This window comes from Nocardia kruczakiae NBRC 101016 (genome assembly GCF_001612965.1).
Taxonomy (GTDB): domain Bacteria; phylum Actinomycetota; class Actinomycetes; order Mycobacteriales; family Mycobacteriaceae; genus Nocardia; species Nocardia kruczakiae.
This window is the reverse complement of the sequence record NZ_BDBL01000041.1, coordinates 1-56,687: the sequence shown is the minus strand read 5'-3', so window position 1 is coordinate 56,687 and position 56,687 is coordinate 1. Positions and strand designations below refer to the sequence as shown.

Below are 56,687 nucleotides of genomic sequence, written 5' to 3'. Positions count from 1 at the left end.
CCGGGGAGTTCGCCGGGGGTGCGCAGTCCGTCGAGCAGCAGAGCGAGTATGCGGTGGCGCAACTGCGCGGTTCGAGTGGCGTCGGGGAGGATGATCGCGGCGCAGGCCTCCAGAACCAGGCTGAGATCGGCGATCGTCACCCCGTCGCGGACGGCGCCGGAAACCTGTGCCCGGCGCAGTATTTCCTCGTTCAGCTCCGCGGAACGACGCACCTGAGGGGCGAACGATTCGTCCGGGGTGAAGGTGCCGGCCAGTCGCACGGTCAGCGAATGCACATCGGCGTCGACCACCCGGCGCAGGAATTCGGCGAGCACGTCGGCGTCGGCCACCGACTCCAGCGCGGCCTCGGCCTCGGCGTTGTAGCGGCACAGCCCCTGATAGCAGAGGGTGCGCAGCAACGCCTCCTTACTCGGATAGCGGCGGTACAGCGCGCTGATCCCCACTCCGGCACGTTCTGCGACGGCCGAGATCGGGGCGGTCGCATCGGCGAGGAAAACCGCGCGAGCGGCATCGAGGATGATCCCGTCGTTGCGCGCGGCCTGCGCCTTGCGACCGGGAAGCGCCTGGCGAGCTGGGGCGTCGGTTGGTTTCGGCATGGTTTTCAGCCTAGCACTTGAAACGGAATGATCCGTTCTGATACGGTTCCAACAGAACGAAACATTCCGTTCCAAAAGGAGACGATCATGACCATCCGCCCGTTCCACGTCGACATCCCGCAGGACCGCCTCGACGACCTCGCCGATCGGCTGCGGCGGGCGCTGTGGCCGGACGAGCTGCCCGGCGTCGGCGACGCCTACGGTGTTCCGGGCGATCGGGTGCGCACGCTGGCGAAATACTGGTTGAACGACTTCGATTGGCGCGCAACGGAAGCGCGACTGAATGCGCATCCGCAGTTCCGCACGGAGATCGACGGCGAGGATATTCACTTCCTGCACGTCCGCTCGTCGCGGCCGGATGCGTTGCCGGTCATCCTCACCCACGGCTGGCCCGGATCGGTGCTGGAGTACCTGGACGTGATCGAGGCGCTGACCGAACCGGAATCCCCCGACCATCCGGCCTTCCACGTGGTCCTGCCGTCGCTGCCGGGCTTCGGCTTCTCCGGCCCGACCCGCAGCACCGGCTGGGGCACCCAGCGCACCGCGCGCGCCTGGGTGGAGCTGATGGATCGGCTCGGTTACGAGCGCTTCGGCGCGATCGGCAACGACGGTGGGTCGATGATCTCCCCGGAGATCGGCCGGCTGGCCGGCGATCGCGTGGTGGGCGTCCACGTGACGCAGTTGTTCTCCTTCCCCTCCGGCGACCCGGCCGAATTCGACGGACTGTCCGAAGAGGATCTGGGGGCGCTCGCGCACCTGCAGTGGTTCCAGGACAACAAGATGGCGTTCAACATTCTGTGCAGCCAGCAGCCGCAGACGCTGGCCTACGCGTTGAGCGACTCTCCGCTCGGGCTGCTGGGCTGGAACGCACAGCTTTTCGGCGAAAGTCTCGATCCGGAATTCGTGATCGGCAATATCGCGCTGTACTGGCTCACCGGCACCGCGGCCTCCTCGATCCGGTTCTACTACGAGAATGCCCACGCCACCGAGCGTCCGTCCGGGCCGACCACCACCCCGACCGCGCTCGCCATGTTCGCCGGGGATTTCCGCTCGATCCGCCGGTTCGCCGAGCGCGACCACCAGAACATCGTCAGCTGGAATTCCTACGACGTGGGATCGGTGACCGGCGGACCCAACGATGCGGCCGGACACTACGCCGCGCACGAGGCGCCGGAGGTGCTGGTCGGCGACATCCGGACGTTCTTCGCCCGGGTCCGGTGAATCCCCGGCGGCTGAGCAGTCACCGACTGCTCAGCCGGGGCGCCCTATCGCTGCTTCTTCCCCTGGACTGTGGTCTCGACACCCGAGGGGGTGACGTCCTTGGCCTTCTTCTCCGCTCGCTTCTCCTTCAGCGACTTGCCGGACTTCTTGGACATGGTGCTGCGCGGAGATTTATCGGACATGAGGGTCCTTTGTTCGGCAGGATTCGAATGACCCTGTTGGCTCGACCGTACGCGCCCGGCCTCCCGCATCGGCGGAATGCGCGATCGGCACGTCCGCGTGGATGACCATGCTGCGGTCGCGGGCCGGCGCGTCGTAGGGTCTGTCTCGTGAAACTGCTGCCGCTGCCGGAACCGGGTACTACGCCGGTCCGGGTGCTGACGATCGCCGGAACCGACTCCGGGGGTGGGGCCGGAATTCAGGCCGATTCGCGCACCATGGCACTGCTCGGCGTCCATGCCTGCGTGGCGGTGGCCGCGGTGACCGTGCAGAACTCGGTCGGGGTCAGCGGTTTTCACGAGATTCCGCCGCAGACCGTCGCCGATCAGGTGCGGGTGGTGACCGGCGATATCGGGGTCACGGCGGCCAAGACCGGCATGCTGGCCTCGACCGCGATCATCGAGGCGGTGGCCGGGGTCTGCGACGAGGTCGGTATCGGACGCGACGGCACAGTGCCCTTGGTAGTCGACCCGGTGGCGGCTTCGATGCACGGCGACCCGCTGCTGCACGCGGAAGCCCTGGACGCTCTGCGCTCGGTTCTCATTCCGCGCGCCACGCTGGTGACCCCGAATCTGGACGAGGTGCGGCTGCTCACCGGCATCGCCGTGACCGACGACCGCAGCGCTCGCAAGGCCGCCGAGGCGCTGATCGCACTCGGCCCGCGCTGGGCCGTCGTCAAGGGCGGTCACCTGCGCTCCTCCGAATTCAGCACCGATCTGCTGTTCGACGGCGACCGCTTCCACGAACTCACCGCACCCCGCATCACGACCGGCAACGATCACGGCGGCGGCGACACCCTGGCCGCCGCCTCCGCCTGCGCCCTGGCACACGGCTACCCGGTGCCCGAGGCGGTGGCCTTCGCCAAGGAATGGACCACGCGCTGCCTGGAGGCGTCCTACGATCTCGGCGCCGGGCACGGACCGGTGTCGCCGCTGTGGCGCTTGCACGGAAGCTGACCTGGCGGGCGCTCCCAGGAAGCTCACAGGTCGGGCGCAGCGCTACCCAAGGCTGATACCCGAAATTGGGATCATGACCGAGACAGCGATGGCGTTCCAGGCGGCCACCACCCCCGACTCGACGCGCACAGCGGTGCTCGAGGTCGTGATCCCTGTGTACAACGAGGAGCGCGATCTCGCCGGATGCGTCCGCCGGCTGCACGCGTTCCTGCGTGACGGTTTTCCGTTCTCGACCCGAATCACGGTGGCGGACAACGCATCCACCGATTCCACCCTCGCCGTGGCGCACGAACTCGCCGCGGAGCTGCCCGAGGTCGAGGTCGTCCACCTCGACCGCAAGGGCCGCGGGCGCGCGCTGCGCGCGGTGTGGGAGGCCTCCGACGCGCAGGTCGTCGCGTATATGGACGTCGACCTGTCCACCGATCTCAACGCCCTGCTGCCGCTGGTGGCCCCGCTGGTCTCCGGACATTCCGATCTGGCGATCGGTACCCGGCTGGCGAAATCCTCACGCGTGGTGCGCGGCCCCAAACGCGAGATCATCTCCCGCTGCTACAACCTGATCCTGCGGGCCTCGCTGCAGGCCCGGTTCTCCGACGCCCAGTGCGGATTCAAAGCGATGCGCACCGATGTGGCCCGCCGGATCCTGCCGTTGGTCCAGGACGGGGAATGGTTCTTCGACACCGAACTGCTGGTGATCGCCGAACGCGCCGGACTGCGCATCCACGAGGTGCCGGTGGACTGGATCGACGATCCGGACAGCCGCGTCGACATCGTCGACACCGCCCGCAAGGATCTGCTCGGCGTGTGGCGGGTGGGCCGCGGCCTGGCCACCGGCGCCCTGCCGATCAACGAACTGCGCGCCGCCATCGGGCGGGAACCGCTGGTGGACGGGGTGCCGCTGGGCATGGTGGGCCAGCTGGTGCGCTTCGGCATCATCGGTGTGCTCTCCACGCTGGCGTACATGCTCCTGTACGTGATGTTGCAGTCGGTGGTCGGCGCCCAACCCGCGAACTTCGCCGCCCTGCTGATCACCGCGGTCGCCAACACCGCGGCGAACCGCGCCTTCACCTTCGGCGTGCGCGGTTCGGGCAACGCGGTCTCCCACCACTTCCAGGGCTTGCTGATCTTCGCCTTCGCGTGGCTGCTGACCAGTGGTTCGCTGTTCGCGCTGCACCGGTGGGCGCCGGACGCGTCCGTGCACGTGGAACTGCTGGTGCTGGTGGTCGCGAATCTGGTGGCGACGCTGACCCGATTCGTGGGGTTGCGCTGGGTCTTTCGCAACGCGGTCGCCGGCAGCGGCGTCGAGGACATCGCGACGGCGCCGGCCTCGGCGGAAACGCGGTGACCGAAACGACAATGCCCGCCCTGAAGAGGGCGGGCATTGTGTGTTGTAGCCCCGACGGGATTTGAACCCGCGCTACCGCCTTGAGAGGGCGGCGTCCTAGGCCGCTAGACGACGGGGCCGAGAACTGCGCTCCGGCAACCGGAGCCCGGTCAGCTTATCGGTCCCGGGCGACGGCACCAAATCGGGTGCTCACATTCGCGGTCTCAGAAAGGCCGCCCCTGGATGAGGCCGAAGATTCCGGCGATGAAGAACAGTGGGATGAACAGTGCGGTCGCCACCGGATCGCCGTTGAGATATCCCTGCCGGATACCTTCCAGAGCTGCCGCAGAACCCGAATCCATGATCGATTTCCCCTCGCTCGATATGTGATGAATGTGCCGGATCACGCTAGCGCAGCCCAGGGCCCTTCGAATCGGCGCTGTTCCCACCGGCGGGCGTGATGTCAGTGCGGCGTGTGCAGTCCCATATGCAGGGTCACCGCCCACTGGTGCACGATCTGCTTGCGGCGCACCGAGTCGTCGGTCAGGACGTCGGCCAGCCCCAGGCCGCGGGCCATGTCGAGGGTGGCCTGCACCAGGTGATGGGCGACCGGGTCGGAGTCGTCGACGCCGAGCGCCTCGACGGCCAGGCGATGGGAGACCCGGCCGAAGTGCGCCTCGAGGGGCACGATGCGTTCGCGCAACACCGGATCCGCCGCGGCATGTGTCCACACCTGCAGCGCCGCCTTGAACAGCGGAGTCGTATAGGACTCGACCAGCTGCGCCACCACCGCCTCGGTGCGGCCGACGCCCTGCGCCACCCCGGTCACGGCCGCCGCCTCCGCCTTGGACTGGGCCATCCGGGCGTCGAACATGTACTCGAGGGCGGCGGTGATCAGATCCTCCCGGGTGGGGAAATGATGCTGAGCCGCCCCGCGCGAGACCCCGGCCCGTTCGGCGACCACCGCGACAGTGGCCGCCGCCCAGCCCATATCGGCCAGACAGTCGATGGTGGCCTCGAGCAATCGCTGACGGGTGGCCCGGCTGCGGTCCTGCTTGGGTTCGTGCGATGCGGTCATGATCGGTTCATTCTGCCCAGCTGGGTGGGCGGCGCTGGAAGAAGGCCGTCATCCCCTCGATCACCTCGGGCGTGCCGAAGAAACTGCCGGAGCGTTTGGCCAGCTCATCGGCGGTGCGATCGAATTCGGCGACGAGGGACGCGTTCACCAGCCGCTTACTTTCGGCCAGGCCCTGCGGGGACCCCTTGCGCAGTTCGCCGCACAGCCGGGCGACCTCGGCGGCGGCGTCGTCGGCGGCGACGGTGATCAACCCGATGCGCTCGGCCTCGGCCGCGTCGAAGGTTTCGCCGGTCTGGTAGTAACGTGCGGCGGCCCGGGAGGTCAGCCGCGGCAGCAGCGTGAGAGAGATCATGAACGGCGCCAGGCCCAACCGCGCCTCGGTGAGCGCGAAACTGCTCGACGGCCCGGCGACCGCGATATCGCAGGCGCCGACGATGCCCATGCCGCCCGCGCGCACATTGCCGTCGATCTGCGCGAGCACCGGTTTGTGCAGTTCCACGATGCCGCGCAGCACATCGATCATCCACCGGGTGCGGATGTCGGCGGCCGCGGCCGGATCGGCGTCGAGCGCTTCCTTGAGGTCCGCGCCGGCGCAGAACGTGTTGCCGGTGTGGGTCAGGATCACCCCGCGGGCCCGTTCGTCGGCGCCCGCCTTGCGCAGTCCGTCGAGCAGTTCGCGAACCAGCTTCGAGGACAACGCATTCCGATTGTGTGGTGAATCCAGCGTGAGCACCGCGAAGCCGTCGCGCAGGTCGTACCGCACGAAAGGTGTTTCGGTGCCGGTGGTTTCGGTGCCGGTGGTTTCGATGCCCGTGGTTTCGGTGGTATCGCTCACGTGTGCATTCCTCCTCGTCCGGTTCGGGTGGGTGTCCCCCGACCGGGCCGCGCATAGGCGGCCCGGCCGGTCGCCGCTCAGTACGACTTCGGCAGCCCCAGCGAGTGCTGGGAGACGAAGTTCAGGATCATTTCCCGGCTCACCGGAGCCACTCGCGCGATCCGCGCCGCGCCCAGCATGCCCGCCAGACCGATGTCCGCGGTCAGGCCCGAACCACCGTGGGTCTGGATGGACTGATCCAGGGCCTTGATACTCGCCTCCGCCGCAGCGTATTTCGCCATATTGGCGGCCTCCGCGGCACCGAAGTCGTCGCCGGAATCGTAGAGGACGGCGGCCTTCTGCATCATCAGCTTGGCGAGTTCGAGTTCGATCTTCACCTGGGCCAGCGGATGCGAGATGCCCTGGTGCGCCGCGATCGGCGTCTTCCAGACCTGCCGTTCCCGGGCGTATTCGACCGCCCGGTCGATGGCGTAGCGGCCCATGCCGACCGCCATCGCCGCACCCATGATGCGCTCGGGATTGAGGCCGGCGAACAGCTGCGCGATCGCGGCGTCCTCCTGGCCCACCAGAGCGCTGCCGGGCAGGCGCACATCGTCGAGGAACAGCGTGAACTGGTTGTCCGGTTCGATGATGTCCATCTCCTGGCGGTTCTTCTCGAAGCCGGGAGTATCGGTCGGGACGATGAACAGCGCCGGCTTCAACTTGCCGGTCTTGGAATCCTCGGTGCGCGAGACGATCAGCACCGCCTCGGCCTGATCCACACCGGAGATGAAGATCTTGCGGCCGTTGAGGATCCAGTCGCCACCGTCGCGGCGCGCGGTGGTCGTGATGTTGTGCGAGTTGGAGCCGGCGTCGGGTTCGGTGATGCCGAACACCATCTTCGACGAGCCGTCGGCCAGCCGGGTCAGCCAGTATTGCTTCTGCTCCTCGGTGCCGTATTTGGTGATGATGGTGCCGCAGATCGCGGGCGAGACCACCATCAGCAGCAGGCCCGCGCCCTGGGCGGCCAGTTCCTCCATCACCAGCGCCAGTTCGTAGATTCCGGCGCCACCGCCGCCGTACTCTTCCGGCAGGTTCACGCCGAGGAAGCCGAGTTTGCCCGCCTCGTCCCACAATTCGTCCAGCGGCTCGTTGCGGCGCGCCTTCGCGGAGACGTAGTCGCGGTAGTTGTACTTCGCGGCGAGCTTGGCGACGGCCGCCCGCAGCTGCTTCTGTTCGTCGGTTTCGATGAAACTCATGGACATTCTCCTGTAGTGGGCCGCTATTCGGCGGTGGCTTCGGCCGGTGCCGCGGTGGCTTCGGCATGGACGACCGCCAGTACGGCGCCGACGTCGACCTGTTGTCCCGCAACCACATTCAGTTCGGTCAGCACTCCGGCCGCCGGGGCGGCGATGGTGTGCTCCATCTTCATGGCCTCGAGCCAGAGAATCGGCTGCCCCTTCTCGACGGCGGCGCCGACCTCGGCGCCCAGCCGGATCACCGAACCCGGCATCGGCGCCAGCAACGACCCCTCCGCGACCTGGTCGGCCGGGTCCGAGAAACGCGGAAGCCTGCGCACCGCGACCGGGCCGAGCGGCGAATCGACCGCCACCAGATCGCCGTAGCGCGCGACCTCGAACCGCCGCCGCACCGAGCCACGCTCCCCGGGCACACCGAGAACCACGACATCCGGTGTGGCCTCGATCAGTTCGAGCCCCTCGTGACCCTCGACCTCGAGTCCGGAGCGGGTGAGGCGGTATCGCACCTCGTGCGTTCCCGACACCCGGCTCTCGTAGGACTTGCTCTGCCCCTGTGAGGGCAGATTGCGCCAGCCGCTGGGCAGCGCCGCGCCGACGCGCGCTCGCGCTCGGTTGGCGGCCGCGTCCGCCAGTGCCGCGGCGACGATGGACAGTGCCTCGTCGCCGGGTGAAACCAGCGGCGCGGCAAGATTTTCCAGGCCGTGGGTGGCGAAGAACGCGGTATCGGTATCGCCGGCGAGAAAGGCCGGATGCCGCAGCACCCGCACCAGCAGATCGCGGTTGGTGACCAGGCCGTGGATGCGGGCCCGCTGCAACGCCGTCGCCAGCAGATGCGCCGCCTCCTCGCGGGTGTCGGCGTAGGAGATGACCTTGGCCAGCATCGGGTCGTAGAACACCCCGACCGCCGAGCCGTCCACCACACCGGAGTCGAGCCGTAGACCGGGCTCGGTCAGGACGGTGAATTCGGCCGTGCCCGAGGCGAATTCGATGCGATGCACCGCGCCGCTCTGCGGCTGCCAGTCGTGTGCCGGATCCTCCGCGTACAACCGCACCTCGATGGAGTGCCCGCGCATCGGCGGCGGCTCCTGCGGCAGCCGGTAGCCCTGCGCCACCTGCAGTTGCAGCCGGACCAGATCGAGGCCGGTGGTGCATTCGGTGACCGGATGTTCCACCTGCAGGCGGGTGTTCATCTCCAGGAAGAAGAAATCGCCCTGTTCGTCGGCGAGGAATTCGACCGTGCCCGCGCCCTCGTAGCCGATCGCCTCGGCGGCGAGCCGGGCCGCCTCGAACAACCGCGCCCGCATGGGGGCGATCCGCTCGACCAGCGGCGACGGCGCTTCCTCGACCACCTTCTGATGCCGGCGCTGAATCGAACATTCACGCTCGCCCACCGCCCAGACCCGGCCGTGGGTATCGGCCATCACCTGCACCTCGATGTGGCGGCCGGTTTCCAGGTAGCGCTCACAGAACACCGTCGGATCGCCGAAGGCCGATTCCGCCTCGCGCCGGGCCGCCTCGAGCTGATCCGGCAGCTCCGCCAGCGAGCGCACCACCCGCATACCGCGCCCGCCACCACCGGCGGAGGCCTTGATCAGCACGGGCAGCAGGTCCTCGGTGACCTCGGCCGGATCGAGTTCGGCCAGCACCGGGACGCCCGCGGCGTCCATCATCTTCTTGGATTCGACCTTCGAACCCATCTGTTCGATGGCCGCGACCGGCGGGCCCACCCACGCCAAGCCGGACTCGATCACCCGGCGAGCGAATTCCGCGTTCTCGGAGAGGAATCCGTACCCCGGATGAATCGCGTCGGCGCCCGCGGCGTGGGCGGCCTCGATGATCAGATCGCCGCGCAGATAGGTCTCGCCGGGAGTGTTGCCGGGCAGCCGGATCGCCGCATCGGCCTCGGCCACATGCGGTGCGTGCGCATCCGCGTCGGAATACACCGCGGTCGTGGCAATGCCCATGCGCCGGCAGGTCGCGAACACGCGGCGGGCGATCTCCCCGCGGTTGGCGACCAGAACGTTCGTGATCGGCCCTACTGTCATCTCAGACCTCACATCCGGAAGACGCCGAAGCCCTCGGCGCCCTTGATCGGGGCATTGTGGATGGCCGACAACGCCATTCCCAATACCGTGCGGGTGTCGCGGGGGTCGATCACACCGTCGTCGTAGAGCCGGCCCGACATGAACATGGGCAGCGATTCGGCCTCGATCTGGGCCTCGATCATCGCGCGCATGCCCTTGTCTGCTTCCTCGTCGAACGCCTGGCCGCGCGCCTCGGCGGCGGCCCGGCCCACGATCGAGATCACGCCCGCCAGCTGCGCACCGCCCATCACCGCGGATTTGGCACTGGGCCAGGCGAAGACGAAACGCGGATCGTAGGCGCGCCCGCACATGCCGTAGTGCCCGGCCCCGTAAGAGGCGCCCATCAGCAGCGAGATGTGCGGCACCTTCGAATTGGAGACCGCGTTGATCATCATCGCGCCGTGCTTGATGATGCCCTTCTGCTCGTACTCCTTACCGACCATGTAACCGGTGGTGTTGTGCAGGAACAGCAGTGGGGTGTTCGACTGGTTGGCCAGCTGGATGAACTGCGCGGCCTTCTGCGCCTCCTCGGAGAACAGCACGCCGCGGGCGTTGGCGAGAATGCCGACCGGATAGCCGTGCAGCTCCGCCCAGCCGGTCACCAGGCTGGAACCGTAGAGCGGTTTGAACTCGTCGAAATCGGAGCCGTCCACCACCCGGGCGATGACCTCGCGCGGGTCGAACGGAATCTTCAGATCGGTGGGCACGATGCCGAGCAGTTCCTCGGAATCGTAGAGCGGTTCGATCACCTCGGCGCGCGGACGCGGGGCGGGTCCGGTCTTGCGCCAGTTCAGCCGCCGCACGATGGACCGGCCGATCCGGATGGCGTCCTGTTCGTCTGCGGCGAGATAGTCGGCCAGACCCGATGTGCGGGCGTGCATCTCGGCGCCGCCGAGCGATTCGTCGTCGGACTCCTCACCCGTCGCCATCTTGACCAGCGGCGGACCGCCGAGGAACACCTTGGAGCGCTCCTTGATCATGACGGTGTAGTCGGACATGCCGGGAATGTAGGCGCCACCGGCGGTGGAGTTACCGAAAACCAGTGCGATGGTGGGAATTCCGGCCGCGGAGAGTCTGGTGAGGTCGCGGAACATGCGACCGCCCGGGACGAACACCTCCTTCTGCGTCGGCAGGTCGGCACCGCCGGATTCCACCAGGCCGATCACCGGGAGCCGGTTCTCCAGCGCGATGTCGTTCATGCGCAGGTTCTTGCGCAGCGTCCACGGATTCGACGTGCCACCGCGCACGGTCGGATCGGGGGCCACGATCATGCATTCGACGCCCTCGACGATGCCGATGCCCGCGATCACCGAGGCCCCCACGTGGAATTCGCTGCCCCAGGCGGCCAGCGGTGCCAGTTCCAGGAACGGCGAATCCTCGTCGATGAGCAGTTCGATGCGCTCGCGCGCGGTGAGCTTGCCGCGCTTGCGGTGGCGCGCCATCTTGTCCGGGCCGCCGCCCGCGATGTTCTTGGCGTATTCGGCCTCGACCTCGGCCAGTTTCTCGGTCATGGCGTCGGCGGCGGTGCGGTAGTCCGCCGAATTCGGGTCGATGGCTGTACGGAGAGTGCTCAAGATTGGTACCCCAATCGCTTGGCCGCGAGGCTGGTCAGGATTTCGTTGGTGCCGCCGCCGATGCCGAGGATGCGCACATCGCGGTAGTGGCGCTCCACCTCGGATTCGCGCATGTAACCCAGGCCGCCGAACAACTGAACCGCCTGGTGGGCAACCCATTCCGCGGTCTCCACCGCGGTGTTCTTGGCGAAGCACACCTCGGCGATCAGATCGGTTTCCCCGTCCGCCGCGCGTTCGGCCACGTGCCGGGTGTACACACGGGCGACGTCGATGCGGCGAGCCATCTCCGACAGCGTGTTCTGCACGGCCTGCCGGCTGATCAGCGGGCGGCCGAAGGTCTCGCGGTCACGGCACCACCGCAGGGTCAGATCCAGGCAGCGCTGCGCATGCCCGTAGGCCTGCACCGCCAGCCCCACCCGCTCGCTGACGAAAGCCTGTGCGATCTGGGCGAATCCGGAGTTCTCGGCGCCCACCAGATTCGACACCGGGACCCGCACATCGACATAGGACAGTTCGGCGGTATCGGAGGCCAGCCAGCCCATCTTCTCCAGTTTGCGGCTGACCGTGAATCCCGGCCGGTCCTTTTCCACCAACAGCAGCGACACACCGGCGGCGCCGGGGCCACCCGTGCGCACGGCGGTCACCACGTAGTCGGCGCGCACCCCGGAGGTGATGAAGGTCTTCGCGCCGTTGACCACGTAGTCGTCGCCGTCGCGCACGGCGCTCGTGGTGAGGTGGCCGACGTCGGAGCCGCCACCGGGTTCGGTGATGGCCAGTGAGCCGATCTTCTCCCCCGCCAGGGTGGGCTTCACCCAGCGGTCGATCAGTTCCGAGTTGCCCGACGCGGCCATGTGCGGCACCGCGATACCGCAGGTGAACAGGGAGGCGAACAGTCCGCCCGAGCAGCCGGCGTAGTGCATCTCCTCGGCCACGATGGCGGCGTCGATCCCGTCTCCGCCCGCACCGCCGACCGCTTCCGGGAACTGGATGCCGAGCAGCCCGAGCGCACCGGCCTTCTTGTGCAGTTCACGGGGAATCTCACCGGCACGCTCCCATTCGTCCAGATAGGGCAGCACCTCGCGCTCGGCGAAACCTCGGACGGTCGTGCGTAATTCACGCCGCTCGGGCGTATCCCAGACACTGCTCACGGTAGTAACTCCACGGGTATGTCGATGTGGCGGGACCGCAGCCATTCGCCGAGTCCCTTTGCTTGCGGATCGAATCGGGCCTGGTAGGCGACGCCGAGGCCGAGCAGGTCCTCGACGATGAAGTTGACCGCCCGCAGGTTCGGCAGCACGTGCCGGGTGACGGTGAGCTTCGCGGTCTCGGGCAGCAGCGCCCGCAACGTGTCGACGGTGAGGGTGTGCACCAGCCAGCGCCACTGGTCGTCGGTGCGTACCCAGACCCCGATATTGGCGTTTCCACCCTTGTCGCCGCTGCGGGCCAGAGCGATGGAACCTAATGGGGCACGGCGTGTTTCACTCGCCGGCACGGGTTGCGGCAGCTCGGGTTCGGCCACCTCGTCCAGCTCCCGAGTCCGCGCGGGCGGGGCGATCGGCACGCGCGTTCCGTCGGGAAGTACCGCGGTGTGCGCGACCTCGGCCGCGTCGACATAGCCCGCGGTGTAGACGCCGTACGGAGCACCGTTTCCGGGCGGCGTGGTCATGGTGAAGCCGGGATAGCTGGCCAGCGCCAATTCGACGGCGACACTGGAGAATGCGCGTCCCACCTTGTTGGGATCGGGGTCGCGGACCACGCAGCGGAGCAGGGCGCTGGCCTGCTCCTCGGTCTCGGCGTCGGGGCGGTCCAGCCGCGACAGCGACCAGTCCAGTTCGGCCGGGCGCACCGGCAGCCAGCTCTCCAATTGCCGCTGTGCCAGTGCGGCTTTGGCCTCGATGTCGAGACCGGTCAGCACGAAGGTCATCTCGTTGCGGAAGCCGCCCAGGGTGTTCAGCGAGACCTTCAATTGCGGCGGCGGCGCCTCACCGGTCACGCCGCTGATCAGCACCCGGTCTTCACCGTCGGCGGCGAGCCGGATGCTGTCGAGGCGGGCGGTGACATCGGGTCCGGCGTAGCGCGCGCTCTGGATCTCGTACATCAGCTGCGCTTCGACGGTGTCGACGGTGACCGCGCCACCGGTGTTCGCGTGTTTGGTGACGACGCTGCTGCCGTCGCGGCGGACCTCGGCGATCGGGAAGCCGGGACGGTCGAGATTCTCGATCTCGGTGAAGAACGCGAAGTTGCCGCCGGTGGCCTGGGTGCCGCATTCGATGACGTGCCCGGCGACCACCGCACCCGCCAATGCGTCGAAATCGTCTCGGGCCCAGCCGAAGTGGGCTGCCGCCGGTCCGACGACCACAGAGGCGTCGGTGACCCGGCCGGTGACGACGATATCGGCCCCGGCGTTCAACGCCTCGGCGATACCCCAGGCACCCAGGTAGGCGTTGGCCGTCAGCGGTGCGCCCAAGCCCAATTCCTGGGCGCGCGGGAGCAGGTCGTCTCCTTCGACATAGGCGATCCTCGGTGTGAGGCCGAGCTTTTCGGCCACCTCGGCGATCCGCTGCGCCAATCCGGCCGGATTGAGTCCGCCCGCGTTCGCGACGATGCGCACGCCGCGTTCGAGCGCCAGGCCGAGGCAGTCCTCGAGTTGCCGGACGAAGGTCTTGGCATAGCCGAGGGCCGGATCCTTCATCCGGTCGCGGCCGAGGATCAGCATGGTCAGTTCGGCGAGATAGTCACCGGTGAGCACGTCGAGTTGCCCGCCCTCGAGCATCTCGCGCATCGCGCTCAACCGGTCGCCGTAGAAGCCGGAACAGTTGCCGATCCGGAGGACCTCCGGGTCGGCGCCGAGACTCGTCATCTGCGCGGCGCCTCCTCATGCGACGTGCCTGCCGCAGCGGCTGTGCTGCGTCGGGTTCCAGGTTCACATCGGGTGCAGAAAAAATCAAGCCTGCGTGCTTGTTAATTGTCGAAGGCGCAGGTAGAAGCGGCGCGCCGGGCCTCGACCCGCCCGAACAGGCCGATCGAGCACCCGCGAACCGGTCCACCGGCCCACCCGGCCGCCATCGCGAACCGGGGGAACCGGCCGGTGTCCGGTGGTCTCGGGCCGCCGGGCAAGATGGCAGGGTGTCCAATTCCGTGATCGTCGTACTCCTGCTGGCCGTGGCCGGATTTCTGGTCGGCGGCGCCTTCACCATGTGGAAGAACTCCCGGGCGCTGTCGGTGATGCTGGGCGTCTGCGCGGTCCTCGCGGTCGTCGGCGTGGTCACCTGGTGGTAGACCGCCCAGCGCCTAGTCTCCGGCGAGGCGGAAGATGCGCATCCCCTCCGGAACGCCGTTGAGCGGGGCGGCGAACATACTGCGCCGATAGGGCTTGGCCGCGACCTCGAGTTCCTTCAGCGTGCTCGGTTCCAGCGCTTCGAGAGTGGTCTCCGAGATCATCGTGTTGCCGTTGCCGCCGGCCTCCATCACCCGGGCGGCGATGGTGACGTCCACGCCCAGCCAGTCGCCGCCGATCTCGCGCGGCGTCCCTGTGTGCAGACCCGCCCGCATACGCGGCCGATATCCCGCCACCTCGACCCGGTCCAGATTCTTCTTCGCGGTCAGCACCGCACGCACCGCACTGTCCGGGGAGGCGAAAACCGCCATCACCCCGTCGCCCATGCGCTTGACGACCTGACCACCCCGATCGACGATCGGCGGTTCGATGGCTCGCGCCACCCGCCGCAACAACTCCAGCGTCGCCTCGTCACCGGCCGACAGCGACCATCGCGAGAACGCCACGAGGTCGGTGAACACCACCGTGATCTCCGCACTGCCCTTCCCCCGGCCGACGCGCTCCAGCATGGCCTGCCAGACCTGCAGCGCGCCCAGACCGAGCTCCTTGGCCGCGCTGGGATTGTCGCCCACGATCTTGTCGGCCGCGCGCGCCACCGCCCGCGCACCGCCGGGCCCGGACAGCGACAGCGGGTCGCCGAATGCCGGATCGCCGGGCAGGCTCTCGCGCGCCTTGCGAATCACGCCGATCACGTCGGCGCGCTGATTGGCCGCGGCCATCAGCGAGGACAGCTGGTCGGATCGGCGCCGGCCGAACGAGCGCAGACGAGATTCGGCCTCGTCGGCCGGCGTGAGCGGAATCACGATCTCGACATCCGGATCCAGCCCGGAATCGACACCGGATTCGCGCCTACCGGCGGTGCCGTTGCGACGCGACCCCGAACCGCCGGTGCGGTTTCGCGCATCTCCGGGACGGGCCGCGCGGGACGCGTTTTCGCCGTCGCCGGAAGGTCTTTCGCTCACATCCCGAGCGTAGCCAATAATCGCCACCTGCCACCTCTCTATCGGACGGAGCGGGCACCGCGCTGGGTCCGCCGATGGATAACGTGTTGGTTGCCCGGCCGATGTTACCCACCGGCTCTTCCACACGGAAGGTCCAGCGGGGCTGTTAACGAAGGCTTTGCACACAGCACACCGGCCCGATGCACAGCACGAAACGGCTGCACATCGGGCCGGTGATCGTCACATTCGCCGGGCAGTGGCGGCTGTGACCGGGATAGCAGTCCCCCGACAGGACCGCCCTCCCGCTCCCGGGCTTCGCGAGGGTGAGCGCCCGGGAACGGGCAGGTATCAGGTTGTGGATCAGGCGTCGCGGCGGTCGACCACGATCAGCGCGGCGCCGAAGACGACCGCCACGAAGACGATGAAGTAGACCATTCCGCCCCACGGCCCCCAGTGCCAGTGCGCCGCGGAGGTGCCCTCCCCGAGGAACCGGTTGATGTTGGCGAAGGGCAGGAACGGCTGCACGCTGCGGCCGAAGCTACCGAAACTACCGAGCAGCGTCTCGATCAGCAAGGGCCACAACACGATCAGCGAGATCGCCGCGGCCGACTGCCGCACCAGGGCGCCGACGCCGACCGACAGGATCACCGCCAGGAAGGCGTAGATCGCCAGTCCGTAGAGCGCGCGCCAATCGGCGTCGGAGTTCAGGCTCATCTGCCGGCCGGCGTCGCCGGCCAGCGGTTTCGCGATGAGATAGGCCAGCAGACCCAGCACGAAGGTCAGCACCGCCGCGTAGGCGCCGGTCAGGAGGGCCTTGGTGGTGAGGACCAGGGATCGGTTCGGGGTCGCCTGGAAGGTGGTCCGGATGATGCCGAAGCGATATTCACTGGTCACGGTGAGGGCGGCCATGATCATCAGAACCATGACGCCGAACCCGGAGACACCGACCATGGCGCCGGCCGTGGTCAGCGTCGATTCGTTCTCGTGGCCCATGCTGGCCCGCGAGACGCCCGCGATCAGGGCGGCCAGGCCCAGGCCCAGCGCCACGACGATCGCCGAACACCACCACGGTGACCGGGTGGAGGTGAGTTTGATCCGCTCCGCGGCGACGATACCCATCAGAGCGCACCTCCCATCGCCTGCTCGACACCCTCACCGTGGTACTGCACCGCACCTCCGGTCATCCGCATGAACGCCTCCTCGAGCGAAGCCTGTTGCGGCGCAAGCTCATACAGGGTGATGCTGTTCGCGCCCGCCAATTTGCCGATGGCGTCGCTGGTTTCCCCGACCACCACCAGCGCGGGAGCGGTGTCGGCCGGTCCTTCCCGGTCGGCCGCGCTGCCGTCCTCGCGCACGGTCATCCCGTTCGAGGTGAGCAGGCTGCGCAGCTCGTCCAGTTGCGGACTACGCACCCGCACGGTCGATTCCGACGATTTCGCGATGAAGTCCTTGGTGTCGGTGTCGGCGATCAGCCTGCCGCGCCCGATCACGACCAGATGGTCGGCGGTCTGCGCCATTTCCGACAGCAGATGGCTCGACACCAGCACGGTGCGCCCCTCGGCGGCCAGCCGCTGCATGAACCGCCGGATCCACAGAATGCCCTCGGGGTCCAGTCCATTGACCGGTTCGTCGAACAGCAGCACTGGCGGATCGCCGAGCAGCGCCCCGGCCAGGCCGAGCCGCTGCGACATGCCGAGCGAGAATCCGCCGGCCTTCTTGTCGGCGACCTCGGTGAGGCCCACCAACCGCAGCACCTCTTCCACCCGGCCGGCCGGAATGTCGTTGGCGGCGGCCATCCAGCGCAGATGCGAGCGCGCCGACCGGTTGGGATGGACCCACTTGGCGTCCAGCAGGGCACCGACCGCGCGCAACGGGTGATCCAGCTCGCGGTAGCGCTTGCCCTGGATGACCGCCGTTCCGGCCGTGGGCTGATCCAGGCCGAGGATCATCCGCATGGTGGTCGACTTACCGGCGCCGTTCGGGCCCAAAAACCCCGTCACCTTGCCGGGTGTGACCGTGAACGACAGGTTCTCGACGGCAACGGTCGCACCGAAGCGCTTGGTAAGACCTCTGCATTCGATCATGGGCACCAGTCTCCCCGAGAAAAGGGCACGCGACCATCGCTCACAGGTCGCGAGTCCGGTCATCCTCGAGGATGAGGGGACCCCTAGGGTCCCGGTGGGCTCACCCAGCCGCGACCTGGGGACATCCCCGTGTTCACACCGCGGGGGAGGAAGCCTGGGCCCAGAACCGCTTGGGGATGCGCCCGGCGTGGCGGGCCAGGTGACCGGCCTGCACCGCGGCGGCCATCGCCGTCGCCATCCGGGCCGGATGCCGGGCCCGGGTGACGGCGGTGGCCAGCAGGACGGCCGAACAGCCCAGTTCCATCGCCAGCGCGGCGTCGCTCGCCGTGCCGATTCCCGCGTCCAGCACGACCGGAACCCCGGCGGCCTCGACGATCATCTCTATATTGTGCGGATTGCCGATGCCCAGCCCGGTACCGATCGGCGAACCGAGCGGCATGACCGCGGCACAACCGGCATCCTCCAAGCGGCGCGCGAGGACCGGATCGTCGGTGGTGTAGGGCAGCACCACGAAGCCGTCGTCGACCAATTGCTCTGCGGCCGCGACCAATTCGATGGCATCCGGCAGCAGGGTGCGTTCGTCGGCGATGACCTCGAGTTTCACCCACTCGGTATCCAGTGCCTCGCGCGCCAGCTGTGCGGTGAGGACCGCCTCGGCCGCGGTGCGGCAACCGGCGGTATTGGGCAGCGGGGCGATATCGAGGCGTTTGAGCAGATCGAGCACGCCCGTTCCGCCCGCGGCGTCGATACGGCGCATGGCGACCGTGGTCAATTCGGTACCGGAGGCGACCAGCGCCTCCTCGAGCACCGCCAGGTTCTCCGCGCCGCCGGTGCCCATGATCAGCCGGGAGCCGAATTCGCGATCGGCGATCCGCAGCGGCTCGACCGGCCGCGAGTCTGTGCCCGGAATGTCAGCCACCCTGCACCGCCGTCAGGACCTCGATCTCCCAGCCCCGGCCGACCGGCTCGTCCCACCGCGACTTCGGGAACAGTGAACCGTCCACCGCCAGGGCCACGCCGCGGCACGGCAGTTCCAGGCGCTCGAGCAGTTCCCGGACGGTGAGCGGCTCCGCGAAGACGTGCTCGGTGCCGTTCACCGTGACGCCGACGGGAATCGATGGGGACGCGGAACTCGGTTGCGCGGTCACTGGTTACCTCCTGATGATGATGCGGGAGTAGCGGTTTCGGCGGTGGCGAACCGGTGTGGGTCGGCGGCCTTCGCCTCGGCGAGGACGTCGTCTGCCAGCAGCGCCGCCACCGCATCGACGGTGATCGGTACGCCGAGGATGCCGTTGCGCCCGTGCCCGGTGGCGGCGATCACCCGATCCGAGAGCCATCCGATCAGCGGCAGATTGTCGGGGGTGCCGGGACGTCCGCCCGCGGCGGCCTCAGCCAGTTCGTATTCGCCGAGGGCGGGCCACACCGCTTCCGCGTCCGCGATCAGATCACGGACCCCGGCCACGGTCACGGTGGTGTCGAATCCGGCCTCGTACTGGGTGGCGCCGACCACCAGGCCGTCGGCGCGCGGGACCAGATAGACCGGCCGGCCGTGCACCCGCGCGCGGATCACCGAGGACGGCGGCGGCGGGGTGCCCGGGCGCCGGCGCAACCGCAGGATCTCGCCCTTGACCGGGCGTACCGGCAGCTCCCACAGCCGCGCGCTGGCCGACCCCGCGGCCAGCACGATCCGGTCGTGGCCGAGTTCGTCCACAGCCGTGACGGGCGTGGGATCGATGTGCACACCGGCCTGTTCACATCCCCGGCGCAGGGCCGCGAGCAGCAGGCGATTGTCCACCGCGGGCTCGTCCACGGCCAGCAGACCGGCCCGGACGGTGCGCGAGAGCCCGGCCTCGGTCGCGCGGACCCCGGCCCGGTCGAGCACGCGCATCGCGTATCCGTGGGTGGCGCAGAAGTCGGCGATCGTGCGCAGGTCGGCGGCATCGGCCGCGTCCAGTGCGAGGGTGAGGGTCTGCCGGGCCACGAAGACGTCCACCCCGGTGGCCTCCCGCAGCCGGGCGCCGAATTCCGGCCAGCGCCGCAGCGATGCCGCGCCGAATTCGAGCAGGTCGTCCTCACCGGGCCAGCCCTCCGAGAGAGGAGCGAGCATGCCGCCCGCGACCCAGGACGCGCCGGAGCCCACACCGGGATCGAGAATCGTCACCGACCAGCCCTGTTCGGCGGCCCGCCGGGCCACCGCCAGACCGATCACACCCCCACCCACGACGGCCAGACTTCGCATCACTCCACCTCGCTCGGGTCCCGGACTCGCACGGACCGTGCCGTGCCAGGCCGGCACCGGGAAATCGGCGTTCCCGCGCGGCCGCCATCGCTGCGGGAATGCCCTCTTGTTTCGCCTCTCCACGGTAGCGCGGCTACGGTCGAAGCCGTGCAACCGTCCCAACCGCAACGCCCGATGGCACCGCGCGAACGCCTGGCCTCGGCCCGGCTCTACCTGTGCACCGACGCCCGGCGCGATACCGGTGATCTGGCCGCATTCGCCGAAGCGGCGCTCTCCGGTGGTGTCGACATCATCCAGCTGCGCGACAAGGGTTCGGCCGGCGAGGCGAAGTTCGGGCCGCTCGAGGCCGGCGCCGAACTCGGCGCGCTGGCCGAACTGAAGGCCGCGGCCCGCCGCCACGGCGCGCTCGTCGCGGTCAACGATCGCGCCGATATCGCGCTGGCCGCCGGCGCCGATGTGCTGCATCTGGGCCAGGGCGATCTGCCGCCCTGGTACGCCCGCCGGATCGTCGGGCCGGATGTGGTGATCGGCCGGTCCACCCACAATCGCAACCAGGCCGGGCTCGCGGTCGTCGACGAGCACATCGACTACTTCTGCACCGGGCCGGTGTGGAATACGCCGACCAAACCGGGCCGCACCGCGGCGGGGCTCGAGTTGGTGCGCTCGACCGCGGAGTCGCATCCGACCCGGCCGTGGTTCGCGATCGGCGGGATCGACCGCGATCGCCTGCCGGAGGTGCTCGCGGCCGGCGCCGACCGGGTGGTCGTGGTGCGTGCCATCACCGCGGCGCGCGACCCGCAGGCCGCCGCCCGCGAACTCAAACAGCGGTTGCTGGAGAACGCGGCGAACTGATCCACAGCCGTTCACATGGGGAGGACACGGCTATTCACATATTGCGTTCAGTCCAGTACCTGGTCCAGGGTCAGCACCAGTGTTTCCTCGGACCGCGCGTACCCACCGGATCCGTTCTCGCGCTGCGCGATCCGGGCGGTCGGCGCGGCGGCATCGTGCGTATCGAGCCACAGGAAGCCCCGATCGGCGAGGTCGATCGTGCGCGGCAGCACCGCCGCGATGGCGGCCGCCTCGGCGAGTCCGTCCAGTTCGAGCCGGGCCGCGGCCGCCCGCAGCCCGGGCCACGCGACGGCGAATCCGGGATGCAGCGGCCGCGCGTCGACCTCCTCCTCGGGGACCCACGCCAACTCCGCGCTTTCGCGATTCGCGGTGGTCGCCAAGGTTTCCGACACATCGGCCACCACGGTGGTGTAGGTCCAGCCGGAGTCCGCGGTACTCGTCACCCGGCTGCCGCGCACCCGGACCGCCTCCGGATCGATTCCGGCTTCTTCCTGCGCCTCACGGACCGCAGCGTGCACGCTGGTCTCATGACTGTCGCGTGCACCACCGGGCAGCGCCCACGTTCCGCCCTGATGGCTCCACGGCGCCCGGTGTTGCAGCAGCACCAACGCGCCGCCGCCCTGCCGGGGCGCCCGCAGCAGCAGTCCGGCGGCCCCGAACAGGCCCCACTGCCGCGTCCCATCGGGGCTTTCCAAGAAGCCGTCTCCGTCACCGCGCATGCTCCGCCTCGTCCCGATCCGCGCCGGCGTCCTGACCGCCGGCCTCCGGTACCGCCGTCGTGACCGACACATATCGGGCGGTACCGGTACGACCACAATAAGCTCAGTCCGCACAATGCAACCCGCTGAACGAACGGAGGTGGGCATGGCTCGAATCGGGCATTCGCAGCTCGACGAGCTGTCCCCGCGGGCCGCGGCTGCCGCCGTGCGCAGCCGGCTCGACGCGACCGATGTCCGCGCGTTCGCGCGCTCGTCCCCCGCGCGGCTGATCGCGCTGGGCCTGTTACTGCTCGGGCTGTGCCTGATCGCCGGCGCCGTCACCTCCGGAGAGGTGGGCCACCGCCAGCACGCCCTGGACTATCTGCTGGACGAGGCCGAACCGGACGCCAATTCCGCACAGCATCTCTACACCTCGCTGTCGGTGGCCGACGCCGCCGCCGGCACCGCCTTCATCTCCGGGGGGCTGGAGCCGAAACCGGTGCGCGATCGCTACGACCAGGCGGTCGGGGAGGCAGCGGCGGAACTCGTGGCCCAGTCCGACAACGCCGGCACGCCCGGCTCGGTCACCCCCGATGCCGACACCCGGCTGCGCACCGGTGTGGCCACCGAACTACCGGTCTACACCGGGCTCATCGAGACCGCGCGCGCCAACAATCGCGAAGGCCATCCCGTCGGCGCCGCCTATCAGAGCGAGGCGTCGAATCTCATGCAGACCACCATGCTTCCGACCGCGCAGGAATTGCAGGAGCACCGCTCCGCGGCGATCGCGGCGACCCAGCGCCAGCACGTGCGGCCGCCGTGGGCGGCGATCGTGCTGCCGATCCTGACACTCGCCGCACTGGTGGCGGCACAGTTCTATCTGGCCCGGCGCTGGCATCGGGTGCTCAACCCCGGTCTGCTGGTGGCCTCCGGCGTTCTGCTGATCCTGCTGGCCTGGACGGTGATCGCCGGATCGTTCTCGGCGGTGGCGACCACCTCGGGACGCGACGACGGCGCGGTACCGGGCGCCCAGCTGACCGAGAGCCGCATCCTGGCCCAGCAGGCGCGGGCGGCGGAGACGCTGAAATTGGTGCGCCGCGATGCCAGCGGCGACTACGACCACACCTACGACACCGCCACCGCGCGGCTCGACGATCTGCTCACCAACTATCCGGGCGGCGCACCGGGTGCCGACGATGTGCGCAATGCCCATGCGGCACTGGGTCGTTGGCGTTCGGCCCACCAGCGGATGAACGACGCGCTGGGCCGCGGCGATTTCCCGGCCGCCACCGTGGTGGCGATCGGCGCGGATCCGGCGCAGGCCAGCGCGGCGGTCGACACCCTCGACAGCGCGCTCGCCGCCGGGATGGGTGAAACGCGGAATACGTTGCGCGGGGAGATATCCGATGCCGCGCGGTCGCTGGATTTCCTGGCGCCGGGCGCACTCACCCTGGCCGCGCTGGCGGCGGTGTTCGTGGTGGCCGGGCTGTGGCCGCGTCTGAGGGAGTATCGATGAGGGCGAGGCGGGTCGCGGCAGCGGCATTGGCGGCATCGGCCCTGCTGGCCGGCGGCTGCGGCGGTGCGCCGAGCACCCCGCGCACCGGCGGCGGCGGCACTTACACCGAACCGCCACTGCCCGCCAACGCCGTTGTGACACAACCACAGTCGGCACCCGAGCCCGGCCTCGAACCGCAATGCGGGAATCCCACCGCCAGCCTGCGTCCCGGCGCCGATCACGGGCCCGCCCTCGACGCCGTCCGCGCGCGCGGGCGATTGCTGGTCGGACTGGACCCCGGCAGCAATCTGTTCAGCTTCCGCGATCCGATCAGCGGCACCCTCGCCGGCTTCGACGTCGACGTCGCCGCCGAGATCGCGCGCGATCTGTTCGGCGATCCGCGCCGCATCGAATACCGGATCCTCGGTTCGGCGGATCGTGAACGGGCGCTGCAGGATCACAGCGTCGACGTCGTGGTGAAGACCATGACGATCACCTGCGACCGACGCCAGCGCGTCGATTTCTCCACCACCTACCTGATGTCGCATCAGCGCGTCCTGGCGGTGAAGGGATCCGGCATCAATTCGATGGCGGATCTGGCCGGTAAGCGGGTCTGCGCGGTGGGCGGCACCACCTCGCTCGACCGGATTCGGCACATCCAGCCGACGGCCGCGATCATGACGGTGCCGACCTGGGCGGACTGCCTGGTGGTATTGCAGCAGCGGCAGGTCGACGCGATCAGCACCGACGACGCGCTGCTCGCCGGGCTGGCGGCGCAGGACCCTTACGCCGAGGTGGTGGGCCCCGCCCTCAGTGACGAGCCGTACGGCGTCGGCGTTCCGAAGGGCAACGACGATATGGTCCGATTCGTGAACGCCACCCTGCAGCGGTTGCGCACCGACGGCACCTGGGATCGGCTCTATCAGCATTGGCTGGCGCCCGCGCTGGGTCCCGCGGCCGGACCGCCGGAACCGACCTATCGGGACTGATCCATGTCCGAGCACCACGACTTCCCCGAATCCGAGTACCCGCCGACATCTCTCACGCCCGCACCGGAATCCGGTGAGGGTCCGACGACACCACAGGCCCGCCCCGCCCCGGAATCGCCGGAGACCCGGAGAACGCCCGGGCCTCGGCAGATTCATGGGACGCGGCACATCCACGGGACTCAGCGCGCCGACCTGCCCACGGCCGCAACACCTTTCACCACATCGGATACCGCTGCGGCCACGGCCGGCACCGGCGGTCCGGCCACCTCATCGTATCCGAGCGAACCGAGTCGCCCCACCGGACGCAGCGGACGCACGGTCCGCTCCCGCCCCACGGTCCGTCGCCTGGGCGCCGGCCTGGTGCCGATTCCGACTGTGCCGCAACTGGATCCGATGGTGGCGGTGCTCGCCGATCCGGTGGTGGCCGAGGGACGGCGGTACTGCTGGCGCTGCGGCCGGCCGGTCGGGCGCACGACGGCTGCGCACGCCGCCACGGCCGTCGGCAGCTGCGACAACTGCGGCGCGCCCTACGATTTCCGCCCGTACCTGCGGGCCGGCGATCGCGTCGCCGGGCAGTACGAGATTCAGGGCTGCATCGCACACGGCGGGCTCGGCTGGATCTATCTCGCGATCGACCGCAATGTCAGCGACCGGTGGGTGGTACTGAAGGGCCTGCTGCACGGCGGGGATGCCGAGGCACAGGCCGTCGCCGTGTCCGAAAGCCGATACCTGGCCGAACTGGCCCATCCGAGCATCGTCAAGATCCACAACTTCGTCGAACATCCCGGCCCCGGCGGCTCGCCGATCGGCTACATCGTCATGGAGTACGTGGGCGGTCGTTCGCTGCGCGATCTGCTCGACACCCATCCGCGGCCGGAGCGGATGCCGGTGCCGGAAGCGATCGCCTACATCCTGGAGATCCTGCCCGCGCTGGAATACCTGCACGCGCTGGAACTGGCCTACAACGACCTCAAGCCCGACAACATCATGGTCACCGAGGACCAGGTGAAACTGATCGACCTGGGTGCGACGGCACCGTTCGACTCCTATGGAAATCTCTACGGCACCAAGGGTTTCCAAGCACCCGAGATCGCCACCACCGGTCCCACCGCGGCTACCGACCTCTACACCGCCGGCCGCACCCTGGCGGTGCTGACCGTGAACATCCCGATGGTCGCCGGCCGCTACACCGACGGCATTCCGCATCCGGATGCCGAACCGGTCCTGGCTCGCTACGAATCCCTGCATCGGCTGCTGCTGACCGCGACCGATCCCGATCCGGATCGCCGGTTCCCCTCGGCCCGGGTGATGACCACCCAGCTCGCGGGTGTGCTGCGCGAGATCCTGGCCGCCGAGACCGGTACCGAACATCCGCAACTGTCGACGCTGTTCAGTCCGCCGCGCACCAGCTTCGGCACCGACGAGCTGATCGGCCAGACCGATGTCTACGCCGACGGGGTGGTCCGCGGCAAGCACCTCACCGCCCGCGATATCGCCGCCGCCCTGCCGGTCCCGCTGATCGATCCGGCCGATCCGTCGGCCGCGCTGCTGGCCGGTACCGCGCACTCGGAACCGGAACACGCGCTCGACGCGGTGCGGGCCGCGCGGCGGCGAGCCGTGACCGCGCCGGGTGGTGCGCCGGACAGTTTCGCCGCCGAGGCCACCCTGGCCGAGGTTCGCGTCCACCTCGATCTCGACCAGCCGGCCGCGGCCCGCGAACTGCTGGACAACCTGGGCGAACACGATTGGCGCACCGACTGGTTCCAGGGTCTGATCGCGCTGCGCGAGCAGGACTACGAACGCGCCTACGACAGTTTCGACGCGGTGCTGTGCGCGCTGCCCGGTGAGATCGCCCCCAAACTCGCCATCGCCGCGACCGCGGAACTGGTTCTGCAACAGTGGGATTCGCCCGATCCCGCGCAGTGGCGGCAGTGCGCCGAGAAGTTCTACGCCACGGTGTGGCGGACCGACCGCGGCGTGGTCAGCGCCGCCTTCGGGCTCGCACGGCAATTGGCCGCCGACGGCCGGGTCGCCGCCGCGGTCGCGGCCCTGGACGAGGTTCCCTCCGCCTCCCGCCACTACACCGAGGCGCGGCTGACGGCGGTGCTGCTACTCCTCACCGCACAACCCGCCGAGCCCGGTGATTCGGAGTCCGGGGACGACGAGACACCGCAACACGCACAGGTCGACACCGATCGGCTGGAGGAGTCCACCCTGCACGTCGCCGCGGCACGGCTGCAGGCCCTGCCCGCCTCGGAACGCCGGGTCGCGCAGCTGCGGGTCCTGGTTCTGGGCACCGCGCTCGCGTGGTTGCAGGCCGGTCACCGTCCCCGGACGTCCGGCAGCACCCTGCTCGGGCAGCCGTTCACCGAACGCGGGTTGCGCCGGGGGATCGAATCCGGGCTGCGCGCACTGGCACGCACCGCTCCGGGCCGCACGCACCGGTACGCGCTGGTGGATCTGGCGAACGCGATCCGCGCCAAGAGCTGGTTCTGAGCCCGGTTCAGCCCACCAGCGCTGCGGCCGCCCGGGCGATGGCCAATTCCTCGTCGGTCGGCACCACCAGCACGGCGACCTCCGCGCCCGGCAGCGAAATATGGCGCGCCGCACGATCTTTCGCGGCGTTGCGCACGGGGTCCACCGCGATGCCGAAGCGTTCCAGGCCGGCCAGCGCGTCGGCGCGCACCTGCGCGTTGTTCTCCCCCACGCCGGCGGTGAAGGTGATCGCGTCGACCCGGCCCAACTCCACCAGATAGGCGCCGATGTAATGGCGCAACCGATGCACGTAGACGTCGTAGGCCAACCGCGCCGCGGCATCCCCGGAATCGATCAGGTCGAACAGCTGCCGGAAGTCGTTGACCCCGGACAGGCCCTTGATGCCGGAGCGGCGGTTGAGCAGTTCGTCGATGCCGTCGATATCCAGCCCCGCGGTCCGCGCCAGATGCAGCGGAATGCCCGGGTCGATATCGCCGGATCGGGTGCCCATGACCAACCCCTCCAGCGGCGTCAGTCCCATGCTGGTGTCGATCGCCCGGCCGCCGCGAATCGCCGACGCGGAGGCGCCGTTACCCAGATGCAGGACGATCTGGTTGTGCGTGGCCGGGTCGCCGCCGAGCAGTTCCGAGACCCGCCCGGATACGTATTCGTGCGAGGTGCCGTGGAACCCGTAGCGCCGGACGCCGTGCGCGGCGGCGATCGTCGCGTCGATGGCGTAGGTTTTCGCGGCGTCGGGCAGTCCGTGGAAGAAAGCGGTGTCGAACACCGCGACCTGCGGGATATCGGGCAGCAGATCACGGGCGGAGCGGATGCCGGTGACGTTGGCCGGATTGTGCAGTGGCGCCAGGGTGGAGAGCTTGTCGATGGATTCCACCACGGCATCGGTGATCAGGGTCGGTTCGTAGAAGATCTCGCCGCCGTGCACGACCCGATGGCCGACCGCCGAGAGCCCCTCGCCGCTCAGAGAGTGACCGCTGCGGGCGAACAGGTCGAACACCACCCGCAGACCCGCGGCGTGATCGGCGATCGGCCCGGTGTGCTCGAATTTCTTTCCGTCACTGTGATGTTCGACGGTCACCTCGTCCTCGGACACCGGTTCCCCGATGCGCGACACCAGCCCGGAGGCGGACACGTTCGCCGAAACCGGGTCCAGCAGTTGATATTTGATCGACGACGACCCCGAATTGATCACCAATACCTGCATCAGCCCTCCAGTGTCTTGCGGGACACCCGCACCCGGTCGGCACAGCGAGCCGCTGCGCGATTGTCGCTCACCGTGCCTCCTCCTGCTTCTGCGCCTGGATCGCCGTGATCGCCACGGTGTTCACGATGTCGGCCACCAGCGCTCCGCGCGACAGATCGTTGACCGGTTTGCGCAATCCCTGCAGCACCGGCCCGATCGCGACCGCGCCCGCACTGCGCTGCACCGCCTTGTAGGTGTTGTTACCGGTGTTGAGGTCCGGGAAGATGAACACGGTCGCACGCCCGGCGACATCGGAATTCGGCAGTTTGGTGCTCGCGACCGTCGGTTCGATCGCGGCGTCGTACTGGATCGGGCCCTCCACCGGTAGCTGCGGCGCGCGCTGATGCACCAGTTCGGTCGCGGCCCTGACCTTGTCGACGTCGGCGCCGGAGCCGGATTCGCCCGTCGAGTACGACAGCATCGCCACCCGGGGTTCGATCCCGAACTGCTGCGCGGTGCGGGCGGAGGAGATCGCGATATCGGATAGCTGTTCGGAGGTCGGGTCCGGCACCACCGCGCAGTCGCCGTAGGCCAGCACGCGGTCGGCCAGGCACATCAGGAACACACTCGACACCGTCGAGACGCCGGGTTCGGTCTTGATGATCTCGAACGAGGGCCGGATCGTATGCGCGGTGGTGTGCGCGGCGCCGGAGACCATGCCGTCGGCGATGCCCCGATACACCATCATGGTGCCGAAATACGAGATGTCGGCCATGAATTCGCGGGCCCGCTCGACCGTCATCCCCTTGTGCGCGCGCAGCCGCGCGAATTCCTCGGCGAACTCCGCGCGCAACTCGCTGGTGCGCGGATCGAGCACCTGGGCGGCATCGATGTCGACACCGAGTTCGGCCGCGCGAGCGCGCACGGTGGCCTCGTCACCGAGGATGGTCAGCTCCGCGATCTTGCGTTGCAGCACGCGCCCGGCCGCCCGCAGGATGCGATCGTCGTCGCCCTCGGGCAACACGATCCGGCGCGGATCGGCACGAGCCCGTTCCACCAGCTGATATTCGAACATCTGTGGCGTGACCACCGACGGCACCGGAACTTCGATGAGGTTCAACAGCTTCCGGCTGTCCACCCGCTGCTCCATCAGCGCCAAGGCGGTGTCGACCTTGCGCATACTGCTGAGCGAGACCCGCCCGCGGGTGTGCGCGGCGGCGCTGGCGGTGTCGAACGTGCCCAGTTGCGTGGTGAGGATGGGCAGTTTCGGCTTGAGGCCCGCCATCAGGCGCGCGATCGCCGGATCCGGCAACAGGCCACCGTTCATGATGATGCCCGACAGCGACGGAAATCCCTCCGCCTCGTGCGCGTTCACCAGCGACAGCAGGACGTCGGAACGGTCGCCCGGCACGATCACCGCGACGCCGTCGCTGAGCCGCTCGAGTATGTGCTCGGCGGTCATCCCGCCGACCATCACCTTCAGCGCCTCGCGCTGCAGCAGCTCCGGATCGCCCGAATAGACGCTGCCGTCGATGGCCTCGCACAGTTCGTTCATGGTCGGCGCGGTGAGCAACGGCACCTCCGGCATCGTCCACGACGGACAGGGCAGCACACCCATCGCGTCCCGCACGTCTTCGAGCCGCTCGGGATCACAGCGGTTGACGATGATCGCCATCAGCTGGGCGTGCTCGTGTTCGAGTTCCGCTTCGCAGACCCGGGCGACCTGCACGACGTCCTCGGGGCTGCGCCCGGCCCCGCGCAGCACCAGCAGCACCGGCGCGCCGAGGTTGACCGCGATCCGGGCGTTGTAGCGCAGTTCGCTCGGCCCTGCGACATCGGTGTAGTCGCTGCCCACCACCACCACGGCGTCGCAGACCTTGGCGACCTCGTGGAACCGCATCACGATCTCGCTGATCGCGGCATCGGGATCGGCGTGCACCTGCTCATAGGTGACCCCGACCGCCTGCTCGTAGTCGATATCGGCGGTGCAGTGTTCGAGCAGCAGCTCGAGAATGTAGTCACGGCCGCGGTTGGACCGGGTGATCGGCCGGAAGACGCCCACCCGCGGCGTCGTCGCCGAGAGCATCTGCAGCATGCCCAGCGCCACGGTGGATTTGCCGGTGTCACCTTCCAGTGACGCGATGTACACGGTGGAGGGTGCGGGTTCGGCCATGGTCCCGAGCTTAGTGAGCGGGTGAGCGCCCGCGGTCGCACCCGCGTCCGCTGCCGACGAAATCACACCCGAGTAGCCACCGCGGTCACCTGTACGCGCAGCAGCCGTCGCCCGGCAACCCCGGCCTCGTAACAGCGGCCCGAGTCGGCATGAGCGTTTCGGACATGTCCCTGCGCTGCTCAGCCATTCAACGGCTCACAATCCGCGCATAATCTCATCATCATGCGACTCGGCACCTTCCTCCCCACGTCCACCCCCGATCCCCAGCGGCCGATTCTCGGCGATGTCGGCGCCGCGGCGCGGTTCGCCGAGGAGGTCGGCCTCGATTCGGTGTGGTCGACCGACCACCTCGTCGCCAGCGCGCCGATTCTGGAGAGTTCGGTCGCGCTGGCGACCGCGGCCGCGGTGACCGAACGGATTCACATCGGCTACGGCGTGCTGCTGCTCGCACTGCGTCCGGCCGCGTGGGCGGCCAAACAGGTGAGCGCACTGCAGTACGTCTCCGGGAATCGGCTGCTGCTGGGCGTCGGCACGGGCAATCCCGCCCACGGCGATATCGGCTGGCGCGCGGCCGGGTTGCCGTTCGCCGACCGGGGCCGGCGCACCGACGAGAATCTGCGTGTGCTGCCCGATCTGATCGCCGGCCGCCCTGCCGTGCTGCCGGACGGCACCGAGGTCACGCTCTCCCCCGGCGCGACGGTTCCGCCGATTCTGGTGGCCGGCGACGGACCACGCGCCCGGCGCCGGGCGGCCGAATTCGCCGACGGCTGGCTGGCGATCGGCCTCGCTCCGGAGGAAGTCGCCACTGCCACAAAGGAATTGACCGAATTCGCCGCGTCGTTCGGGCGCAGCGCACCCACCGTCTCCGTCGTCACGCCATTGCCCGCCGACCTCGGCGAAGCCCGGGAGCTGTTCGACGCCTACGCCGAGGCGGGCGTCGACCAGCTGCTCACCGCACCGCGTGACGGTGACTGGCACAAGGGATACGAGTTCGTGGCCGCGGTCCGGACCGCTGGGCGGTAACCGCCGCTTGCCCCCGCGTCTGCGGCGAGAGCCCTAGGATCACTGTCCATGACGGCACAGTTTCCGGATCGGCAGTGGGGTTCGCGGACCGGTCTGCTCGGACGTACCGCGAGCGCGTTCGCCGCGACGAAATTCGGTTCGCTCGTGGTCCGCACCCTCACACCGCTGGATCGGAAAGTGTTGCAGCGCACCGGCGCTCGCTACACCGTGCTCGGCCCGATCGGCGCGCCGATCGTCCTGCTCACCACCATCGGCCGCACCTCCGGGCAGCCGCGCACCTCACCGCTGTTGTACGTCCACGACGGCGACACGCTGTATGTGATCGGCAGCAACTTCGGTCAGGCCCGCCATCCCGCCTGGACCGCCAATCTGCTGGCGCGTCCCGAGGCGACGATAACCCTTGCGGGACAGAGCATTCCGGTGCGCGCACAGCTGGTCGAGGATCCGGTGCGTAAGCAACGGATCTTCGACCGGTTCGTGGAGACGACAGAGGCATATGCCGCCTACCGCAGCCGGACGACGCGTGATCTGCGCCTGTTCGCCCTGACCAGGGCGTGAGGGTTTCACACGATCCGGTTGCGCGCCGAATACACCCGCCCGGCGAAGGTCCGGATCGGGCTGGTGCCGAAGTCGAGTGACCACACCGGCTGCCGATTCTTTCCGGCGCCCACGACCGTGATCCCGCCCTGACCACCACGCGCGACGGTGACCACCCGCGTTCCGTCCGTGGCCCAGGGGACCTGATTGTCCGGCAGTACACCGCCTTCGGCCGTGTACGCATCGAACCAGGCGTAGGCGAGCTTGTATTTGTTCTCGAGGTAGTCGGAGCCGGATGTCGCGGTGGTATCCCAGCGAATCAGAATTTTGCTGCCGATGCCGGCGACGGACACACCGTGGCCGTAACTCGCTTCCTTCGGCAGTTCCCTGGACCAGAGCATGGCTCCGGTCGCGGGGTCGAAGGCGGCGAGCATGCCGCGGTTCGTCATCACCGGCAGCGCCGGGGCGGTGTCCGGTTCGGCGTAGCGCTTGTCATTACCGTTCGGCGCCGGATCGTCACCCTGGGTGGCATACGGCTGGCTCGCGACGACCCGCCAGCCGGGACCGGCGCTCGCGCGCTTCGTTCCGTCGAGAGCGAAGAAGTCCTGCCCGACCGCGAATCCGCCGGAGTACGCCAGCCAGTCCGGGGCCCACACGGTATGAGGCTGAACGTGATCCGGAGCCGTCTGATACACGACCTTGCCGGTTTCGATGTTGCGCAATTCGAAACCGGCCTTCGAGAACGGATCGCCGGATACGGGATTCTTCTGCAGCGACAGCACACCGGAACCGTGGACCAGGCCCGCTCGGATGTCGTCGGCCTGCCAGAGCACCGCGCCGGTGACATCCGCGGCGATGACCGAACCCGTCGCGGCACCTTTGCGCTCGGGTTCGAATGTGGCGAACGTTTCTCCTGCGGAGACGATTTCGGTGGCGGCCGGCAGACGGCCGGAGATCACACCCGTCTGCGTATCGATGAGCAGCGTCGCGTACGAATCCGAATTCACGTCCCGGGTCCCGGCGACGCTGTCCCCGGACTCGGTACGGCAGCCCGCGTAGCGGCCCGACGCCGTGAACACGCACTCGGCGTAGGAGAGGTAACCCACACCGATGCTGTGCAACAGCGCACCCGACTCCACGTCGAGGATGTCGAGTTTCCTGGTGCCGTTGTAGAACACCACCTTGTCCGTGCCGCCGATCGGGAGCGCCCACCCGTCGGCCGACCACCGCTTCCCGGTGGGTGCGGCACTCAGATCCGGGCTCTGCGGAGTTACCGAGATCCGGGCCAGCGTCCGGGCGGCATCGGTCGGACCGACCTCATCGGAGCCGGCCGACCGCACCACGAACACCGTGACGATCGCGATCACGATCAGGACCGCGCCGCCTGCGCCCCACCAGATTCCACTCGACGGCGCACCGGTTCGCCGTAGCACCGTCGGTGGTTCGGCCTGCGCTTCCGGCCGGCCCGGCGACGGAACGGGCTGCCCGGCGAGCACGGTCGCGATCGCCGCTTGCGGATCGCCCTGCGGCGGGCCGGCGGTGACGGCCCGCAAGGCCGCAGCCAGCGCCGCCGCGAACTCCGACGACGAGGCGAACCGTTCCTCCGGTCGCTTCGCCATCGCCCGCGCGAGGACCGCGTCCACGTCCGGATGCAGGTGCGGACGCACCGTCCGCACGCTCGGCGGCGTGGCCGTGGCATGCCGCGTCACGACCACGACGGGATTGGCGTCCGCGAACGGCGCGTCGCCGGTGAGCACGTGAAAGATGGTGCAGGCCAACGAATACTGGTCGCTGCGCCCGTCCAGCGGCAGCGCGCTCAGTTGCTCCGGCGACGCATAGTTCAGGGTGCCGATCATGACCCCGGTTCCGGTCAGATCGGAGGCACCCGCGGCCTGCCGGGCGATGCCGAAATCGGTGAGTAGCACGTCACCGTCACGGCTCAGCAGGATGTTCGCCGGTTTCACGTCGCGGTGCACCAAACCCTGCGCATTCGCGCGATCCAGCGCTCCCGCAACGGTTTCCGCGATCCGGATCACCTCGTCGATGCCGAACGGCCCGGTCGCGGCCAGTCGCCGGGCCAGATCGACGCCGTCGACCAGTTCCATCGCGATCCACAGCCGGCCCTCGTACTCGCCGCGGTCGTACACCTTCACGATCGCCGGATGCGACAGACTCGCCGCCAGATCGGCCTCCCGCTCGAACCGCGCCCGGTATTCCGGATCGGCCGCATACTGGGCCGGCAGCACCTTCACCGCGTCCGATCGCGGTAACCGCGGGTGCCGGGCGACATAGACCTCGCCCATTCCACCGGCGCCGAGTACCCGTTCGATCCGGTAGCCCGCGAACAACTCCCCCGAATACAGCATTACTCCTCCTCGCCGTGTGCACCCTACCGAGTCCGACCGGCCTGTGAAGGACGGACGGACCGGGCGGAACGGACACACAGCGGGCGTCTCGCGCGCCGAACGAAACCGGAACGAGCGGACGTCATGCCCGACGGGCCGAGCATGACGTCCGAGGGAGTAGCCGGTGCGTCCACCCGGCGCCCGTGCTCACAAGGCGCGCAGGCGCGGTGCCAGGTCGCGGGCGAACAGGTCCAGGAAGCGACGCTGGTCGTGGCCGGGAGCGTGGAAGACGAGGTGGTTCAGCCCCGCGTCGACGTAGGGCTTGATCTGCTCGACGGCCTGGTCCGGATCGCTGGCCACGATCCAGCGCTTGGCGATCTGCTCGATCGGCAACGCGTCCGCGGCCGCCTCCATCTCGATCGGATCGGTGATCGAATGCTTCTGCTCGGCGGTCAGCGACAACGGCGCCCAGAACCGCGTATTCTCCAGCGCCAGTTCGGGATCGGTGTCGTAGGAGATCTTGATCTCGATCATCCGGTCGATGTCGCCGAGCGTGCGCCCGACCTTCTCCGCGCCCTCGGTGACGGCCGGCATCAACTTCTCGGTGTAGAGGTCCATCCCCTTGCCCGAGGTGCAGATGAAACCGTCACCGGCCCGGCCCGCGTACCGGGCCACCACCGGTCCGCCCGCGGCGATGTAGACCGGGATCCCGGCCGGCGGCACGTCGTAGATCGACGCACCGACCGTGGTGTAGTACTGACCGTCGAAATCGACCCGGTCACCGCTCCACAGCGCGCGCATGAGGTCGACCGATTCGCGCAGCCGCGCGAAGCGCTCCTTGAACTCCGGCCACTCCCCCTTGTAACCGGTCGCGATCTCGTTGAGCGCCTCCCCGGTGCCCACACCCAGCATGATCCGATCGGGGTAGAGCACCCCGAGGGTCGCGAAGGCCTGGGCGATCACCGCGGGGTTGTAGCGGAAGGTCGGCGTCAGCACCGAGGTGCCGAGCTGGATGCGGGAGGTCCGCTCACCGACCGCGGTCATCCAGGCCAGCGAGAACGGAGCATGACCACCCTCGTGCCGCCAGGGCTGGAAGTGATCGCTGACGGTCGCGCTGTCGAGGCCGTGTTCTTCGACCAGAACGCCGAGCTCGACGAGCTCGCGTGGTCCGAATTGTTCTGCCGACGCCTTGTATCCCAGCTTGAGATCACTCACTGCGCCACTCCTGTTCGCCGTCACGTGCGTGCTTGGGCCGGCTCCCGGGTGGGAGACGACCGCGTCGACCGAGTGCAGCGCTGGACGGGTGTCCCGAAATTCCTGTCCCGAAATTCGACAGCGCGGCAAGCTGCGGTCGCATTCGACCATAACCAGTGCGAATCCTCCGGCCGCCGCGCGTACGCACCTACCGGAACGTCACATCACTATCGGCAATAGCCCACAATTGGCTCGTGACTGCCGACAGTGAACCGATTCTGTCCTACCTGACCGATATGGACGGCGTGCTGGTGCACGAGGACCACCTCATCCCCGGCGCCGATGCGTTCCTGACGGAGCTGACCGAGCGTGAGATTCCGTACCTGGTCCTGACCAACAACTCCATCCGCACCCCGCGCGATCTCCAGGCCCGCCTGCGCCGGATCGGGCTGGACATCCCGGCGTCCTCGATCTGGACCTCGGCGACCGCCACGGCCACGTTCCTGAACGAGCAACGTCCCGGCGGCACCGCGTACGTGGTGGGCGAATCGGGACTGACGACCGCCCTGCACGAGATCGGCTACGTGCTGACCGACAGCGATCCGGATTACGTCGTCCTCGGCGAGACGCGGACCTATTCGTTCGAGGCGATCACCACCGCGATCCGGCTGGTCGAGCGCGGCGCCCGGTTCATCGCCACCAATCCCGACCCGACCGGGCCCTCGCGCGAGGGCGTGCTGCCCGCGACGGGTTCGGTCGCCGCGCTGATCACCCGGGCCACCGGGCGCGACCCGTACTACGTCGGCAAGCCGAATCCGCTGATGATGCGCTCGGCACTGCGGCAGATCGGCGCGCATTCGCAATCGGCGGTGATGATCGGCGACCGGATGGACACCGATGTGATCGCCGGCCTCGAGGCGGGGATGCGCACGGTCCTGGTGACCTCGGGGATCTCCACCCGGGCGTCGATGGAACAGTTCCCGTACCGGCCGACGCTGGTGATCGATTCGGTGGCCGATCTCGTGGGCCGCACCGAGAATCCGTTCGCGGTCTGAACGGGGTCGGCCGGCTTCGTTCAGGCGGCTTCGTTCAGGTCTGGTCGGCGCTCGCCTCGGCTGCGCCCGCCGATTCGATCGCGGCCAGCGCCGCCGAGAGGTCGCCCAGCGCGGCCACGATCTGCTCGAACCGTTCCGAACCCAGTTGCGCGGCAAGCTTTTTCGCCATCACCGCATGGTGCGGGGTGATCCGGCGGACCGCCGCGTAGCCGGCATCGGTGATCGCCACCAGCTTCGCCCGGCGATGTGCCGGGTTGGGCCGGTATTCCGCGAACCCCTTGTCCACCAGCAGGTCTGCGATGCGCTGCACGCTCTGGCGGGTGATGCCCATCTCGCGCGCGATTCCCGAGACCGGCAGCGGTTCGTGCAGCACCGCGCCCAGCACCTGCCACCAGGCTGCGGTGATCTCCGCCGGTTTCGCCAATTCCTCTGCGATCGTGAGGAACTGGCCGTTCAGCTTGAAGGTCGTGATCGCGGCCGCGGAGAACAGTTCGGCATCACCGCGAGTCATGCCGGCTCGGCCGTCGCGGCCTGCAGGGCGAAGAACCCGCTCGGATCCCGGTCCGCGTAGAGCCGATACCACGCGTCCAGGACGGCCGGCTCGAACAGATCCAGCCGCGCGAAGATATGGCGCGCGAAGTCGATCGGCGCGATACCACTCGCGGTGATCAGATCACCGTCGGTCACGGCCGGTTCGTCCACATAGTGTCCCGCTCCCGAATATCCGGTCGAGGCAAGGTTTTCCGCGGCGTTGCCGGTGTGCGGACGAGCATCGAGCAGGCCCTGTTTCGCCAGTCCGTAGGTCGCGCCGCAGATCGCCGCCACCGGCACGCCGGCCTTCAGAAAGTCCGCCGCCGCCTGGGCGAACGGCGCGAGTTGCCCGTCCTCCCAGATATCGGCGCCGGGCAGGACCAGCATCGCGCTGTCGCCCGGCGAGAGCTGATCCAGAGTCAGATCGGGAAGCACGCGCAGCCCGCCCATCGAGGTGACCGGCTCGGGGGTGGCACCGACCGTGCGGATCCGCCAGGTTCCCGGTTCGCGCTGCATCAGTGGGCGATTGATACCGGCCGTGACGTAGCTGGGCTCCCAATCCGAGAACGTGTCGTAGACCGCCAGATGCACCGTTTTACTCATGACAGTATGCTGTCATAATTGACAGCATACTGTCAATGGTTTCGGTGTCAGCTCAGCGCCTGCTCCAGATCGCCGAGCAGATCCTCCACATCCTCGAGTCCGATCGAGATGCGCAGCACCCCGTCGGTGAGTCCGACGGCCGCACGGCCTTCGGGACCCATCGCCCGATGCGTGGTGGTCGCCGGATGTGTGATCAGGGTCTTCGCGTCGCCGAGGTTGTTGGAGATATCGACGATGCGCAGCCGGTTCAGCACCTCGAAGGCGCGCTTCTTGCCCTCGTCGGCGCCCGCGGCGAGTTCGAAGGTCACCACGGTGCCGCCGCCGGACATCTGCGAGGTCGCCAGCTCGTGCTGCGGATGCGAGGTGAGGAACGGGTATTTCGTCCAGGCCACGCCCGGATGCCGTTCCAGGAACTCGGCGACGGCCAGCGCGGACTGCGTCGACTGCCGCACCCGCAGCGGCATCGTTTCCAGACCCTTGAGCAGGGTCCAGGCGTTGAACGGGCTCAGCGCCGGGCCGGTGTGGCGCATCAGATTCTTGACCGGACCGTTGATGTAGTCGCCGGTGCCGAGGATCGCACCGCCGAGCACCCGGCCCTGTCCGTCGATGTGCTTGGTGCCCGAATAGACCACCACATCGGCGCCGAGGTCGAGGCTGCGCTGCAACAGCGGCGTCGCGAACACGTTGTCCAGCACGACCTTCGCTCCGGCGGCATGGGCCAGTTCGCTCACCCGCCGCACGTCGACGAGGGTCTGCATCGGATTCGACGGGGTTTCGAAGAACACCGCGGCCGTCGGCTCCGAGAGCGCCCGCTCCCACTGGTCGAGATCCTCACCGTCGACGAAGACGGTTTCCACGCCCCAGCGCGGCAGGATCTCGTTGCACACCACGAAACAGGAACCGAACAGGCTGCGCGCGGCCACGAGCCGATCGCCCTGCCCGAGCAGGGCGGCCAGCGCGGTGAACACCGCGGACATCCCGCTGGCGGTGGCGAAGCACGCCTCGGCGCCGTCGAGCAGCCGCATCCGCTCCTCGAACATCGCGACCGTCGGATTGCCGTAGCGCGAATAGACGAAATGCTCGATATCGCCGGTGAAGGCCGCTTCGGCCGCCTCGGCACTCTCGTAGACGAATCCGGACGACAGATACAGCGCCTCGGAGGTCTCCTCGAAACCGGAGCGCCGCAGCCCGCCGCGCACGCCCAGGGTCGCCGGACCCACGCCCTCGGGCAGCGGCCGATCGAATGCACCGCCGGTGATCATGACTGCCTCCACGAAAAGAATTGCCGCACAACAGATCCGCTCACGACTGCCGCCACGGCAGGCCGAGTGCGCGCCAACCGGCGCCACCACGATGCCCCTCGGCATCCAGCGGACCCTCGAAACCCTCGAGCACGTTGTAGGAGGGTGCGAAGCCGGCTGCCGTCGCCGCCGTGGCCGCACCGATCGAACGCTGCCCGGACCGGCACAGGAAGATCACCGGGGCATCGCTGTCACCCGCGCGATCGGCCAGCACCTGTTTCAACTGCTCCACGAACGCCGGATTGGGCGAGCCGGTGCCGTCGACCCATTCGATGAGGGCGGTCGGCCGCTCGATCGAGGTGGTGTCGGGCACTCCGACGAATCGCCATTCGGCCTCGGTGCGCACATCCACCAGCACCGCATCCGGATTGTCGCGCAACAACTCCCACGCCTGCCCAGGCGTGATGTCACCGGCGTAACTCACTTGTCGAACCTCCTACGGAATCCGCACTTGCCGCGTCCGGTCGGACCGCGGCCAGGTCGTCACCCGGAGCACCCCACCGCGGAGGAGGGTTGCCGACCAGCGAGCCGGGGCTTGTCGCTGGTACTCATGACCTGAACCGAGAATGCCTGGTCACAGGCCCGATTGTCAAACATCGACGGCGACGGCTCAGGGGTTGCCGCACACCAGCCAGGTGCCGTTCTCCCGGCCGAAATTCCAGTTCGCCGCGGTGTTGTGCCCGTCGATCCGGCTGGTCACCGAGGCCGTCGCGTGGTCGCCGTCGATGTGCACCGCGTCGACTCCGGCGATCTCCACCTTCTTGCCCACGGAGCCGGCGCCCAGCGGCGACTTCTTCTCGTCGAAGCCCGCGCATTCGGTGGTCTTGCGCCGGTCGGCATCGGAATCGCTTCTCGCCGTGGCGAAGTTGCGCGCCGCGATGGCCACCCGGTCCGGATCTGTGAGATTGTTCTCAGCCGGGCGAGTGACGCCGAGGATCACGACGGCGAGCACCGCGAGAACGGCGATGGCCGCGGCGATCAGGAACGGCTTCGCCGATCGCGTGGTGTCGCGCTGATCGATCGAGGTAGCCGGATCATCGCCCCGGGGGTCGCTCCGGGCGGCCGGATCGCTGTCACTCATGCTGCGATCATCCCCGGTAGGCCGAAGTGTCGAAGATCACGCCCGCATTTTCGCGCGGATACCGGGAATAGCGGCGGTGTGTGCCACCGATAGAATCACCAGAACTCCGGCCACATCCGGTGCACGGATCGGGAGAGCTCCGCGCGGCAACGAGGCAGCATCGGCGGAGCAGTCGGGCAGGGGCCCGGCCCGCACGTCAACTTAGCCTAAGCTAAGAAGGACGGCTGACAAGACGAGAGTTTTCGACCAAAGGTGCGCGTAGAAATGACCGAACACGCTGGAACGAAGAGCGGCGCGGGCGACCGCCCACTGCGCATCGCGATCGTCGGTGCCGGACCGGCCGGAATCTACGCCGCCGACGCGCTGATGAAGTCCGAGGTCGAGGCGAGTATCGACCTCTACGAGCGCATGCCGGCCCCGTTCGGTCTCATTCGCTACGGCGTCGCCCCCGACCACCCGCGCATCAAGGGCATCATCACCGCCCTGCACAAGGTGCTCGACAAGCCGCAGGTCCGCCTGCTCGGCAATATCGACTACGGCAGCGACATCGACCTCGAGGACCTGCGTCGCTTCTACGACGCGGTGATCTTCTCCACGGGCGCCAACGCCGACCGCGCCCTGGGCGTGCCGGGTATCGACCTGGACGGCAGCTATGGCGCCGCGGACTTCGTCTCCTGGTACGACGGCCACCCGGACGTACCGCGCACCTGGCCGCTGGACGCGGAGAAGGTCGCCGTCCTGGGCGTCGGCAACGTCGCGCTCGACGTGGCTCGCGTACTCGCCAAGACCGGTGACGAACTGCTGCCGACCGAGATCCCGCCGAACGTCTACGAGGGCCTGCGCAACAACAAGGCGCTCGAGGTGCACGTCTTCGGCCGCCGCGGTCCCGCGCAGGCCAAGTTCACCCCGCTGGAGCTGCGCGAACTCGATCACTCGCCGACCATCGAGGTCATCGTCGATCCGGAGGACATCGACTACGACGAGGGGTCCGAGGCCGCTCGCCGCCACTCCAAGCAGGTCGACATGGTCTGCAACACCCTCGAGCAGTGGGCCATCCGCGATGTCGGCGACCGCCCGCACAAGCTGTTCCTGCACTTCTTCGAATCCCCGGCCGAACTGATCGGCGAGGACGGCAAGGTGGTCGGCCTGCGCACCGAGCGCACCACCCTGGACGGCACCGGCAACGTCAAGGGCACCGGAACCTACAAGGATTGGGACGTCCAGGCGGTGTACCGCGCCGTCGGCTACCTGTCGCAGAACATCCCGCAGCTGCCGTTCGACGACCAGGCCGGCACCGTGCCCAACGAGGCCGGGCGCGTGCTCGTCGACGAGGGCGCCGACGGCGCCGCCCGCTACCTGCCGCAGACCTACGTCACCGGCTGGATCAAGCGCGGCCCGGTCGGCCTGATCGGCCACACCAAGGGCGATGCCAACGAGACCATCGCCTGCCTGCTCGACGACGCCGCCTCCTTCACCCCGGCCGCCGAACCCGATCCCGAGGCCGTGACGAAGTTCCTCGAGGACAAGGGCATTCCGTTCACCACCTGGGCCGGCTGGTACCGCCTCGACGCCCACGAGCGCTCGCTCGGCGAGCCCGAGGGCCGCGAGCGGGTCAAGGTCGTCGAACGCGAGGACATGCTGCGCGCCAGCGAGCCGCACAAGGTCTGAACACCACGCCGGATCCGCATTCGTCACCGACCTGAGGCATGCTGATCACGTGTTCGATTCACACGTTCACATCATCGACCCGCGGTTTCCGCTGGTCGAGAATCAGGGCTACCTGCCGGAGCCGTACACCATCGGCGACTATCGAAAGCGCATGGCGCACTTCGATGTCGACGGTGGTGCGGTGGTGAGTGCGTCCTTTCAGGGCACCGACTCCACGTTCATGATCGCCGCGCTGGCCGAACTCGGGCCGAACTGGGTCGGGGTGATCAATCTGCCCTCGGACGTCACCGACGAGCAGATCATCGAGCTGGACCGGGCCGGAGTGCGCGCGATCCGGTTCAACCTCAAGCGCGCCGCGGTCGACATCGTCACGTTGACCATGCAGGCCGTGCGCGCCTACGAACTCGCCGGATGGCACGTCGAGCTCTACATCGACGGATCCATGCTGGGCTCGCTGGAACCGGTCATCTCCAAACTGCCGGCGCTGAGCATCGACCATATGGGCATGTCCGACGAATGCCTGCCCTATCTGCTGAATCTGGTGGATCGCGGGGCCCGGGTGAAGGCCTCCGGATTCGGGCGGGTGTCGATGGATGTGGAATCGGCGATGCGGCGGGTGCACGCGGTGAATCCGGGTGCGTTGATGTTCGGGTCCGATCTGCCGGGCAACCGGGCCGGGCGGCCGTTCCGCGATGCCGATATCGAGATCATCGGCCGGGCCGTCGGCGCCGATATGTACCGGGTGCTCGAGGACAACGCCCGTGCCTGCTACCGGCTGCCGGTGAAGGTGCGCTCGGCCGAGGATCCGGTGCCGACGCTGCCGATTCCGCGCGCCGAACCGCCGACGCTGCGGCTGCGCCGCTCGGAACTGCCCCAGCCGCCGAATCGCACGCAACCGCCGAACCGCAACCAGCCGCCGGACCGGACCCGGCCGCTGCGGATCATCGAATAGCCGCCTACACCGCACCCGGATGCCGTGCGTCACATCCACCGCTTATTGTCGTAGTGTCAACACCGGCGCGCGCCGCCGGTCGCAGGATCGACGACGAACCGAGGTAGGGCGTGAGCACTTCATCCACCACCACCGGGCAGGGCCCACTCGCGGGCATCAAGGTTCTCGAGCTGGCCGGAATCGGCCCCGGCCCGCACGCGGCACTGCTGCTGGCCGATCTGGGCGCCGATGTGGTGCGCGTGCAGCGTCCCGGCCAGCTGCCGGGATTCATGGAACGGCCGCAGTGGCGGGGACGCACCATCGTCGAGGCGAATCTCAAGGATCCGGCCGATATCGAGAAGGTGCTGGGCCTGATCGACAAGGCCGACGTGCTGCTGGAAGGTTTCCGGCCCGGCGTCACCGAGCGGATGGGCCTGGGCCCCGACGTCACCCTCGAGCGCAACCCGCGCCTGATCTACGGCCGGATGACCGGGTGGGGACAGTACGGCCCGCTCGCCGACCGCGCCGGCCACGACATCAACTACATCTCGCTGACCGGTGTGCTCAATGCCATCGGCCGCAAGGGTGAGCGCCCGGTCCCGCCGCTGAACATGGTCGGCGACTTCGGCGGCGGTTCGATGTTCCTGGTGATGGGTGTGCTCTCCGCGCTGGTGGAGCGGTCCATCTCGGGCAAGGGCCAGGTGATCGACGCGGCGATGATCGACGGCGCGCTCTCGCTCTCGCACATGATCTGGGGTATGCGCGGCATGGGTCTGTGGTCCGACGAACGCGGCACCAATCTGCTCGACACCGGCATGGCCTTCTACGACACCTACGAGACCTCCGACGGCAAGTACATGGCCGTCGGCTGCATCGAACCGCAGTTCTACGCCGAATTCCTGAAGGGCCTCGAGATCGACCCCGAGGGCCTGCCGATGCAGATCGACCCCAACGGCCAGGACCAGCTGCGCAAGCTGTTCACGGAGAAGTTCAAGACCAGGACTCGCGACGAATGGGCCGCGATCTTCGACGGCACCGACGCCTGCTGCACCCCGGTGCTGACCTTCACCGAGGCCATCGAGAACGGCCACATCACCGCCCGCGAATCGCTGGTCGAGATCGACGGCGTGGTCCAGCACGCCCCGGCCCCGCGCTTCTCCCGCACCCAGGCCGGCACCCCCACCCCGCCGCCGTCGGCCGCCACCGCCATCGACGAGGTGTGGGCGAACTGAACCGGCGCCCCGGTGGCGAGCACCGCCACCGGGGCGTTGCCCGCGCGCCGGCGTTTGCGCTGGATAGGGCTGTGGCCGTTCGCGGTTCGTTCATTCTGCGCATGTTCGCCGAGGCATTACAGTAATTTCATGCCTCGCAACTGGCCGATGATCGAGCGTGGTGGCGAATTGGGGTCGATTCGCGCCGCGTTGACCGGCACCGAATTCGTCGGCGCGATCCTGACCGGCGACGCGGGCGTGGGTAAGACGACCCTGGCGCGGCAGGCGACGGCCGCGGTGGGCGGCAGTGTGCGCTGGGTGGCGGGCACCGAGTCCGCGCGCAGTATTCCGCTCGGAGTGTTCGCCCATATGGTCGGTGTGTACACCGCGCACGACCCCGTCACGTTCATGGCCGCCGCCCGGGAGGCGCTGCTGGCCGACGGCGACACCATCATCGGCGTCGACGACGCTCACCTGCTGGATCAGCTCTCGGCAACGCTGTTGTTGCAGTTGGCCATCGACAAGGCCGCGCGGATCGTCTGCACGGTGCGCAGCGGGGTGCCGGTGCCGGATGCGGTGACCTCGCTGTGGAAGGACGGGCATCTGCTGCGGATCGACCTCGCGCCGTTCTCCGAACCGCAGAGCGTCGAACTGGTCGAATCCATGCTCGGCGGACAGCTGGAGGGGTTCACCGCCAATCTGATGTGGGAGTCCTCCGGCGGCAACGCCCTGTTCCTGCGGCATCTGGTGGAGGGTGCGCTGGAGGCGGGCACCCTGCGACAGGTCAACGGGGTGTGGCAGCTGCGCGGGCGGGCGGCGGTGACCTCGGAACTGGCGGCGCTGCTGGAGGATCGCGTCGAACAGCTGCCGGAGTCGGTGCTGCGCGTGCTGGAGTTGCTCACCTTCTGCGAGCCCATCGATCTCGACGTCCTGGCCGAACTGGCTGGGGAGGACGCGGTCGAACAGGCCGAAACCCGCGGCGTGATAAGGATCGTCGAGAACGGCCACCAATTGCTGGTGCGCTACAACCATCCGCTGTTCGGTGAGGTGATCCGGCGGCGGCTCGGCATCGCCTCGGCGCGCCGGCTCCGGGGCCGGTTGTATTCGTCGCTGCGGGAGCGGCCCATCAAATCCGCCTCCGATCGCATCCGGCTGGCCGAATTGGCTTTGGACAGCGACAAATCCGCGGATCTGGAATTGTTCGAGGCGGCCGCGGCCGACGCGATCGGGCTGGCGAACATCCCGCTCGGTGAGCGGTTCGCGCGGGCGGCCGTGGAGCGTCGCGGCGGGGTCGAGTCCGCGGATCTGCTGGCCCGCGCACTGCTGTGGCAGGGACATCGCATCGAGGCCGAACGCACGCTGGCCAGTTTCGATCCGGACCAGTTGAACGAGGTGCAGCTGGCCCGCTGGGGCAGCACCCGCGTCTCGAATCTGTTGTGGGCCATGGGCGATGCCGATCGCGCCGACGAGGTGCTGTCTCTCGTTCGCAGCCGGGTCCGACATCCGAAGATCGTGTTGACGTTGCAGGGCTTGGCATCCGCCTGCGAGGTGAACGAGAACCGCTTGGAGGAGGCCTTCACCGACGCCGAGGCGGTGATGTCCACACCGGACGCACCGGCCTGGGCGGTGTGGTGGGCGTCGTTCGGCGGCGGTCTGGCGCTGGCGCTGATGGGTCGCGGCGCGGCCGCGCGTGAATACACCCTGCGCGGCCATCAGGTCGAGGAACAGGTCGACGGGCCGACGCGATTCATGTCCGCGCACGCGGAAGTGCTGGCGCTCACCTTCACCGGTGAACTGGAGGCCGCACGACGCTGCGCCTCCGGCTATTTCGGCTATTCGGCGCCGGGACAGTACCTGGCCTGGGGGCTGTCGAAAATCCTGCAGGGCACCGTCGACGTGGCGCAGGGCCACTTCCCGGAGGGCGTCGAGAATCTCGAACAGGCGCTCGCCGCGCTGACCGCCGAGGGCGCCGCAGCGTGGATGTTCCCCGCGAGAATCCGTCTGGCCGAGGCCTATTCGGCCCTGGGCCGCGCCGCGGAAGCCGCCGAGACGATCGCCGAGGCGCGGTTGCGCGGTGGCCGGCACAGCGCGGTCTACGAACCGCAGCTCGAAATCGCGCGCGCCTGGCAGGCCGCCGCCGAAGGCACCGTCGCCCCGGCCGTGCGGCTGGCCATCGGAGCCGCCGACGCCGCGGCCCGTTCCCATCAGCATGCGATCGAGGCCATGGCCCTGCACACCGCGGCCCGCTTCGGCGACCGCACCGTGGCCGGGCGGCTCGCCGATATCGCCGCGCGGATCGACGGCGCGCTGGTGCAGGTGCAGGCTCGCCACGCCGTGGCGGTCGCCTCCCAGGACGGGCCCGGATTGGACGCGGCCGCAGCCGAATTCGAGCGGATGGGCGCCCTGCTCTCGGCCGCCGACGCCGCCGCGCAGGCCGCCTCGGTGCACGAGCGGCACGGCGATCGCCGCCGATTGCTCGAATCCGCCGCGGCGGCCAACCGCCTGGCCGCGGCCTGCGGCGGCGCGAGCACACCGGCGCTTCGGCAATCGGCACAACCACTTCCGCTCACCGCGCGCGAACGCGAAATCGCCAACCTGGTCGCGGCCGGGCTCAGCAACCGGCAGATCGCGGACCGGCTGACCGTCTCGGTGCGGACCGTCGAGGGCCATCTCTATCGGGCCTGTATGAAGCTCGATGTCACCGATCGCGAGGCACTCGCCGATCTGATGCGCGGCGAGCCGCCCCGAGGCAAACAGCGCTGACCATCATGCGGGCGTCCGATCGTGGTGAGACGGCACGGATCACAGGATTCGGCACTGCACACCCGGCGTGGTTGTCGATTACGATGCACGCGGCGGCCATGGTCGCCGCACAGGCAGGCTTGCTGACGAGGGTGGTGCTCGGCGTGATCCGTCGAAATCGGTATCTGATGACGGGTATTCGGGTCGCGATGGCGGCAGTGCCGCTCGCGGTGGTCCTCGGATTCGCCGGTACGGCGGCCGCGACCGGCCCGGTTCAGCCCGGTGTCACCACCCCGGATGCCCCGGCGCCCTCCGACGAGCCGGCGGAATTGCGTTCCGCCTCACCACAACACGTGCCCACGCCGCAGTCCGCGCCCCGCGCCGCGCCCAAGCCGGAGTCGAAGCCGAGCGAACCGCCGGCTCCGCGGGAAGTGCGCGTGGGCGGTTTCAGCGCGCCGGTGCCCGATGCCGTCCCGGATGCGGTGGTCGACGGCGTCAACCGAGCCAACGACGGCATCCAGGGCGCGATCAACCCCAACCCGGACCACAAGTAGTTCGCGGTCACCGGTCGGTGCCCCTGTGCCGCTGGTAATAACGGGCGACGCGGGCCCGGTTGCCGCAGCGTTCCGGAGAACACCACTGCCGCCGTGGATGGGCGGGTAGAAACAGCAGGACGCAGTCGTCGGCGGCACATTGCCGCACGCGAGCGATGGACGGGTCGGCGAGCAGATCCACCGCCGCGTCGGCGAGCGCGGCGGCCACGTGCGTACCCGGCTCCCCGAGGCGCCGCACGGTCACGGTGAACCCGCCCGCACCCCATTCCAGCGTGCGGATCGCCGGCGCGGCGGCTTGCGCGGCGGTCAGACCGTCCAGCGCGGCCGCCGGCGGGACCCGCTCGGCCAGAAGGGCTTCCAGTATTCGCGCGGTGTGATCGCGGACGGCGTGTACCGCGGCCAGATCGGCCGCGGTGGCGTCGCCGGGTAGCCCGGACAGCCGCCCGGCCTGCAGGTTCGAGTCGACTACAACTAATGCATCCCTACGGAGATAAGGCATGTGACACCATGATCGAAGTGACCGAAGTGCGGCACCGGCGCGTCGAGGTGGAGGGCGTCGAGGTTTTCTACCGCGAATCCGTGCCCACTCGCGCGGACCCTCCGGCGCTGCTGCTGTTGCACGGCTTCCCATCGGGTTCGCACCAGTTCCGGCGCCTCATCGACGTGCTGGGCAGCCGTTATCACCTGATCGCCCCGGACTATCCCGGCTTCGGGAATACCGTGGCGCCGGCGGATTTCGACTACACCTTCGATCGCCTCGCCGATATCACCGAGGCATTCGTGCGGCAGCTCGACCTGACCCGATTCGCGATGTACGTCTTCGATTTCGGCGCGCCCGTCGGTTACCGCATCGCCACTCGTCATCCCGAGTGGATCACCGGCCTGGTGGTGCAGAACGGGAACGCCTACGAAGCAGGATTGTCCGCCGGGGCAAAGGATTTCATCGCGCTGCGGCCGGAGCAGGAAGGAGCCGACGACATCATCGGCCAACTGCTCGGCCCGGACGGCACCCGCGGCCAATACGAACAGGGCGTCGCGGATCCGAGCCGGCTCGCCCCGGAGAGCTGGATGCTGGACCAGAGTTACCTCGACCTGCCCGGCCGCACCCGGGCGCAGCTGTCGCTGGCCTACGACTACCACTCGAATGTGGCCCGCTATCCCGAATGGCAGGCCTGGCTGCGCACGTCCACGCCTCCGGCGCTCATCGTCTGGGGTGCGAACGACCCCTTCTTCCCGGCCCCCGGCGCCGAGGCGTACCTCGCCGATCTGCCCGCTGCCGAGTTGCACCTGTTCGATACCGGCCATTTCGCCCTGGAAACGCATCTGCGCGAGATCGCCCCGCTCATCGCCGATTTCCTCGATCGGCTGCCGGCATCGCAATAGCCCCGGCGTCTAGAACAGGGTCGGTTCGCCGAATCCCGAGGTGCGTTCGATTTCGAGCAGCCTGGCCTTGGTCACGATGCCGCCCGGCGCGGAGAAGCCGTGCAGCCCGTGGTCGGCCGCCAGCACACGGTGGCAGGGCACGATCAACGGAATCGGATTGCGGCCCAGGGCTTGTCCGACGGCCTGGGCCGCGCCGGGCGCCCCGGCCCGGGCGGCGACCTCGCCGTAGGTGAGGGTGTGTCCGGGGCCGATGGTGCGCGTGATGTCGTACACCGCGCGATGGAATTCCGGCTGGGCGCGGTAGTCCACCGGAATCCACCGCAGATCGTCGAGCTCCCCGGTCAGATGCGCGCGAATGGCCCGGATCGCCTCGGCCATCCCGCCGGACGGTTCGACGACGCGAACCCGCTCGGCGGCGATCGCGTCCACACCTCGGCGCAACATGCCGGCCGTGCGGGCGCCGGCATCCGAGGCCTGTTCGGAGGCCGACGGCCGAGCGGGCTCGGGACCGCGGACGACGACCTCCGGCAGCTGGAACCGCACGACACCGTCATCGGTCCACCCCATCGCACATCGGCCGATGGCGGTATCGAATTCGGTCACCGCGACCGAGGACAGCTTGCCCGCAGACATACCCCACAGTGTGCACCGAGGGTCCGACATCCCCGGCAATTGCAGTCCAGTATCACTCGACTGGACTGATGCCGCTCCGACGGTCAGGGCACCACAGGCGGTCGATTCGCCGACCGGTCCCGTGCCACACAGGTCTGCCGACCCCGCAGGGCCGCGAGTTCCCGGGCCGGATCGCGACACTCCACCTCGCGCAGCGACCAATCCGCCATCGGCGCGTTGGGACGATACCGATCGAACAGGGCGACGACCCGGCGCCCGGATCCGGTGGCATAACGATAGGCGGCCAGGAGAACGACCGCGACGACCGGCAGAGCGGCGATACCCGAGAACATGTGGTCCAGCCTGCCCGCATCTGGACTTGAATCAAATAGCCACTACCCGGATACTGGCCCCTATGGCGATACGCGTGATCAGTGCGGCCACCCTCACCCGCGACCTGGGCCGCTGGCGGCACGACGAATCCGGCGCCGCTCGCCGCGGCGCCCGCCCGGCATATCTGGCGCTCGCGGAGAGTATTCGCCTGCTGATCCACGACGGCCGCGCCCCACTGGGGATCGCCCTGCCGAGCGAACGCGATCTGGCGACGGCGCTGGGTGTCAGCCGCACCACGGTCACCTCCGCGTACGCGCTGCTGCGCGAGCACGGCTATCTGATCAGCCGGCAGGGCTCGCGCAGCACGGTGGCCCTGCCCTCCGATGTCGCACACGACGGCACCAAACCGGCCCGCAGCATTCTGGCGGTGATGTCGCCGACCGCGCAGCCCACCATCGACCTCACCTACGCCGCGATGTCGGCGCCCCCGCAGATGAACGACGCGTATTCCGCCGCACTGCAGGGACTTCCGATCTACCTAGGCACCCACGGCATGGATCCGGTGGGCGTACTGCCGCTGCGTGAGATGCTCGCGCGCCGCTACACCGAACGCGGCCTGCCCACCGAACCGGATCAGATTCTGGTGACTCTCGGTGCGCAGCACGGACTTCGGCTGTTGCTCAATGTGCTCACCGCACCCGCCGAACGCGTCCTGATCGACCACCCGACCTATCCCAATGCGATCGAGGCGATCCGCGACGTCGGCGCCCGGCCCGTCCCCGTGCCACTGCGCCCCGAACAACCGGAGACCGCCTGGGACCTCGACGGAATCCGCAGTGCCGCACGGCAAACCGCCGCCAGTACCGCCTACCTGGTGCCGGACTTCAACAATCCGACCGGCCTGCTGATGAGCGCCGACGCCCGCGCCGAACTGGCCGCGATCGCCCGCGAGACCCGGATGACGGTGATCGTCGACGAGTCCATGGTCGATCAGCAGCTCGACGGCGAAACGCCCCCTCCGGCAGCCGCTTTCGCGCGCGGATCGGAAATCGTGACGATCGGATCGGCGTCCAAGTCGTTCTGGGGCGGCCTGCGCGTCGGCTGGATCCGGGCCAACCAGTCGCTCATCGCGAAACTGCTCGGCACCCGGTCCACGGTGGACCTCGGCACGCCGGTGATGGATCAGCTGGCCACCGGCTATCTGCTCGACCATGCGGACGTGATCCTCGAACAACGCCGCGAACAGCTCCACAGCCGTCGCGCCGCCCTGCTCGAGGCCCTGTCCGAGGAGCTGCCCGACTGGCAGGTGAGTCCCGGCCGCGGCGGTATGTCGATCTGGGTGCAGCTACCGGCTCCCGTCTCGACCGCCCTCGCCGCCACCGCGCCCAATCACGGTGTGCTGCTCGCCGCCGGGCCGCGCTTCGGAGTCCAGGGCGCGTTCGAACGTTTTCTGCGAATCCCGTTCACCCACACCGAATCCGATCTGCGGGTGGCGGTGAAGTCGATCGCGGCGACCTACGCGTCGCTGACCCCGCACGCCACCGAACCGTTGGCGCCGCTCACCTGCTACTGAGCCCGAACGTTTTCGCTACTTCAGGATGTCGTGACGGACGATCGTCTCGTCGCGGCCGGGCCCGACACCGATGCAGGACACGCGGGCGCCGGAGAGCTCCTCCAGCCGTTCGACGTACGCGCGCGCGTTGGCCGGCAGATCCTCGAAGCTGCGGGCCCCGGAGATGTCCTCCCACCAGCCCGGCATCTCCTCGTAGATGGGCCTGGCGTGGTGGAATTCGGTCTGCGTGGTGGGCATCTGCTCCACCCGCTCGCCGTCGATCTCGTAGGCCACGCAGATCGGCACCCGGTCCAGGCTCGACAGCACATCCAGTTTGGTGAGGAAGTAGTCGGTGATGCCGTTGACCCGGGTGGCGTAGCGCGCGATCACCGCGTCGAACCAGCCGGTGCGGCGGGCGCGGCCGGTGGTCACGCCGACCTCGCCGCCGGTCTTGGCGAGATATTCGCCGGACTGATCGAACAGTTCGGTCGGGAACGGCCCGGAGCCGACGCGCGTGGTGTAGGCCTTCAGGATGCCGAGCACCGTGGTGATCTTGTTGGGTCCCACGCCCGCGCCCACCGCGGCGCCGCCGGAGGTGGGATTCGACGACGTCACATAGGGATAGGTGCCGTGGTCGACGTCGAGCAGGGTGCCCTGCGAGCCCTCCAGCAGAACGGTCTCGCCGTTCTCCAGGGCCTGGTTGAGCAGCAGCCGGGTGTCGCTGATGCGGTGTTTGAAGCCCTCGGCCTGATTCAGCACCTCGTCGACCACCTGCTGCGGGTCGAGTGCGCGCCGGTTGTAGATCTTCACCAGCACCTGGTTCTTGAATTCCAGTGCGGCTTCGACCTTCTGGGTGAGGATCTTCTCGTCCAGCACATCGGCGACGCGCACGCCCACGCGGGCGACCTTGTCCTGATAGCAGGGGCCGATGCCGCGTCCGGTGGTACCGATCTTCTTGTTGCCCAGAAAGCGTTCGGTGACCTTATCGATGGCCACGTGGTACGGCATGATCAGGTGCGCGTCGGCCGAGAGCAGCAGCCGGGTGGTGTCCACCGAGCGCTGTTCCAGTCCGGCGAGTTCGTCGAGCAGCACACCCGGATCGATGACGACACCGTTGCCGATGACGTTGGTGACGCCCGGCGTCAGAATGCCGGACGGGATGAGATGCAGCGCGAAATTGTCGCCGTTCGGCAGAACCACCGTGTGACCTGCGTTGTTGCCACCCTGGTAGCGGACCACCCACTGGACGCGGCCGCCGAGCAGATCGGTAGCTTTGCCCTTACCCTCGTCGCCCCACTGGGCGCCGATCAGCACGATTGCCGGCATGGGAGTCTCCTACGGTGTCGACACGCAGCATCGGCGACGCTGCAGCTACCTGCCGTTGCAGAGCCCGATGACGGCGCTCCCGAGGCCCGTCGCTCGCGCCATGTGGCGGTGGCCGGAGGGACAGTCTAGTGGACACAATTCGTGCCCCAACCAGCCACCTCCTCCCCCGCGCGGCGCAGCGGAGAGCGCGCCGACCGCCCGAGCCGATTACAGTGGCCTGCGGAGGCGTCCCGGCAGGGGTGCGCCCGGTAGGCAGCGAGGGCGATGGCGTTGGCAGGTCCGAGGAGGGTGTTCGGCAGTTGAGTACTCATGTTCTCCGCTGCAACGGCGCTCCCGTGCCCATCGCGCTCGCGTCGCTGCCCACTACCCAGACCACGGCGATCCCCGAGACCTCCGAACTGGACGAACTGCTTCCGGTGCTGGCCGCCGACAACCAGCCGCGACTGATCGTGCTGGGCGAGGACGCCGGTCTGGCCGCGGTGCTCACCCATCTGCTGCGCACCGAACGGCTGGCCGTCGAGATCGGCTACGTGCCGGTGGATCGCACCTACGGTTCCCGCGCCTATCAGACCGGGACGGGCTCGCACGCCGCCAAACGCGCGCTGGAAGGCCGGCCCGAGCCGACGCCCCTGATTCGTGACGAGACCGGTACCGTCCTGGTCGGCCGGGCTACGATCACCGGCCGCGACGGCGGCAAACTCGAGGGTGAGGCCTACGTCGACGAAGTCCGGTTGTTCACCGGAAAGGTTGCGGCACTGCATGTTTCGCCGACACTCGAGATGCCGGGCGTGCGCGCGACGGTGCAGCGCGGCTGGGGTAAGAAGCGCTGGGTGGCCGGGCGTGCCGTACAGCTGGGTTCACCGGGCGCCGCGGTGACCCGCGACGGCATCGCCGCCGATCGCACCGTGCCGCGGTCGAGTTTCTACCGTCATCACGAGCCCTGGCTGCTGGTGCGATGACCTATCCCTTCCCGGCTCGGCGAGTAGTGCGGTACGGACGACGGCCCCGGAGGCGGCAGCTTGCGTAACCACGTAGGCGCCCGGGAGTACCGCCGAGGGACCGGCCCGAGTCCGATCTTCTTGCTGATCGTCGTGGTCACCGCCCTGGGCGGGGCACTGGCGTGGGATGCCGATCCGCTGTCCACCCGGGCCAAGGCCGGCGTGTTCGTCTTCGTGGTGGCGGGCTGGATTCTCAGCGTGTGCCTGCACGAATTCGGCCACGCGTACACGGCGTATCGAGCCGGGGACCGTGAAGTGCAGATGCGCGGATACCTGACGCTGAATCCGGTGAAATACAGCCATCCGCTGCTGTCGATCGCACTGCCGATCTTCTTCATCGCGCTGGGCGGGTTCGCGCTGCCCGGCGGTGCGGTCTATCTGAATACGCAGAACTTCTCGACACGTACCCAGCGCGCGATCAGCGCGGCGGGTCCGGCGGTCAACGCGTTGTGCGCGGTGGTGCTGCTGGTGATCGTCCGGTTCGCCGGCTCCACCCACGACCACGCCGCCTTCTGGTTCGGCCTGAGTTTCCTGGCGTTTCTGCAGATCACCGCGACGATTCTGAATCTGCTGCCGATTCCGGGGACCGACGGCTACGCGATCGTGGAGCCGTCGCTGAGTTATCAGACCCGGCGTTCGCTGGATCAGGTGAAGCCGTTCGGGCTGCTGCTGTTGCTCGCGATCCTGTGGGTGCCGGAGCTCAATCGGGTGTTCTTCGATGCCGTCTACTGGGTGTTCGAGCTGTCGGGCGTGCCCTCGGACTGGGCGGCCATCGGTAGTTATCTGACCCGCTTCTGGAGCTGACACGCGAGTTTTCGGCGGGCGCGCCCGATTCCGGTCCGATTCGCCGGCGAACGGGAACCGGGCGGCCCTCTTCGCGACGGAGCGCCCGCCCCCTACGCGGTCGGCCGCACACCAAAACGGCCGCACGTCGCATCCGTCGCGAAGTTTTCCGACCGCGCCACCCCTCGTCGACGCGGTCGAGACAAACGTACGATCCACGCCGCCCCGCGACACGAGTAGTCGACTACCCGATTCGAACGCGATGGCCGTGCGCAGCCGGACCCGGCGGCCTCGCGGACCGCTCGGCGACTACTGGTACCGCCGTGTCGTCAATCCTGCGGCGCCACATAGGGGTTCTGCACGGTGGGCGGCAGCAGCGCGATCGCCGACAGGCGTTTGATACCGCAGACCTGCATCAGATCGACCACGATGGAACGCAATTGGGCGAAGACCACGTGAGAGGACAGGCCGGCGCCCTCGACCAGATCCTTGGTCGCGCCCTTCGCGACCCGCCGCAGGACACGCGTCGCCTCGGCGGCATCGGGCTGTTCGCCGGGTTCGGCAACCATGTAGCGGCGCACCACTTCCACCGCCTGCCCCAGTTCTTCGACCTCGGCGATCATTCGGGGATCGAGGATTTCGTCGTCGCGGACCAAAGTCAGGGCGCGGCGCAACAACACTCGCGTATTGCGCACGGCATTGTCGAGCGGGTCGACCGCCGCGCGGATCGCTTCCAGCCGCGGCCGGGAATTCCAGTACAGCGGCGAGATCCGGCTGACCTCGCGCCCGCCCTCCACCGCGTTGCGCAGACCGTCGATCTGCGGTTGCGTACCGCGCACGGAATGCAGTGCGTCGCGCACCTTCTCCGCATTCTGCTCGTGGAGGCCGTCGGCGCATTCGGTCAGCGCCGCACCCAGGACGGTGAGGATATCGGCGGCCTGCTGCCGGGCCCGGCGCACCGGGTGCAGCGGAATCGCGGCCACCACCACGACGCCGACGAACCCACCGACCAGCGCGTCGACCATGCGGTTGAGCCCTCCGCCGGTATGCGGCGGCATCAACGTGGCGACCAGCACCGCCGAACTGGCGGCCTGCATCGGGATGACCGCACCTCTGTCGAGAAATACCGCGATCGCCATCGCCACGCCGACGACGAGTGCGATCTGCCACGCACCGGTTCCGACCTGTCCGATGAAGAAGTCGCCGATCCCGATCCCGACGGCCACACCGCCGACGAGTTCCACCGATCGGCGCAGACGCGCACCGAACGACACGCCGATCGAGATGACCGCGGCCATCGGCGCGAAGAACGGTTGTGGATGTCCCACCAACCGGTGGGCGACGAACCAGGACAGGGCCGCGCCCACCGCACACTGGAAGATCGGAAGCGCGGATCGGCGCAGACGCACCCATCCATTGCGCATACGTTGTCTACCGCTGTCGCGAACCGCATCGACGGTGATGGCGGTCGCGAACCGTTCCGTGCCGGCCAGTCTCAGTCCAGACCGAGTTCGGCGGCGGCACGGGGATCGCAATCCTCGAGCAAATCCAGGCAGCGGGCGTATTCGTCGCTCTCACCGATGGCCTGGGCGGCCCGGGCGAGTGCGCCGACCGCACGGAGGAAACCCTGGTTGGGTTCGTGGCTCCACGGCACCGGGCCGAAGCCCTTCCACCCGTTGCGGCGCAGCAGGTCCAGGCCCCGGTGGTAGCCCGTGCGGGCGAAGGCGTAGGCCGCCACCACATCGAGGGTCACCTCGGCCTGGCCCTCGGGCGCACCCACGATGCCGGCGCGGTCGAGCGCATCCTCGGCCAGCTGCGCCCAGGCCACGGAGGCCGTCGGATGCGCGGCGGCGACCTGGACCGGGTCCTGATTGTCCAGCAGCGCCTGTTCGGCTTCCGTGTTTTCGGGAAGCAATACCGGCTGCGGTCCGAGCAGATCACCGAAGGAGGTCATGGGCTTCATTGTGCACCGCCACCGCAGCGGCTCGCCGGGCAGCGGGTGCGCCGGGCCGATGCCGAGCCCCGGTCGGCGAGGGCGAGCACTTATGTGGTTGCGCGTCTGCCGCCTCCTACGCGCCCCGACCCCATTAGGCTGGCCGTCTGAGACCGACAGTCGACGACCGACAGCCGATAGTGAGCAAGGGGTAGCGCGTGTCCGACCCGAACGACGATCAGAAGCCGCACCAGGGCGCCTCCGGCGACCGTACGCGTCAGGCTGCATCCGGTGCGGGTCCGGACGGACCGGCGAAGCTCGGCGCCCAGGGCGGGCCTGCTTCCGGCCGCGAACCGCACACCGGCGCCCCGGACCGTACCCAGCGCATCTCCCGGGATCAACTGCCCGGCGCCGCGCCCACCGCACCCATGCCGTCACCGTCGGCGCAAACTCGGGTCATTCGCGCACCGGGGGCGAAAAACGCGGCGGCCCAGCCGAATTCCGGTGCGGGCGACAAGCCCGGTCCGGACACTCCCGGCGCGGAGTCCGGCGGTTCCGGTAGTGCCGGTTCCGGCAAGCCGGCCGCCGGCGCTCCCGGCTCGAAGGCGAGCGACGGTGGCGAACCCGCCGAGCCGGCCGGTGCCGAGAAGGGCGCCGCCGGAAAGGCGGGCACCGCGGCGGGCGGTGCAGCGGCCGGCGAAGCCGAGACGGTCGCCATCCCCAGGCGCACGGAATCCGGCAACAAGCCCGGGGAGCCCGGCAAGGCCCCCACCTCCGAGGAATCCGGCAAGTCCGACGCAGCAGCCGGCACTGCCGGGTCTGGCGCCACGAACGGCCCAGCGACGACGAACGAACCGGCCGCCGCCCCCGATGCCGAGCGCACCGCGACGGGTGCGAAGGCTGCGGGCGCCGCGAAGGCCGGGGGCACCGAAGGTGCCGCAGTCGGTCAGAGCGCCGCCGATGCCGCACGTGCCGCCGCGCCGGGCTCGAAGGCGCCGAACGCTGCCGCGAACGAGAACGGCACCGGTACCGACGAGTCGAAAACCGTTGCACTGCCCAGGGTTTCGTCCGGAAAGGATGGCGAGAAGACCCCGAAGTCCGGCCCGGCGCAGCAGTCCGGCGGCGCGAACAGTGGTCGGGACGCTGCGGCGCCGGACGCGGAAACCGATGCGCCACAAGACTTTCCCGCGATATCGAACCCGTCCGACGACGCGACGACGATCCTGCCGATTCAGAAGCCCGATCCGGCGGCCACCGAGAAGCTTCGCGCCACGCCGCCCGCAGCCGGGCAGAGCGGTCCGAAACGCCCTGAGGTCCAGGGCGGACCGGGCGGTGAGCAGGGCGCGCCCGGCGCGCCGGGATCGCGGGGGCCGGGCGCA

The 56,687-nt window shown here is 68.8% G+C and carries 52 protein-coding genes, 1 tRNA gene, 1 pseudogene and 1 riboswitch (1 of these 55 running past the window's edge); of the genes and pseudogenes, 21 read left to right on the top strand and 33 right to left on the bottom strand.

The window, feature by feature from the left end:
* On the bottom strand, positions 1–596 hold the 5' portion of the coding sequence (locus tag NK1_RS26490) for a TetR/AcrR family transcriptional regulator (protein ID WP_063012978.1). 52 nt of this gene lie to the left of the window's left edge; the window shows 596 of its 648 coding nt (coding positions 1–596); the start codon lies at positions 594–596; its stop codon lies off the left edge, out of view.
* 87 nt (positions 597–683) lie between these two features.
* Here NK1_RS26490 and NK1_RS26485 point away from each other — a divergent pair, with 87 nt between their 5' ends.
* Entirely contained in the window at positions 684–1,817 is a 1,134-nt protein-coding gene (locus NK1_RS26485) for an epoxide hydrolase family protein (protein ID WP_063012976.1), read from the top strand.
* Between the two features lie 44 nt (positions 1,818–1,861).
* Here NK1_RS26485 and NK1_RS35145 read toward each other — a convergent pair whose 3' ends face one another.
* The gene (locus tag NK1_RS35145) at positions 1,862–1,999 is read right to left on the bottom strand and encodes a hypothetical protein (protein ID WP_086007310.1); all 138 of its coding nucleotides are present in this window, start codon (positions 1,997–1,999) and stop codon (positions 1,862–1,864) included.
* Between the two features lie 147 nt (positions 2,000–2,146).
* On the opposite strand from NK1_RS35145, the gene thiD reads away from it, so the two are divergent.
* Both thiD and NK1_RS26475 read left to right on the top strand, forming a co-directional pair.
* Entirely contained in the window at positions 2,147–2,992 is an 846-nt protein-coding gene (gene thiD / locus NK1_RS26480; protein WP_063012974.1) for a bifunctional hydroxymethylpyrimidine kinase/phosphomethylpyrimidine kinase, read from the top strand.
* An 88-nt stretch (positions 2,993–3,080) separates the two neighbouring features.
* Entirely contained in the window at positions 3,081–4,337 is a 1,257-nt protein-coding gene (locus NK1_RS26475; RefSeq protein ID WP_245660835.1) for a bifunctional glycosyltransferase family 2/GtrA family protein, read from the top strand.
* A gap of 46 nt (positions 4,338–4,383) precedes the next feature.
* On the opposite strand, the gene NK1_RS26470 is transcribed toward NK1_RS26475, so the two are convergent.
* From NK1_RS26470 to NK1_RS26430, 9 genes are all read right to left on the bottom strand, one after another.
* Positions 4,384–4,456: transfer RNA gene (locus NK1_RS26470), tRNA-Glu, on the bottom strand.
* Between the two features lie 84 nt (positions 4,457–4,540).
* Positions 4,541–4,678: a hypothetical protein gene (locus NK1_RS26465; RefSeq protein WP_157104452.1), complete on the bottom strand. Its 138-nt coding sequence runs from the start codon at positions 4,676–4,678 to the stop codon at positions 4,541–4,543.
* Positions 4,679–4,779: 101 nt separating this feature from the next.
* Complete coding sequence (locus NK1_RS26460; RefSeq protein ID WP_036506355.1) at positions 4,780–5,394, bottom strand: TetR/AcrR family transcriptional regulator; 615 nt, start codon at positions 5,392–5,394, stop codon at positions 4,780–4,782.
* 7 nt (positions 5,395–5,401) lie between these two features.
* Positions 5,402–6,202, bottom strand: a complete 801-nt coding sequence (locus tag NK1_RS26455) for an enoyl-CoA hydratase family protein (RefSeq protein WP_063013030.1) — start codon at positions 6,200–6,202, stop codon at positions 5,402–5,404.
* 104 nt (positions 6,203–6,306) lie between these two features.
* Positions 6,307–7,467: an acyl-CoA dehydrogenase family protein gene (locus tag NK1_RS26450; protein WP_063001166.1), complete on the bottom strand. Its 1,161-nt coding sequence runs from the start codon at positions 7,465–7,467 to the stop codon at positions 6,307–6,309.
* 23 nt (positions 7,468–7,490) lie between these two features.
* A complete protein-coding gene (locus NK1_RS26445; protein ID WP_063012968.1) occupies positions 7,491–9,512 on the bottom strand; it encodes an acetyl/propionyl/methylcrotonyl-CoA carboxylase subunit alpha in 2,022 nt (673 codons plus the stop codon).
* 8 nt (positions 9,513–9,520) lie between these two features.
* Positions 9,521–11,125 carry an acyl-CoA carboxylase subunit beta gene (locus NK1_RS26440; protein WP_063012965.1) on the bottom strand — a complete coding sequence of 535 codons (1,605 nt, stop codon included), beginning with the start codon at positions 11,123–11,125 and terminating at the stop codon, positions 9,521–9,523.
* Positions 11,122–12,273 carry an acyl-CoA dehydrogenase family protein gene (locus NK1_RS26435; RefSeq protein ID WP_374726637.1) on the bottom strand — a complete coding sequence of 384 codons (1,152 nt, stop codon included), beginning with the start codon at positions 12,271–12,273 and terminating at the stop codon, positions 11,122–11,124. Before NK1_RS26435 ends, NK1_RS26440 begins: the two co-directional genes overlap by 4 nt.
* The gene (locus tag NK1_RS26430; RefSeq protein ID WP_063012962.1) at positions 12,270–13,985 is read right to left on the bottom strand and encodes an acyclic terpene utilization AtuA family protein; all 1,716 of its coding nucleotides are present in this window, start codon (positions 13,983–13,985) and stop codon (positions 12,270–12,272) included. Before NK1_RS26430 ends, NK1_RS26435 begins: the two co-directional genes overlap by 4 nt.
* A gap of 266 nt (positions 13,986–14,251) precedes the next feature.
* Here NK1_RS26430 and NK1_RS35140 point away from each other — a divergent pair, with 266 nt between their 5' ends.
* Positions 14,252–14,404: a CG2302 family histidine operon protein gene (locus NK1_RS35140; protein ID WP_167354309.1), complete on the top strand. Its 153-nt coding sequence runs from the start codon at positions 14,252–14,254 to the stop codon at positions 14,402–14,404.
* Between the two features lie 12 nt (positions 14,405–14,416).
* Here the strand turns inward: NK1_RS35140 and NK1_RS26425 are convergent, their stop codons facing one another.
* The 6 genes from NK1_RS26425 to thiO all read right to left on the bottom strand — a co-directional run bounded on the left by NK1_RS26425 (position 14,417) and on the right by thiO (position 19,726).
* Complete coding sequence (locus NK1_RS26425; protein WP_310399934.1) at positions 14,417–15,226, bottom strand: adenylate/guanylate cyclase domain-containing protein; 810 nt, start codon at positions 15,224–15,226, stop codon at positions 14,417–14,419.
* A 537-nt stretch (positions 15,227–15,763) separates the two neighbouring features.
* A complete protein-coding gene (locus NK1_RS26420; protein ID WP_063012961.1) occupies positions 15,764–16,522 on the bottom strand; it encodes an ABC transporter permease in 759 nt (252 codons plus the stop codon).
* Entirely contained in the window at positions 16,522–17,487 is a 966-nt protein-coding gene (locus tag NK1_RS26415; RefSeq protein ID WP_063012960.1) for an ABC transporter ATP-binding protein, read from the bottom strand. Before NK1_RS26415 ends, NK1_RS26420 begins: the two co-directional genes overlap by 1 nt.
* A gap of 133 nt (positions 17,488–17,620) precedes the next feature.
* Positions 17,621–18,325 carry a thiazole synthase gene (locus tag NK1_RS26410; RefSeq protein WP_245660833.1) on the bottom strand — a complete coding sequence of 235 codons (705 nt, stop codon included), beginning with the start codon at positions 18,323–18,325 and terminating at the stop codon, positions 17,621–17,623.
* Between the two features lie 73 nt (positions 18,326–18,398).
* Positions 18,399–18,635 carry a sulfur carrier protein ThiS gene (gene thiS / locus NK1_RS26405; RefSeq protein WP_063012958.1) on the bottom strand — a complete coding sequence of 79 codons (237 nt, stop codon included), beginning with the start codon at positions 18,633–18,635 and terminating at the stop codon, positions 18,399–18,401.
* Entirely contained in the window at positions 18,632–19,726 is a 1,095-nt protein-coding gene (gene thiO / locus NK1_RS26400; RefSeq protein ID WP_063012957.1) for a glycine oxidase ThiO, read from the bottom strand. Before thiO ends, thiS begins: the two co-directional genes overlap by 4 nt.
* Before the next feature lie 147 nt (positions 19,727–19,873).
* Here thiO and thiE point away from each other — a divergent pair, with 147 nt between their 5' ends.
* Complete coding sequence (gene thiE / locus NK1_RS26395) at positions 19,874–20,578, top strand: thiamine phosphate synthase (RefSeq protein ID WP_063012956.1); 705 nt, start codon at positions 19,874–19,876, stop codon at positions 20,576–20,578.
* Positions 20,579–20,625: 47 nt separating this feature from the next.
* Here thiE and NK1_RS26390 read toward each other — a convergent pair whose 3' ends face one another.
* Positions 20,626–21,297, bottom strand: a complete 672-nt coding sequence (locus NK1_RS26390; protein WP_084461578.1) for an NUDIX hydrolase — start codon at positions 21,295–21,297, stop codon at positions 20,626–20,628.
* A gap of 145 nt (positions 21,298–21,442) precedes the next feature.
* On the opposite strand from NK1_RS26390, the gene NK1_RS26385 reads away from it, so the two are divergent.
* The 3 genes from NK1_RS26385 to NK1_RS26375 are packed head-to-tail and all read left to right on the top strand — an operon-like array spanning position 21,443 to position 26,256.
* Entirely contained in the window at positions 21,443–22,792 is a 1,350-nt protein-coding gene (locus NK1_RS26385; protein WP_063012955.1) for a GlnX family signal transduction membrane protein, read from the top strand.
* Positions 22,789–23,760 carry a glutamate ABC transporter substrate-binding protein gene (locus NK1_RS26380; protein WP_063012954.1) on the top strand — a complete coding sequence of 324 codons (972 nt, stop codon included), beginning with the start codon at positions 22,789–22,791 and terminating at the stop codon, positions 23,758–23,760. The genes NK1_RS26385 and NK1_RS26380 overlap by 4 nt, the downstream gene beginning before the upstream one ends.
* Before the next feature lie 3 nt (positions 23,761–23,763).
* Positions 23,764–26,256, top strand: coding sequence for a serine/threonine-protein kinase (locus NK1_RS26375; RefSeq protein WP_084461574.1), 2,493 nt, complete (start codon positions 23,764–23,766; stop codon positions 26,254–26,256).
* Between the two features lie 7 nt (positions 26,257–26,263).
* On the opposite strand, the gene NK1_RS26370 is transcribed toward NK1_RS26375, so the two are convergent.
* Together NK1_RS26370 and pta are read right to left on the bottom strand one after the other, a co-directional pair.
* The gene (locus NK1_RS26370; RefSeq protein ID WP_063012953.1) at positions 26,264–27,460 is read right to left on the bottom strand and encodes an acetate/propionate family kinase; all 1,197 of its coding nucleotides are present in this window, start codon (positions 27,458–27,460) and stop codon (positions 26,264–26,266) included.
* Positions 27,461–27,527: 67 nt separating this feature from the next.
* Complete coding sequence (pta, locus tag NK1_RS26365) at positions 27,528–29,612, bottom strand: phosphate acetyltransferase (RefSeq protein WP_063012952.1); 2,085 nt, start codon at positions 29,610–29,612, stop codon at positions 27,528–27,530.
* A 222-nt stretch (positions 29,613–29,834) separates the two neighbouring features.
* Between pta and NK1_RS26360 the strand changes: the two genes are divergently transcribed.
* Complete coding sequence (locus NK1_RS26360) at positions 29,835–30,635, top strand: LLM class flavin-dependent oxidoreductase (protein WP_063012951.1); 801 nt, start codon at positions 29,835–29,837, stop codon at positions 30,633–30,635.
* A 48-nt stretch (positions 30,636–30,683) separates the two neighbouring features.
* The gene (locus NK1_RS26355) at positions 30,684–31,193 is read left to right on the top strand and encodes a nitroreductase/quinone reductase family protein (RefSeq protein WP_063012950.1); all 510 of its coding nucleotides are present in this window, start codon (positions 30,684–30,686) and stop codon (positions 31,191–31,193) included.
* 5 nt (positions 31,194–31,198) lie between these two features.
* Here the strand turns inward: NK1_RS26355 and NK1_RS26350 are convergent, their stop codons facing one another.
* Both NK1_RS26350 and fgd read right to left on the bottom strand, forming a co-directional pair.
* Positions 31,199–33,538 (bottom strand): serine/threonine-protein kinase, encoded by a 2,340-nt coding sequence (locus NK1_RS26350; protein ID WP_063012949.1) that lies wholly within the window; start codon positions 33,536–33,538, stop codon positions 31,199–31,201.
* A gap of 186 nt (positions 33,539–33,724) precedes the next feature.
* Complete coding sequence (gene fgd / locus NK1_RS26345; protein WP_063012945.1) at positions 33,725–34,732, bottom strand: glucose-6-phosphate dehydrogenase (coenzyme-F420); 1,008 nt, start codon at positions 34,730–34,732, stop codon at positions 33,725–33,727.
* Positions 34,733–35,007: 275 nt separating this feature from the next.
* On the opposite strand from fgd, the gene NK1_RS26340 reads away from it, so the two are divergent.
* Positions 35,008–35,766: an HAD-IIA family hydrolase gene (locus NK1_RS26340; RefSeq protein WP_084461588.1), complete on the top strand. Its 759-nt coding sequence runs from the start codon at positions 35,008–35,010 to the stop codon at positions 35,764–35,766.
* A 34-nt stretch (positions 35,767–35,800) separates the two neighbouring features.
* Here NK1_RS26340 and NK1_RS26335 read toward each other — a convergent pair whose 3' ends face one another.
* The 5 genes from NK1_RS26335 to NK1_RS26315 form a co-directional block, all read right to left on the bottom strand.
* Positions 35,801–36,277 (bottom strand): MarR family winged helix-turn-helix transcriptional regulator, encoded by a 477-nt coding sequence (locus NK1_RS26335; protein WP_063012941.1) that lies wholly within the window; start codon positions 36,275–36,277, stop codon positions 35,801–35,803.
* Entirely contained in the window at positions 36,274–36,900 is a 627-nt protein-coding gene (locus NK1_RS26330; protein ID WP_063012939.1) for a type 1 glutamine amidotransferase family protein, read from the bottom strand. The genes NK1_RS26335 and NK1_RS26330 overlap by 4 nt, the downstream gene beginning before the upstream one ends.
* Before the next feature lie 47 nt (positions 36,901–36,947).
* A complete protein-coding gene (locus NK1_RS26325) occupies positions 36,948–38,162 on the bottom strand; it encodes an O-succinylhomoserine sulfhydrylase (RefSeq protein WP_063012937.1) in 1,215 nt (404 codons plus the stop codon).
* Positions 38,163–38,202: 40 nt separating this feature from the next.
* Positions 38,203–38,625: a rhodanese-like domain-containing protein gene (locus NK1_RS26320; protein WP_036506441.1), complete on the bottom strand. Its 423-nt coding sequence runs from the start codon at positions 38,623–38,625 to the stop codon at positions 38,203–38,205.
* Between the two features lie 18 nt (positions 38,626–38,643).
* Positions 38,644–38,757: riboswitch (SAM riboswitch) on the bottom strand.
* Between the two features lie 54 nt (positions 38,758–38,811).
* Positions 38,812–39,282, bottom strand: coding sequence for an Rv0361 family membrane protein (locus tag NK1_RS26315; protein ID WP_063012935.1), 471 nt, complete (start codon positions 39,280–39,282; stop codon positions 38,812–38,814).
* Positions 39,283–39,546: 264 nt separating this feature from the next.
* Here NK1_RS26315 and NK1_RS26310 point away from each other — a divergent pair, with 264 nt between their 5' ends.
* The 5 genes from NK1_RS26310 to NK1_RS26290 all read left to right on the top strand — a co-directional run bounded on the left by NK1_RS26310 (position 39,547) and on the right by NK1_RS26290 (position 46,388).
* The gene (locus tag NK1_RS26310) at positions 39,547–40,950 is read left to right on the top strand and encodes an FAD-dependent oxidoreductase (RefSeq protein WP_063012934.1); all 1,404 of its coding nucleotides are present in this window, start codon (positions 39,547–39,549) and stop codon (positions 40,948–40,950) included.
* 49 nt (positions 40,951–40,999) lie between these two features.
* The gene (locus tag NK1_RS26305) at positions 41,000–41,902 is read left to right on the top strand and encodes an amidohydrolase family protein (RefSeq protein ID WP_036506445.1); all 903 of its coding nucleotides are present in this window, start codon (positions 41,000–41,002) and stop codon (positions 41,900–41,902) included.
* A gap of 110 nt (positions 41,903–42,012) precedes the next feature.
* Positions 42,013–43,113: a CaiB/BaiF CoA transferase family protein gene (locus NK1_RS26300; RefSeq protein WP_063012933.1), complete on the top strand. Its 1,101-nt coding sequence runs from the start codon at positions 42,013–42,015 to the stop codon at positions 43,111–43,113.
* A 129-nt stretch (positions 43,114–43,242) separates the two neighbouring features.
* A complete protein-coding gene (locus NK1_RS26295) occupies positions 43,243–45,855 on the top strand; it encodes a LuxR family transcriptional regulator (RefSeq protein WP_063012930.1) in 2,613 nt (870 codons plus the stop codon).
* Positions 45,856–45,926: 71 nt separating this feature from the next.
* Positions 45,927–46,388, top strand: a complete 462-nt coding sequence (locus NK1_RS26290; RefSeq protein ID WP_157104451.1) for a hypothetical protein — start codon at positions 45,927–45,929, stop codon at positions 46,386–46,388.
* Positions 46,389–46,395: 7 nt separating this feature from the next.
* Here the strand turns inward: NK1_RS26290 and NK1_RS34005 are convergent, their stop codons facing one another.
* Positions 46,396–46,887, bottom strand: coding sequence for a CGNR zinc finger domain-containing protein (locus NK1_RS34005; RefSeq protein ID WP_084461586.1), 492 nt, complete (start codon positions 46,885–46,887; stop codon positions 46,396–46,398).
* An 8-nt stretch (positions 46,888–46,895) separates the two neighbouring features.
* Here NK1_RS34005 and NK1_RS26280 point away from each other — a divergent pair, with 8 nt between their 5' ends.
* Entirely contained in the window at positions 46,896–47,771 is an 876-nt protein-coding gene (locus tag NK1_RS26280; protein ID WP_245660829.1) for an alpha/beta fold hydrolase, read from the top strand.
* A gap of 9 nt (positions 47,772–47,780) precedes the next feature.
* On the opposite strand, the gene NK1_RS26275 is transcribed toward NK1_RS26280, so the two are convergent.
* Together NK1_RS26275 and NK1_RS26270 are read right to left on the bottom strand one after the other, a co-directional pair.
* A complete protein-coding gene (locus NK1_RS26275; protein ID WP_063906116.1) occupies positions 47,781–48,404 on the bottom strand; it encodes a methylated-DNA--[protein]-cysteine S-methyltransferase in 624 nt (207 codons plus the stop codon).
* A gap of 83 nt (positions 48,405–48,487) precedes the next feature.
* Positions 48,488–48,736 carry a hypothetical protein gene (locus tag NK1_RS26270; RefSeq protein ID WP_063012923.1) on the bottom strand — a complete coding sequence of 83 codons (249 nt, stop codon included), beginning with the start codon at positions 48,734–48,736 and terminating at the stop codon, positions 48,488–48,490.
* 62 nt (positions 48,737–48,798) lie between these two features.
* Between NK1_RS26270 and yczR the strand changes: the two genes are divergently transcribed.
* Positions 48,799–50,289, top strand: a complete 1,491-nt coding sequence (gene yczR, locus NK1_RS26265) for a MocR-like transcription factor YczR (RefSeq protein WP_063012922.1) — start codon at positions 48,799–48,801, stop codon at positions 50,287–50,289.
* Between the two features lie 15 nt (positions 50,290–50,304).
* On the opposite strand, the gene NK1_RS26260 is transcribed toward yczR, so the two are convergent.
* Positions 50,305–51,594 (bottom strand): adenylosuccinate synthase, encoded by a 1,290-nt coding sequence (locus NK1_RS26260; protein ID WP_063012921.1) that lies wholly within the window; start codon positions 51,592–51,594, stop codon positions 50,305–50,307.
* Between the two features lie 335 nt (positions 51,595–51,929).
* Between NK1_RS26260 and NK1_RS26255 the strand changes: the two genes are divergently transcribed.
* Together NK1_RS26255 and NK1_RS26250 are read left to right on the top strand one after the other, a co-directional pair.
* Positions 51,930–52,553, top strand: coding sequence for a hypothetical protein (locus NK1_RS26255; RefSeq protein WP_245660827.1), 624 nt, complete (start codon positions 51,930–51,932; stop codon positions 52,551–52,553).
* A gap of 60 nt (positions 52,554–52,613) precedes the next feature.
* Positions 52,614–53,396 carry a site-2 protease family protein gene (locus NK1_RS26250; RefSeq protein ID WP_063012903.1) on the top strand — a complete coding sequence of 261 codons (783 nt, stop codon included), beginning with the start codon at positions 52,614–52,616 and terminating at the stop codon, positions 53,394–53,396.
* A gap of 308 nt (positions 53,397–53,704) precedes the next feature.
* Here the strand turns inward: NK1_RS26250 and NK1_RS26245 are convergent, their stop codons facing one another.
* Together NK1_RS26245 and NK1_RS26240 are read right to left on the bottom strand one after the other, a co-directional pair.
* Positions 53,705–54,799 (bottom strand): FUSC family protein, encoded by a 1,095-nt coding sequence (locus NK1_RS26245; protein WP_063012901.1) that lies wholly within the window; start codon positions 54,797–54,799, stop codon positions 53,705–53,707.
* Between the two features lie 71 nt (positions 54,800–54,870).
* Complete coding sequence (locus tag NK1_RS26240) at positions 54,871–55,329, bottom strand: DUF3151 domain-containing protein (RefSeq protein ID WP_036506471.1); 459 nt, start codon at positions 55,327–55,329, stop codon at positions 54,871–54,873.
* Positions 55,330–55,526: 197 nt separating this feature from the next.
* Here NK1_RS26240 and NK1_RS26235 point away from each other — a divergent pair.
* Positions 55,527–56,687 (top strand): annotated as a pseudogene (locus NK1_RS26235) (hypothetical protein); the annotation flags it as partial.

Excerpts from the sequence above, each read along its gene's own strand:
- NK1_RS26485 (WP_063012976.1), top strand. The coding sequence starts at position 684 with ATGACCATCCGCCCGTTCCACGTCGACATCCCGCAGGACCGCCTCGAC.
- NK1_RS35145 (WP_086007310.1), bottom strand. The coding sequence starts at position 1,999 with ATGTCCGATAAATCTCCGCGCAGCACCATGTCCAAGAAGTCCGGCAAG.
- NK1_RS26475 (WP_245660835.1), top strand. The coding sequence starts at position 3,081 with ATGGCGTTCCAGGCGGCCACCACCCCCGACTCGACGCGCACAGCGGTG.
- NK1_RS26465 (WP_157104452.1), bottom strand. The coding sequence starts at position 4,678 with ATGGATTCGGGTTCTGCGGCAGCTCTGGAAGGTATCCGGCAGGGATAT.
- NK1_RS26460 (WP_036506355.1), bottom strand. The coding sequence starts at position 5,394 with ATGACCGCATCGCACGAACCCAAGCAGGACCGCAGCCGGGCCACCCGT.
- NK1_RS26450 (WP_063001166.1), bottom strand. The coding sequence starts at position 7,467 with ATGAGTTTCATCGAAACCGACGAACAGAAGCAGCTGCGGGCGGCCGTC.
- NK1_RS26445 (WP_063012968.1), bottom strand. The coding sequence starts at position 9,512 with ATGACAGTAGGGCCGATCACGAACGTTCTGGTCGCCAACCGCGGGGAG.
- NK1_RS26430 (WP_063012962.1), bottom strand. The coding sequence starts at position 13,985 with ATGACGAGTCTCGGCGCCGACCCGGAGGTCCTCCGGATCGGCAACTGT.
- NK1_RS26420 (WP_063012961.1), bottom strand. The coding sequence starts at position 16,522 with ATGGGTATCGTCGCCGCGGAGCGGATCAAACTCACCTCCACCCGGTCA.
- NK1_RS26415 (WP_063012960.1), bottom strand. The coding sequence starts at position 17,487 with ATGATCGAATGCAGAGGTCTTACCAAGCGCTTCGGTGCGACCGTTGCC.
- NK1_RS26410 (WP_245660833.1), bottom strand. The coding sequence starts at position 18,325 with ATGGGCACCGGCGGCGCGGAGAACCTGGCGGTGCTCGAGGAGGCGCTG.
- thiO (WP_063012957.1), bottom strand. The coding sequence starts at position 19,726 with ATGCGAAGTCTGGCCGTCGTGGGTGGGGGTGTGATCGGTCTGGCGGTG.
- NK1_RS26390 (WP_084461578.1), bottom strand. The coding sequence starts at position 21,297 with ATGCGCGGTGACGGAGACGGCTTCTTGGAAAGCCCCGATGGGACGCGG.
- NK1_RS26385 (WP_063012955.1), top strand. The coding sequence starts at position 21,443 with ATGGCTCGAATCGGGCATTCGCAGCTCGACGAGCTGTCCCCGCGGGCC.
- NK1_RS26380 (WP_063012954.1), top strand. The coding sequence starts at position 22,789 with ATGAGGGCGAGGCGGGTCGCGGCAGCGGCATTGGCGGCATCGGCCCTG.
- NK1_RS26375 (WP_084461574.1), top strand. The coding sequence starts at position 23,764 with ATGTCCGAGCACCACGACTTCCCCGAATCCGAGTACCCGCCGACATCT.
- NK1_RS26370 (WP_063012953.1), bottom strand. The coding sequence starts at position 27,460 with ATGCAGGTATTGGTGATCAATTCGGGGTCGTCGTCGATCAAATATCAA.
- pta (WP_063012952.1), bottom strand. The coding sequence starts at position 29,612 with ATGGCCGAACCCGCACCCTCCACCGTGTACATCGCGTCACTGGAAGGT.
- NK1_RS26360 (WP_063012951.1), top strand. The coding sequence starts at position 29,835 with ATGCGACTCGGCACCTTCCTCCCCACGTCCACCCCCGATCCCCAGCGG.
- NK1_RS26355 (WP_063012950.1), top strand. The coding sequence starts at position 30,684 with ATGACGGCACAGTTTCCGGATCGGCAGTGGGGTTCGCGGACCGGTCTG.
- NK1_RS26350 (WP_063012949.1), bottom strand. The coding sequence starts at position 33,538 with ATGCTGTATTCGGGGGAGTTGTTCGCGGGCTACCGGATCGAACGGGTA.
- NK1_RS26340 (WP_084461588.1), top strand. The coding sequence starts at position 35,008 with ATGGACGGCGTGCTGGTGCACGAGGACCACCTCATCCCCGGCGCCGAT.
- NK1_RS26335 (WP_063012941.1), bottom strand. The coding sequence starts at position 36,277 with ATGACTCGCGGTGATGCCGAACTGTTCTCCGCGGCCGCGATCACGACC.
- NK1_RS26330 (WP_063012939.1), bottom strand. The coding sequence starts at position 36,900 with ATGAGTAAAACGGTGCATCTGGCGGTCTACGACACGTTCTCGGATTGG.
- NK1_RS26325 (WP_063012937.1), bottom strand. The coding sequence starts at position 38,162 with ATGATCACCGGCGGTGCATTCGATCGGCCGCTGCCCGAGGGCGTGGGT.
- NK1_RS26315 (WP_063012935.1), bottom strand. The coding sequence starts at position 39,282 with ATGAGTGACAGCGATCCGGCCGCCCGGAGCGACCCCCGGGGCGATGAT.
- NK1_RS26310 (WP_063012934.1), top strand. The coding sequence starts at position 39,547 with ATGACCGAACACGCTGGAACGAAGAGCGGCGCGGGCGACCGCCCACTG.
- NK1_RS26295 (WP_063012930.1), top strand. The coding sequence starts at position 43,243 with ATGCCTCGCAACTGGCCGATGATCGAGCGTGGTGGCGAATTGGGGTCG.
- NK1_RS34005 (WP_084461586.1), bottom strand. The coding sequence starts at position 46,887 with ATGCCTTATCTCCGTAGGGATGCATTAGTTGTAGTCGACTCGAACCTG.
- NK1_RS26280 (WP_245660829.1), top strand. The coding sequence starts at position 46,896 with ATGATCGAAGTGACCGAAGTGCGGCACCGGCGCGTCGAGGTGGAGGGC.
- NK1_RS26275 (WP_063906116.1), bottom strand. The coding sequence starts at position 48,404 with ATGTCTGCGGGCAAGCTGTCCTCGGTCGCGGTGACCGAATTCGATACC.
- NK1_RS26270 (WP_063012923.1), bottom strand. The coding sequence starts at position 48,736 with ATGTTCTCGGGTATCGCCGCTCTGCCGGTCGTCGCGGTCGTTCTCCTG.
- yczR (WP_063012922.1), top strand. The coding sequence starts at position 48,799 with ATGGCGATACGCGTGATCAGTGCGGCCACCCTCACCCGCGACCTGGGC.
- NK1_RS26260 (WP_063012921.1), bottom strand. The coding sequence starts at position 51,594 with ATGCCGGCAATCGTGCTGATCGGCGCCCAGTGGGGCGACGAGGGTAAG.
- NK1_RS26245 (WP_063012901.1), bottom strand. The coding sequence starts at position 54,799 with ATGCGCAATGGATGGGTGCGTCTGCGCCGATCCGCGCTTCCGATCTTC.
- NK1_RS26240 (WP_036506471.1), bottom strand. The coding sequence starts at position 55,329 with ATGACCTCCTTCGGTGATCTGCTCGGACCGCAGCCGGTATTGCTTCCC.